This is a genomic window from Actinomyces oricola (genome assembly GCF_004104015.1).
GTDB lineage: Bacteria > Actinomycetota > Actinomycetes > Actinomycetales > Actinomycetaceae > Actinomyces > Actinomyces oricola.
The window spans coordinates 1-46,811 of sequence record NZ_RYFV01000026.1; the positions used below are offsets into that span (position 1 = coordinate 1).

The 46,811-nt window shown below is 69.6% G+C and carries 36 protein-coding genes and 1 pseudogene; 7 read left to right on the top strand and 30 right to left on the bottom strand.

Annotated elements, in window-relative coordinates; genetic code table 11:
* Window positions 1-652: 652 nt before the first annotated feature.
* Window positions 653-895 (top strand): annotated as a pseudogene (locus EUC46_RS10085) (integrase core domain-containing protein); the annotation flags it as partial.
* A 113-nt stretch (window positions 896-1,008) separates the two neighbouring features.
* Here the strand turns inward: EUC46_RS10085 and EUC46_RS10090 are convergent.
* From EUC46_RS10090 to EUC46_RS10135, 10 genes are all read right to left on the bottom strand, one after another.
* Entirely contained in the window at window positions 1,009-2,661 is a 1,653-nt protein-coding gene (locus EUC46_RS10090; RefSeq protein WP_128774037.1) for a hypothetical protein, read from the bottom strand.
* Between the two features lie 106 nt (window positions 2,662-2,767).
* Window positions 2,768-3,292 (bottom strand): hypothetical protein, encoded by a 525-nt coding sequence (locus EUC46_RS12765; RefSeq protein ID WP_206645962.1) that lies wholly within the window; start codon window positions 3,290-3,292, stop codon window positions 2,768-2,770.
* On the bottom strand, window positions 3,289-5,790 hold the full coding sequence (locus EUC46_RS10100; protein WP_128774038.1) for a hypothetical protein: 2,502 nt from the start codon (window positions 5,788-5,790) through the stop codon (window positions 3,289-3,291). Before EUC46_RS10100 ends, EUC46_RS12765 begins: the two co-directional genes overlap by 4 nt.
* Window positions 5,787-8,252, bottom strand: a complete 2,466-nt coding sequence (locus EUC46_RS10105) for an RAMP superfamily CRISPR-associated protein (protein WP_128774039.1) — start codon at window positions 8,250-8,252, stop codon at window positions 5,787-5,789. Before EUC46_RS10105 ends, EUC46_RS10100 begins: the two co-directional genes overlap by 4 nt.
* A gap of 1 nt (window position 8,253) precedes the next feature.
* On the bottom strand, window positions 8,254-8,823 hold the full coding sequence (locus EUC46_RS10110; RefSeq protein WP_128774040.1) for a hypothetical protein: 570 nt from the start codon (window positions 8,821-8,823) through the stop codon (window positions 8,254-8,256).
* Window positions 8,820-10,415: an RAMP superfamily CRISPR-associated protein gene (locus tag EUC46_RS10115; RefSeq protein ID WP_128774041.1), complete on the bottom strand. Its 1,596-nt coding sequence runs from the start codon at window positions 10,413-10,415 to the stop codon at window positions 8,820-8,822. Before EUC46_RS10115 ends, EUC46_RS10110 begins: the two co-directional genes overlap by 4 nt.
* A complete protein-coding gene (locus EUC46_RS10120) occupies window positions 10,412-12,280 on the bottom strand; it encodes an RAMP superfamily CRISPR-associated protein (protein ID WP_128774042.1) in 1,869 nt (622 codons plus the stop codon). Before EUC46_RS10120 ends, EUC46_RS10115 begins: the two co-directional genes overlap by 4 nt.
* Complete coding sequence (locus EUC46_RS10125) at window positions 12,277-14,049, bottom strand: hypothetical protein (RefSeq protein ID WP_128774043.1); 1,773 nt, start codon at window positions 14,047-14,049, stop codon at window positions 12,277-12,279. The genes EUC46_RS10120 and EUC46_RS10125 overlap by 4 nt, the downstream gene beginning before the upstream one ends.
* Window positions 14,050-14,440: 391 nt before the next feature.
* Complete coding sequence (locus EUC46_RS10130; RefSeq protein ID WP_128774044.1) at window positions 14,441-14,848, bottom strand: type II toxin-antitoxin system VapC family toxin; 408 nt, start codon at window positions 14,846-14,848, stop codon at window positions 14,441-14,443.
* On the bottom strand, window positions 14,845-15,159 hold the full coding sequence (locus EUC46_RS10135; protein WP_206645963.1) for a type II toxin-antitoxin system Phd/YefM family antitoxin: 315 nt from the start codon (window positions 15,157-15,159) through the stop codon (window positions 14,845-14,847). Before EUC46_RS10135 ends, EUC46_RS10130 begins: the two co-directional genes overlap by 4 nt.
* Before the next feature lie 241 nt (window positions 15,160-15,400).
* On the opposite strand from EUC46_RS10135, the gene EUC46_RS10140 reads away from it, so the two are divergent.
* The 3 genes from EUC46_RS10140 to EUC46_RS10150 all read left to right on the top strand — a co-directional run bounded on the left by EUC46_RS10140 (window position 15,401) and on the right by EUC46_RS10150 (window position 18,086).
* Window positions 15,401-15,961: a TetR/AcrR family transcriptional regulator gene (locus EUC46_RS10140; protein ID WP_206645964.1), complete on the top strand. Its 561-nt coding sequence runs from the start codon at window positions 15,401-15,403 to the stop codon at window positions 15,959-15,961.
* Window positions 15,958-17,205, top strand: a complete 1,248-nt coding sequence (locus EUC46_RS10145; protein ID WP_128774046.1) for a glycosyltransferase — start codon at window positions 15,958-15,960, stop codon at window positions 17,203-17,205. Before EUC46_RS10140 ends, EUC46_RS10145 begins: the two co-directional genes overlap by 4 nt.
* Window positions 17,206-17,276: 71 nt before the next feature.
* A complete protein-coding gene (locus EUC46_RS10150; protein ID WP_128774047.1) occupies window positions 17,277-18,086 on the top strand; it encodes a class I SAM-dependent methyltransferase in 810 nt (269 codons plus the stop codon).
* Window positions 18,087-18,104: 18 nt separating this feature from the next.
* Here the strand turns inward: EUC46_RS10150 and EUC46_RS10155 are convergent, their stop codons facing one another.
* Both EUC46_RS10155 and purL read right to left on the bottom strand, forming a co-directional pair.
* A complete protein-coding gene (locus EUC46_RS10155) occupies window positions 18,105-18,644 on the bottom strand; it encodes a hypothetical protein (RefSeq protein WP_241655524.1) in 540 nt (179 codons plus the stop codon).
* 604 nt (window positions 18,645-19,248) lie between these two features.
* A complete protein-coding gene (purL, locus tag EUC46_RS10160) occupies window positions 19,249-21,600 on the bottom strand; it encodes a phosphoribosylformylglycinamidine synthase subunit PurL (protein WP_128774048.1) in 2,352 nt (783 codons plus the stop codon).
* A 184-nt stretch (window positions 21,601-21,784) separates the two neighbouring features.
* On the opposite strand from purL, the gene EUC46_RS10165 reads away from it, so the two are divergent.
* Window positions 21,785-23,209, top strand: coding sequence for a glycosyltransferase (locus tag EUC46_RS10165; RefSeq protein ID WP_128774049.1), 1,425 nt, complete (start codon window positions 21,785-21,787; stop codon window positions 23,207-23,209).
* Window positions 23,210-23,721: 512 nt separating this feature from the next.
* On the opposite strand, the gene EUC46_RS10170 is transcribed toward EUC46_RS10165, so the two are convergent.
* Together EUC46_RS10170 and EUC46_RS10175 are read right to left on the bottom strand one after the other, a co-directional pair.
* A complete protein-coding gene (locus tag EUC46_RS10170; protein WP_128774050.1) occupies window positions 23,722-25,179 on the bottom strand; it encodes a glycoside hydrolase family 1 protein in 1,458 nt (485 codons plus the stop codon).
* A gap of 85 nt (window positions 25,180-25,264) precedes the next feature.
* Window positions 25,265-26,461, bottom strand: a complete 1,197-nt coding sequence (locus EUC46_RS10175) for an ROK family transcriptional regulator (protein WP_128774051.1) — start codon at window positions 26,459-26,461, stop codon at window positions 25,265-25,267.
* A gap of 145 nt (window positions 26,462-26,606) precedes the next feature.
* Between EUC46_RS10175 and EUC46_RS10180 the strand changes: the two genes are divergently transcribed.
* Complete coding sequence (locus EUC46_RS10180) at window positions 26,607-27,467, top strand: LacI family DNA-binding transcriptional regulator (RefSeq protein WP_128774052.1); 861 nt, start codon at window positions 26,607-26,609, stop codon at window positions 27,465-27,467.
* A 65-nt stretch (window positions 27,468-27,532) separates the two neighbouring features.
* Here EUC46_RS10180 and EUC46_RS10185 read toward each other — a convergent pair whose 3' ends face one another.
* The 16 genes from EUC46_RS10185 to EUC46_RS10260 form a co-directional block, all read right to left on the bottom strand.
* Window positions 27,533-30,004, bottom strand: a complete 2,472-nt coding sequence (locus tag EUC46_RS10185; protein WP_128774053.1) for a glycoside hydrolase family 2 protein — start codon at window positions 30,002-30,004, stop codon at window positions 27,533-27,535.
* A gap of 115 nt (window positions 30,005-30,119) precedes the next feature.
* The gene (locus EUC46_RS10190; RefSeq protein WP_128774054.1) at window positions 30,120-30,716 is read right to left on the bottom strand and encodes an SGNH/GDSL hydrolase family protein; all 597 of its coding nucleotides are present in this window, start codon (window positions 30,714-30,716) and stop codon (window positions 30,120-30,122) included.
* The gene (locus tag EUC46_RS10195; protein ID WP_128774055.1) at window positions 30,709-31,539 is read right to left on the bottom strand and encodes an ABC transporter ATP-binding protein; all 831 of its coding nucleotides are present in this window, start codon (window positions 31,537-31,539) and stop codon (window positions 30,709-30,711) included. Before EUC46_RS10195 ends, EUC46_RS10190 begins: the two co-directional genes overlap by 8 nt.
* On the bottom strand, window positions 31,536-32,435 hold the full coding sequence (locus EUC46_RS10200; protein ID WP_128774056.1) for an ABC transporter ATP-binding protein: 900 nt from the start codon (window positions 32,433-32,435) through the stop codon (window positions 31,536-31,538). Before EUC46_RS10200 ends, EUC46_RS10195 begins: the two co-directional genes overlap by 4 nt.
* Window positions 32,432-33,382 (bottom strand): ABC transporter permease, encoded by a 951-nt coding sequence (locus tag EUC46_RS10205; protein WP_128774057.1) that lies wholly within the window; start codon window positions 33,380-33,382, stop codon window positions 32,432-32,434. The genes EUC46_RS10200 and EUC46_RS10205 overlap by 4 nt, the downstream gene beginning before the upstream one ends.
* Before the next feature lie 10 nt (window positions 33,383-33,392).
* The gene (locus EUC46_RS10210; RefSeq protein WP_128774058.1) at window positions 33,393-34,382 is read right to left on the bottom strand and encodes an ABC transporter permease; all 990 of its coding nucleotides are present in this window, start codon (window positions 34,380-34,382) and stop codon (window positions 33,393-33,395) included.
* Window positions 34,383-34,454: 72 nt separating this feature from the next.
* Complete coding sequence (locus tag EUC46_RS10215; protein WP_206645965.1) at window positions 34,455-36,137, bottom strand: ABC transporter substrate-binding protein; 1,683 nt, start codon at window positions 36,135-36,137, stop codon at window positions 34,455-34,457.
* Window positions 36,138-36,455: 318 nt separating this feature from the next.
* The gene (purQ, locus tag EUC46_RS10220) at window positions 36,456-37,157 is read right to left on the bottom strand and encodes a phosphoribosylformylglycinamidine synthase subunit PurQ (protein WP_128774069.1); all 702 of its coding nucleotides are present in this window, start codon (window positions 37,155-37,157) and stop codon (window positions 36,456-36,458) included.
* Between the two features lie 9 nt (window positions 37,158-37,166).
* Window positions 37,167-37,421 (bottom strand): phosphoribosylformylglycinamidine synthase subunit PurS, encoded by a 255-nt coding sequence (gene purS / locus EUC46_RS10225; RefSeq protein ID WP_128774059.1) that lies wholly within the window; start codon window positions 37,419-37,421, stop codon window positions 37,167-37,169.
* A 194-nt stretch (window positions 37,422-37,615) separates the two neighbouring features.
* A complete protein-coding gene (locus EUC46_RS13090; RefSeq protein ID WP_241655525.1) occupies window positions 37,616-38,590 on the bottom strand; it encodes a PsbA protein in 975 nt (324 codons plus the stop codon).
* Entirely contained in the window at window positions 38,587-39,300 is a 714-nt protein-coding gene (locus tag EUC46_RS10235; protein WP_421701705.1) for a hypothetical protein, read from the bottom strand. Before EUC46_RS10235 ends, EUC46_RS13090 begins: the two co-directional genes overlap by 4 nt.
* 102 nt (window positions 39,301-39,402) lie before the next feature.
* Window positions 39,403-40,347: a phosphoribosylaminoimidazolesuccinocarboxamide synthase gene (locus EUC46_RS10240; RefSeq protein ID WP_128774061.1), complete on the bottom strand. Its 945-nt coding sequence runs from the start codon at window positions 40,345-40,347 to the stop codon at window positions 39,403-39,405.
* A gap of 42 nt (window positions 40,348-40,389) precedes the next feature.
* Window positions 40,390-41,538: a hypothetical protein gene (locus tag EUC46_RS10245; RefSeq protein WP_128774062.1), complete on the bottom strand. Its 1,149-nt coding sequence runs from the start codon at window positions 41,536-41,538 to the stop codon at window positions 40,390-40,392.
* 314 nt (window positions 41,539-41,852) lie between these two features.
* Entirely contained in the window at window positions 41,853-43,106 is a 1,254-nt protein-coding gene (gene purD, locus EUC46_RS10250; protein WP_128774063.1) for a phosphoribosylamine--glycine ligase, read from the bottom strand.
* Between the two features lie 10 nt (window positions 43,107-43,116).
* Window positions 43,117-43,413: a hypothetical protein gene (locus tag EUC46_RS10255; RefSeq protein ID WP_128774064.1), complete on the bottom strand. Its 297-nt coding sequence runs from the start codon at window positions 43,411-43,413 to the stop codon at window positions 43,117-43,119.
* Window positions 43,414-43,660: 247 nt separating this feature from the next.
* Window positions 43,661-45,511: a phosphoenolpyruvate carboxykinase (GTP) gene (locus EUC46_RS10260; RefSeq protein WP_128774065.1), complete on the bottom strand. Its 1,851-nt coding sequence runs from the start codon at window positions 45,509-45,511 to the stop codon at window positions 43,661-43,663.
* Between the two features lie 222 nt (window positions 45,512-45,733).
* On the opposite strand from EUC46_RS10260, the gene EUC46_RS10265 reads away from it, so the two are divergent.
* A complete protein-coding gene (locus EUC46_RS10265) occupies window positions 45,734-46,651 on the top strand; it encodes a translation initiation factor 2 (RefSeq protein ID WP_206645966.1) in 918 nt (305 codons plus the stop codon).
* Window positions 46,652-46,811 lie beyond the last annotated feature (160 nt).

The window sequence follows — 46,811 nt, forward strand, 5'->3', positions numbered from 1 at the left end:
TCTGGAACACGGCCAAAGGAAGCATCGCCAACATCCAGCGCGACACCCCCGAACAAACATACGACGCGTTCCTTGACTACATCAACAGCCGCACCTTCGACTACGACTTCGAACACCTACCAACAACGCCCCCCGACAACGATCTTGTTTAAAGCCGGCCATAATTCCATTCTAGATGAGTGAGCCCAAGAGGGCGGGAGTCCGCGGCGACACCGGGTGCCGCCGCCACCTCCCTGTTCTTCGACCATGTCATTGGCGCAATACGGTGGCCGAAGAATAATACGGCGGTCGAGCGTCAGAGCCGGGGCCGGGTCGACATGGCCCCAGCATCCCCCAGCCGGACCCGGACCCGGCCCCTCACTCGGTGAAACGCGCCTCGGGCAGACGAATTGTCGCGCGTCGGACTTGGTGGCGGGGCAGTTGTGCGGGTCCTGGATGAGAATCCAGGCACGGGCAGACCACCATCGATCCTGGCGGAGAAGAAGATCCGGATCGTGCTTACTGGGCCCTGCACCGACCTCGAGGCGATCGGTCAAGGATGAGGGTGTCTGGGCTCCTGGGGTTATGCCGGCCCGTCGAGATGCGTGAGCGCACGTGGCGACGCCGTCGGGTCACGATCCACCAGTTCTCCAAGCGTTTGCGGAAGTACGGTATCCGCGCTTCAGTGGGTCGGACCGGTGTGTGTTGGGACAATGCCCGGGCCGAATCGTTCAACGCCACGCTGAAGAACGAACGGATACACCGCATGGTGTACCCCACACGAGAGCACGCCATCAAGAATGTCACGTCCTGGATAGAGCGGACATACAATCACAAACGGCTTCACTCAGGGCTCGGCTATCGCACCCCGAACGAAGTTGAACGCGAACTATTGAGCTGCGAAATCGCAGCATGACACACAAAACACACACAGTCCGAAAAACACCCAGCACTCCAGTCTCGACGACTCCCCAATTTCCTTGGCCCCGGCCAATTCTTAGTGGGGCGCTGGACGTGGAGGCAGTACAGTCAGCGCCCGATGTGCGGCAGGCCGTCGCCCTCGTTCTCGCTGCCGCGCCGGGCCCAGCGCCGGATCCACCAGTGGCTCACCAGACCCACCCCCAGCGACAGGCCCGCACCACCACCCATGACCACCCACCAGGGGACGGTCGACCCGAAGAAGAGCGCGTAGTCGCGCCCCACGCTCCGGGTGGGGTCCCACCCGAACCACACCTGCAGGAAGATCGTCACCGGAAGGCCCACCACAGTTAGGGCCGCCAGGGCCGTCTCCATCATGCGCGAGGACTCCTGCCGACGTCGTTCAATAGCCTGCCGACGTCGTTCAATGACCTCCCGGCGTCGCTCAATCTCCCGGCGCTCCACCTCCACTCGGTGCTCCTCGCGGTCCAGCAGGGTCTGCATGGCCTCCCGCAGCAGCCGCGCCTGCTCCACGACCTGTGCCACGGCGTCGTCGAGCCGACTGGCCTCCATCATCCAGGTGAGGACGTAGTCGGCCCGCTGATGGGAGGAGACGTCCGTCCACCACTCGGAGACCATAAAGGACACCGCGTCGCTGTCGAGTGCGATTGCGGAGTCGATGAGCCTGTTGAGCCGATCCACGGGGGGAGCGCCACGGGATGCCTGCCGCAGCAGGTCCCGCAGCTCGGTGGCCGCCCGGGCAAGGTCCTGCGAGAGCGAGCGCACGCGCAGGTGGTCCAGGACTATCAGAAGGCACACGTCCAGGTCCACCGAGCAGGCACGCAGCCTGGCCTCGTTGAGGAACTCGTCCTCCTGACGTGACAGGTAGGCGATGCTCCGCTCACTGACCGTCATGGCCCAGCTCTGGGACAGGGCATGCGTGCGGCGCTCCTGGTCCTCGTACATCTCGCCGTTCAGCTCGACGCCGCCCTGCAGCGGGTGCTCCGTCCGCTGCCAGCCCGCAGAGGTCAGCAGGGCGGTATCCGTCCCCTTGCTGGCCCTCTCTCGCAGGCGACCCAGGTGCTCCGCGGAGACGGGAACCCCCAGGCGTGCGCTCATCTCCTGAGCCGTCTCGTGAGGCCGAGGCTCCCACCAGGAGCTGACGCTGCGCGGGACCCAGGTGATCGTCAGCAGCGGCGGTGCGACCCAGCCGGCACGGCCGGCCCTGTCAGAGCCCAGAACCACGCGATGCGGACCGCACACGTCCGAATCCGACAGGATCGTGCTGATCGCCTCCCCCACCTGCGACAGGGCGCCGTGGCGCACCACCGTGGCGTGGAGGCGCCCGTAGTCCGGGCGAGGCACGATCGCGTGCACCACGAGAACCACCGTGCACGGCCCGTCCCCCGCGCCCGAAACCCTCAGCACCTCCAGCGCGCCGATCTGGAGGACCGGCCCGCAGCCGGCCCCGGGAGCACCCGGCGTGCCGGGGTCCGGATAGTCCGCCAGCTCTAGCAGGAGAAGGGATCGCCGGTTCCCGACGTCGAGAAGACGATCAGCGACCTCAGGATGGAAGTACGCGCGCCGCCAGAAGGTCGAGGAGCGCAGCGTGTTCCCGTAGGCACTGCGTGTGCGCAGGTTGAGGGCGCCCGGCTTCCACCTGGCGAAGGTCGCCTCCCAGCCGTCGGGGACCTCCGCCCACCACAGGGTGATCAGGCGCATCTCGTCGGGGTCGCGCAGGTGGATAAAGCCAGTGCCCTTCAAGGCAGGCGGTGAGGCGGACTCCGATGGCGGGGCGGACTCGGGTGGTGAGGCGGGTTCAGGCGGTGGAGTGGGTTCAGGCGATGAAACAGGGTCTGCCGGTGCCTCGTCAGTCACGGACGTCCCATTCTCCTCGCCCGACGCCGTCGACAGGCCTCTCGTCCTGTCCGACGCCGTCGACGGGCCTCTCGTCCTGTCCGACGCCGTCGGTGGGCCTCCCCTCCTGCCCCGCGTCGGTCGTGGGCCGACTCCCGGCGCAGGCCAGGCGTCGGGCGCCGACGACCTGCCCGGCGTCGTCGCGCACAAGGTCGTCCGGCCACACGAGGTCGGCCCGCTCGGGGTAGCGCTGCGCCACGACGCGGCTGGTCACATACAGGGTCCCTTCCCGTGGCGCTGGCAGGGGCGGGTCGATCCCGAGCAGCTGGTCACCGACGACCAGCGGCACCTCGTGCACCTGCTGCGGATCCTCAGGGTCCTTCAGGCGCAGTGAGCGGAGCTCGCCGTCCCCCAGGAGCAGGCGTGGCACACGGCCGGCGGCCGGGACGCGCAGGCACTGGCCCTGAGCATACTGGAGGACCACCTCATGGGGCGTGAGGTTGACGAGGGTGAGGGGCTGGTCCTCTGATGGGGTCATGGGTAGATCTTTCTCTGGGTCTGTGCGGCTCCGGATTGGAGGGTGTTGATCTCGCCTCTGAGCCCGGTCAGCCGGTCGTGCCAGTCGGAGTGGGCAATATCCGGGTGGGCACTGTGCACTGTCTCCACGGTCCGCAGGACCAGCTGTGGATACGTGGTTGCCTCGTCTAGGTGGCACTTTCTCAGGACGGAGCGCGTTGCGTCCGCGAGCCCGCTCGCGCCGTGGTTGACCGGGGTCTCGTTGCGGATCGCGTAGACGAGCCTCAGCAGGTCTGCAGCCTCTAGGTCGGCGACGGCGACGCCGCCGGCCACGTCCTTGATGCTCCCCCTCATGGCCATGATCGTGGCTGCGGTGACCGTGACCCCTTGCTGCTTCTGGGCGTCGGAGGGCCGCGCGGGTCGGACGAGCTCACCGGCGATGGTCGCCAGTCGAACCTCGGCGTCGGGAGGCACTCCGTCGTGGATCGCGGCCGCGATCGCCTCAAGAACGGACAGGACCACAGGGGCGTCCTGATCGAGGTTGAGGGAGTTGACAATGTCCACCAGTTCGTCGGCCAGGCTACTGGCGCGGGCGGCCAGGGCCTTCATCTCCGGGCCGCCCAGGTTCAGCAGGCGCTCGACCGTCAGCAGGTCCAGGTGGTCCAGGCAGTGGGAGGCCGCCTCCAGAAGGGCGTCCCGCACGTCCCGGTCAAGGCCGAACTGGTGGAACTGAAAGTGCTCCGCCCCGGTGGGGAAGTCCTTGACCGAGGACAGGAGGAACACGGGCACCCCGTGCCCGGCGCCGTAGGCCTGGGCGGCCTGGAGCAGGGCGATGACTGCGCCCTTCTGCCCAGTCGTCCCGACGGTAATCGCTCGAAGGCGCGGGTTCCTGCTCTCAAGCCAGCCGAGCGCGTCGTCTCGCAGCGCCGTCATAGTGCGCTGGATATCGTTGGAGCCAACACCCGACTCCGTCATGGAGGTGCTGTATCCGCACGTCTCGGCGTCGCCCAGGTCCCAGTCGCTGCTTCGTGAGGGCCAGTCCTGGGTCCCATCACCTCCGTGCCGAAGACCCTGACAGAGCGAGCGTGCCGCATTATGCGTATCCGGCGAGTACGCGGTCAGGACACTCAGCCTCAGTGGTCCACTGGCGCTGCAGGCCTCACGCAGCTCGTCTGCGGGAGGCTGCGCGAGAAGGTTGACCGCCAAGGGAGCGCGGGGCTTTGAAGGGTTGGAGCTACCCGGCCGCGAACGGTTCCCATCCAGGCCCTGCGCAATCAAGAGGCAGACATCCGGTCCGGGCCAGGAGAGCCAGTCCGGAATCCGGCAGCCGAGCGCCTCCTGCACCTGATCATGAAGCTCCCGCGGACCGCCGGCACCACGACCCGAGGCGAGCCTGTGGGTGGCCTGTACTCCCGGGTCCTTAAGGTGCGCGTGGCGAATCAACCAGTCCTCAGGAGCAGGGCGAGGCTCATCCAGCTTCTTAGCCTTCTCCAGGACCCTCCCGAGCTGATTCTTGCCGTTCTTGGTCAGGTCCTTGTGGTCGGGCGTGGTCCTGTGGAGGTCCAGGTAGTTCGCGACGAGCCACATTCTTAAGGTCATGCCCGCGGCGAGGTCGCCGCGGCTCACGTCGGCGGCGAGCAGCGTGGAGACGTCGGCGACGGATGCGGCTCGGTGTTGCGGGTCCTCACCCAGTGCCCGACGAATCGCGGCGGCAGCGTTGCGCACTACGCAGTCAACCGGCTCGTTCCTGGCGTCCTTGACGGCCTCCAGGACAGTGGGCAGTCCCAGGCCCATGAGCCATCCGCTGATCGGGTCGCCCTCCAGGGACATATCGAGAACGGGCGGGACCGGGTGGGCCCGGCGGGGGTCGGGCGAGGCCGGTGAGCCGGAGGCCTGTGAGTCCGACGCCGGTGCACGGTCGATGAGGATGACGGACCAGCTGTCGGGGTGGGTCGTCGCGGCGACCGCTGCTACGGTCACGGTCACACTCGTCGCCCCGCCGCCCAGCGGAACGACGACGTGGCCGGTGTGCTCCCCGATCACGCCGTCAAGCTGCGCATAGTTCGACTCCTCCAGGAGGTCGGGCAGAACGCACGCGTCGTGGACTGTCACCGTGACACCGCTGACACCGCTGTGCGCCCGGCTTTGCAGGGCGAGCCTCAGTGCACGAGTCAGTGCCTCAGCCAGGTCCGCGGTTGGCGTGCTTCCCTTCTCGACGCCGACGATGACGACCTCAATACCCTCAGACTCCTTCTTCCCGCCCCTTCCCTGAGCCGCTGCCATGTGGTGCTCCACGGCTGCGAGCTCGCGGGCAAGCGGCGCCCGGAGACCAGCAGTGGCCTGGCAACCGTCCGGCACAGGAGTCGTGTACGCCAGGTCGAGGATCAGGCGGTGCGCAGCCTCCGGATCGTCGCCGGCCGTCAACTCGCCGCAGCGTGCGCGGGCGGCATCCGCCACCGCGTCCGCCTTCTGCGTAAAACCCAGGTCGGCGTTACCGGCAACGTGCACAAGAAGTGTCATGACATATCTTCCAGCCCCGGAAGATCATATTTTGGATCAAGCTGGACAGGGTTCCCCCCGTGTCCACCTTCTCTCCTGCCGCTCCAGACATCCACTCGATTTTTTTCGCGATTCTTGAACCACGTGATGATTGGCGATATCTCGTTACCCCCAACCCTTCTGAACTCGTCAGGATAGGACACGTTGTCATCAGGGCCCCCGCGACGCCTCTGAAAATCGTCCCACCCGTAGCATGACCGCCTGAAGAGGCGAACCGCCTCGTTCTCCTCGAACCCGTCAGGAAGCCAGTCGAACAGATTGTCCGCGCGATTCCGCCCCTCCTCCCCCTCCAAGGTCAGTGGGCGCTCTCCCAGCGGAAGACCAAGACACCTCGTGAGCTTCCGGTACCTCTGAGCGATTCCATCTCCACGAGCGTAGACGATCGACACGGCCCTGACCTCAATGGCGCCCATTCCCCATGGCTTCCCGTAGCCTATTCTGTGCAGCCCCATGGCGCCCGACGCTTTTTCGGCCGCCGATCTTGGTGCGAGCCTCTCCGGGGTCAGCAGCCACAGGAGAACGCACAGCTCTCCGATAGCCAATCCTTCGTATTGGATGGTCGTGCGAAATCTAGCCCCTGGCGCAAGGTACGACCCTACACGCGGCTGACTGTCATTAACGTCAATGTTCGCGCCATCAAGGGAGACGCCCCTTGACAGTGCCTGATCACCCAGTCTCACGCGGTGCACGGGGTACACCTTGCGGATGAGCCGTTGTCCTGCACCGTACGCCTGCCCTCGTGTCAGGGCCTCATAGTTTCCTGTGGTCCCTTGTTGCAGACGAATATATGGGGTGCCCGTGGACGGCTTTGGGCCCCCGACGAGAGGAAGCGCCCATAGACCCTTCTGCAACGGGTCGCGGGCACCGTCAGGGCGGTCGGTAACTGGTTCGACACGAGAGATCCGAATCCGTCCCCTGGCAGCCGGCTGACTGCTGTCATCGTCGCGCGCAGGAGCAACATACCCCCACATCCGCTCAGCCGGAGACATCGTGGCGCCGTCTCCCGCAGGCTTCACCTGAGCGTCCTCAGCGAGGCTGCCCGGGGAGACCCGGCTTGCCCGTCGCCCCACCTGAGCCGGGTGGAGGCCGGTCACTCGACCCTTCTCAATGGATGCGAACAACGGAATGCCCAGGCCGTCGATTCCGGAGCCGGCCCACTTCTCCAGTAGGTCCAGGATGTCGCTTCTGACAATTGTCACGTCGTGAAGGTCTGGTCGGGGCATGTCGCCCCAGAGCGAGTCGATCAGCTCCTCAACCAACCGATTGTTGGGGCTCAGGCTCGTACGGCCCTGCGCAGCCATCCGGTCTCCGTCGGTCGCGTGTGATCTGTGCTCGCGCAGAGCGAGGGCCCTCACGTTCGAGAGGTAGTCGAACAGGACCTCCACAAGCGAGTCAATCGCGGGACAGGAACCCGCCTGCTCCTCAAGAGCTATGTCGATCTCCTGACCCGGGCGATTGAAGAACACGAACTCGTTGTATTTTGTTTCGACCAGCGAGGAGGCGTGAGAAGTCGCGACGCGCACCACGTAACCGGTGAACGTCTTCAAGTCGTCATCATTGTCGTTTGTCTTGCTGTCGGCGACATGGAGCACGCCACCCGCGCTATCGAAGATGCGCCTCACAACATACCGGTAGTGATCCCTGTAGAAACCCTCTCTCCGCGCCTCAAAGGTCACCCTCCTCCCGTGAGGAAGACGCTTCCGATATGTCTCGAGCCTCTTGCTCGCCGCATGAGGGTCTCCCTCGGAGTCCTCTTCTTTTGCTGCCCCGGTGTACACGCAGGCGCCGCCATCATTCAGGAACCTGACTGCGGACCCGAGATCGTCAGGAAAGACGGCCGCGCATGCGACCTTAGGAGGATTCCTCCATCCATCGTTTCCGAGCCCAACCCGGGGACGGTCATTGTCTCCGAGCATGACTCGCACATGCCACTTCCGCCGCTTACCCTCGCCGTTCCCGCCCTCATCCTCGTCGAGCCTCAGGAAGACCGGATAGAGGCCTGTCGCCTCCTCGGCAGTCCGGCGGCTGGTCACGACATGGCTGTGATCACCAAAAACCCGGAGACGAGACATGGTGACGGCCTCGTACGCCGAGGAGAGCATGCCCTTGAGCGAGGATACTGGGATCGTGGCATCCTCCCAGCTCTGCGCCCCTTGAGGATCACCAGACAGGGAAGGGACAACCAGCAGGCCCTTGCGTGGTTCCTCCTGAATCTGATGCGCGGGCAGTGTAGGGCTCTTGACGGTGATCTCCACCTCGATCTCCCCGGACTGGCTGTAGGTGGTGAAACGGTCGTGCCCCCGCATCCTCCCGTCCCCATAGAACCCGCGAGCCTTCCTGTCCTCCTCCGCCTCGGAGGCCGCTCGCGGATCACGCTCCGCCGGCAGACCGTTGTACGCGTGGTGCCAGGTCATCTCAGGCATCTCAGCCCCACCTTCCTGTGAAGAGCTCGTCGGCGAAGACGGTGTTGCCGAAGCGCGGTTCCTCAATGAAGACCTCGAGGCTGGTCATGCGCTGGGCCGGTCCCTTGCGCCCGGCGCCCTGGTGCTGGAGGTAGGAGTTCGTGCGCCACCAGCAAGGCTCACCGGGCGCTTGTGGCCCACCGTCCACATACAGGCGGATCTGGGCGCTGCCCGATCCGTTGAGCCAGCGGACCTCATGCGCCGCGACGCCGTCGTCCCCCGTGGTATCCCCGCCCCCGGCGCCGGACAGCGGCCGCCACAACCGCAGCTCGTAGACCGTGCCCACCTCGATCGAGGAGCCACCGGACTCGGTCAGCGTCTCGGCGTCGGCCCGGCTCACCACCTTCGAGCCGCGCGTCGTCTCCGCCAGTCCCGTCCAGTCCCCGCCCGGCAGGGCCTCCAGGACCCCCTTCAAGGTGGCGTCCCCGTCCGTCTGACAGGTCCAGGTCCCCTCGCTCAGGGCCGGCAGGTCCTTGCCCAGGTCACGGGCGACCTCCTGCCCGGTCCTCGGCTCCCTCGCCTGGGCGCTCATTGTGCCTCCCGGTGCGTCGTGGTCTCATCCAGGTAGTCGGCCCACTCGCCGCCGCCATCGGAGGCGATCGCCTCATTGAGTGTGCGCAGCTGCGTCAGCAGGTCGCGGGCGATCTGCCGGCCGCCCTTCAGGCCGGGCGCGCTGGCCCCCAGCCGCCACGGCGCCCCAATGAGATCGGCAGGACCGTTGACGGTCACTTTCTTGACCTCGACCGCCCCCATGCCCCGCGTCCCCCGGCTGCCCAACGGCAGGGTGCCCGTCGCCAGCTCGGCGACTACCAGGCCCAGCAGGCACAGGGCGGCGCGACGGCGATTGAGCGCATCTGCCGCTTTACCGGCGGCCGCAGCGCCGGCGTCCCCCGCGATCCGGTGCAGGTCCACCTTCAGCACCAGGGCGTTCCAGCTGGCGTCCACCGCCGTCTCGGAGTACAGGCCGCCGTCGATCACCCCGCCGGTCCACCGGTCGATCGCGTTGTGCATGCGCCGGAAGGACCCCCGCTCCCTGCTGGCCGTGGTCTCCCGCACGCTCACGGCGCCGCGGCGCTCGGTGGACCCGAAGAGCTCGCGCACGAGCCACGGGTCCTGGGCGAGCTGGTCGTGGACGCCCGTGCACGACCAGTCCCGGACCTCCTCGGGAAGACGGCCCTCCACACCGAGGATGGTCCGCGCGATGCGGCTCGCCCGCGTGCGCAGGGCCCCGCGCACGCTCGAGCCGGGCAGCACCATGGCTCCCGGGTCCTCAGGGTCCGTGTCCCTCCGGGAGCGCTCCCTGAGGGGTTTGGTCGGGATGGTCTCATCATTCCCGCGCTCGTGGGCGTTGCGCGGTCTGGCCACGAGGATGCCGGTGGGGCTCGACCAGTCAATGGTCACGGTCACGACCCGCGGCCCGGGCGGATCGACCACGTCGACCACGACGTCCCGGTCACTGTCCTCCAGGAAGGCGAGCAGCCCGGCGGGCCCGTCCAGGACGTCGCGTCTCACGTGCACGCCTGTAGCCGGTTCCTGGAGGCTCACGCGCCCCCACCCGGCGTTCTGGCGGCCGCCCAGGCTCACGCGACCTGCTCGCAGCAGTCCCACGAGCTGGCCCAGGAGCCGCTCGAAGGCGGCCCGGTCGGCCTCGTCGTCGACGGAGCCCACGGAGCCCACCTGGCCGGTCAGCCGCAGGTGCAGGTCCTCACCCGACGGGATGATCTCGTGCTCGAACAGGGCCGTGTCGCCGGCCGTGCCCCAGTAGCGGTCCACGGCGATGCCCGTGCGGTCCGCCGTCCGCGCGTCGGTGAGGTCAATGGCGTGGACCGTCAGGGCGGCGGCCCGGTCCTGGTCCCCCCACAGGGCGCGTACCGCCTTGTGGTCCTCGTCCCTCCCGTAGGCCTCCGTCCAGGCGGCGCGCAGTGCGCCCTTGACGCTTCGTCCGCTCAGGACCGGTCTGCCTGAGGCATCGTGGGCAAGGTCGCGCCGCTCGGTCTGGCGCTCGGGGGCGTCCTCGGCGTCGTCCGACGGCCTGGAGCGGTCCACGGTGTACTCCGCACCGCCGGAGTGCAGGGGTGAGTCCGTGCACAGAACCAGGTTGAGCTCGTAGCGGGTGATGCTCATTGTTCCTGCCCCTCACTGGTGAAGTCGGCCTGCCGGAGGCCCTGGGCTTCGAAAGTGCCCTTCTTCAGCTCCAGGAGGCGGTGCCCGACGACGATCCGCCCGTAGCCCTGCTCGCGCAGGTGCCCGATCCCCTCGCGCTGCGCCACGGCCAGGTAAGCCCGCAGCCGCCCCATCTGGGCGGGGTCCTGCGGGGCCACCCGCAGCGCGGTGCCGGCCTGGACGGCGATGCGGCTGGTGCGTGGCTGCTGGGCGGTCGCGGACCAGGTGTCCACGCGTCGGTGCCTGAGCCCGACGGCGTAGCGCAGATCCTCCGGCTCGGTGTCAGGATCGGGGACGAGCCGCAGCCTGGTGCCCGCACCCAGTGCTTCCAGCAGGGGCGCAACCCCGCCCGTGGCGCCCAGACCCGGTGAGCGCAGGAGGATGTCGGAGACGCACCAGATGGTCAGGGCCTCCTCCTGCTCCCCGCCCAAGTCGGGCTCCGGGACGTCCTCCACCGGGTCGAGTACGCAGTCGACCCGCCCGTACGTGCCCGACAGGCGCCTGGAGCCCAGTCGCGCCGGGATGGAGAGGATCTCCTCCCACTTCTGGCCGACGGCGTCGCGCAGCTCGGCGGACATGGTGACCTGCGCCTGGAGAACCACTCCGGCGGGCAGGGCCCGCACCATGAAGAGCTGACCCGCCTCCGCCGCCCCCGTGGTGGCGAAGATGGCGGTGGATTGGCGGCCGACGAGCGCCGGGGATCCCAGGTGGACGGTGGTGCCGGTATCGAAGAGGTATCCGCTGCGCACCGGGACGTGGACCTGCGTGGGCTCCTCGGAGCGCAGGCGGTTCCACAGGGTGATCTCACCACCGTCCTGGCCCGCCTGCTTCTCCCGGGACAGGACCAGTGGCACGGGCAGGCCCCGCACCCCGTCCACCACGGGGGTGGCGTCCGACAGGCGCAGGTGGCCGCGCACGACGGCGTCGCGCACCAGGGGGTTGTCGGGGAGGGCGCGGCGCAGTCGGGAGTGCACCCAGGGCAGCAGGACCGTGCCGCGCAGGAAGTCCAGGGAGCGCACCTCGTTGGAGTAAGGGACCTCGTAGGACACCAGGGGTGCGCGCAGGCTCATGGTCAGTCTGGCCGTGGCGGCCATGGTCGGTGCGGCCGTGGGGGCGCCGTCGGAGACGATGGCGGGGGCGGAGCGCGTGCGCTCGGGGACCTCGGGCGCGCGGACCGTGCCGTCCTCGCCCATGAGGGAGCGGACCTGCGTGGCGCACCAGGTCCGGTCCATGACGGTGTCGCCGTCGGTAACCACCGCGCGGCAGGCGCCGTCGCCGCTGGTGCGGTCCGAGCCGACGGCGCGCACCAGCTGGGCGGCCAGTGCCAGCAGGAGACGGGCGTCGCCGCGCTGGGCGGGGCTCCATGTGATGGGGCTGCGGTCCAGGCTCTCGGTGAGCAGGTCGATCCGGGCCTCACCGCTGCCCCGGCCGGCGCGCTCGAACAGTCGCAGGAAGTCCTCCTTGGCGGTGCCGGTCCTCTCGTCGATCGACACCCCGATGACGGTGTGGGTGGCGTCCTGCGTGGTGGCCTCCTCGGCCGCGGCGATGGGGGCGTCGGAGAAGGTAATGAGGCGAGGGTGGTCGGCGGTGCCGAACAGGGCCCTGGCCAGGTTCTGCCAGGCCGTGCCCTCAGGGCCGTCCAGGGCGCGGGCGGCGTTGAGGGCCTGCTCGCGCATAATGCCCGTGAGAATCGTGGCGCGCAGGACGGGCCGGCCGCTGGAGTCCTTCTCGACAACATTGTCCACTCCCCCGGCAATGCCCGCACCGGTCGCGGCACCCCAGTCGGTGTCCAGGGTGAGGCTCAGGGTCAGGGGTGCGGGAGTCACGAGTCCTTCTCCTCAAGGTAGGACGCGGGCAGCAGCTCGGAGAGCTCGATGAGGTCGAAGAGGTACTGGGGGTCACCGATCTCGTCGAGCAGCCTGTCCCCCAGGACGCGGCCGGCGTCGGCCCACTCGACCCGAATGGTCTCCTCCAGGTCCTCGCGCTCCTTGGTGCCCGGCCCTGCTGCGGCGCGCCTGGACAGCAGGGAGCGGATGCGGGCGGCACGGGTCTTGGGGAAGGCGGGGACGTCGTCGGCCATCATGCCGCGGAAGGCGACGGTGCGTCCGAGCATCTTCCCCCACACGGACCCTTGCAGTGAGCCCGTCTCCTGCGCACCGACGCCGGTGAGGCGGTAGGGGCGGGCGGTGAAGCTCGCGTAGCCGGCCAGGAGCTCGGCGGCGTCGGTGATCGTGGAGTCGAACAGGGCGTGGAAGGTGAGTGTGGAGCACTCCTTGCCCTGCGTCTTGCCGATCCCCTTGGCAGCCGAGACGAGCCGCTCAGACAGGGTGTAGGCCAGGTGGAAGGGGAAGGGGCGCGGGACGATCGCCGCACCGGCCGCCGCGGTCATGGGGCCCGGCTGCTCAGTGGTGGAGCGGGGGCCCAGGTAGCCCAGGAGGGGGTCCTCCCGGGTGCGCTGCTCGTAGGCCTTCAGGTAGGTCTCCATGAAGGGCAGGGCGTAGCGGCCCTCCGTCAGGACCGTCAGGTCGTCACCGCCCAGGAGGATGGGGACCACGGGGATAATGTCTGCGATTGGCCGCCCCGAGTTGTCGGCCCGCCACCACCGGGCGACTTTGGCCCAGGCGTGGAAGAAGGACTTCTTGACGGCCTCATCGAAGCGGGTGTTGATCTGTATGAGGAAGCGGCGCAGAGCCTCGGGGTGGTCAGGAGGGCAGCCGACCTGCTCTGTGAAGACCTGCGCAGGGATGCAGTCCTTGGAGCTCTGAAGGTCGCGCATAATGGCGCCGACCCCGTTGCCGTCAATGTGGACGACGGCGATGCGGGCCAGGTCAATGGGAACCCGCCCGGCGCCGGCGGGCTCGGCGTCCGGTTCCGGGGAGGCCTCGGCGGGTTCAGGATTCGGGGTCTCCTTGGCCGCGGCGGCCTCCGGGTCCGAGTCCGGCTCCGGGGCGGAGTCGAAGGCGTCCTCGAGGGCCTTGAGGCTATCCATCAGGAGGACGGGGGCGTCCTCCACCAGGTCCTGCAGGGCCTGGTCCTTCCGTGCCTCGCTCACGAGCCGGTCGCGCGCCAGGGCCGCACAGGCGCGCTTGACCTGGCTGGGCAGGGAATAGGTTTTCCCAGCCGGCGGCCTGGTACGCAGAAGGGTGGTGGGCGGCGCGGCGGGCAGGACGGAGTCGTCAGCGCGCTGGAGGTACGGGCGCTGGGAGAAGCGGGCCTCCGCCGGAGGCCGACTGAGGTTGTAGCGGCCGGCCAGGGAGTGGATCCTCCTCAGGTCGTCCTGGGTGACGGCGCGCCCGTGCTGGGAGCGCTGACCACCGGGGAGCTCCATAAAGACCCCAGTGACGTCCATGCCCGGGGCCAGGGCCGCGACCCGGCGGGTCACCGCGGAGATGAGCGTCCTGGCGTCCTCCTGCGTGTCAACCAGGAGAATGACCTTGCCGGACGACTCGGAGACCGGGGTGGTGCCGATGCCGTGGGCCTCGGCAAGCTCTGCGGTCCACGGGGCGAGCATGGTCAGCAGGTAGGAGCCGCCAATGTTCTCCTTCTGGCGCGGCGAGGAGAAGACGTAGCGCTGGTTTCCACTGGTCTCGAGCATGGTAAGGAACACAGCGACCTCGCAGGAACCTCGCAGGGAATCGGGGGATGCCACGAACTCTACCACCGGGTGCCCGTCGCGGACCATATACCATTTCTTGACCATTGCGTCGCCGGGCTCGATGTTGTAAAGGGGATTCAGCGGGAGCGACATCGCGCCCCGCCGCGGGCAACTGGCTGCCTCCGGTGCTGGCGCCTCGATGCGCCGCATCGCCACTTCCGTCCCGGGGCGCCTCGGTGCACCGCATCGCCACTTCCATCCCGGGCGGACCAAGGCGTCAGACCTCCTCGCACCCGCGATCCACGGAGCCCATGAGGCGCGCCAAAGCCCCATTTCACGCCTGCCACCCATGGCGCAGCCTGGCGTCCACCGAGCCCGACGGTCCGGCCCTTCAGGACTCCCCGGCGCCCGGCGCCACGACGTCAACCCCTAACGCCAGCGCAGCCTCGGTCAGTCGATGGTCGTAGGTCAGGACGGCATCGGCCTGAAGACGCAGCGCCGCTTCCAGGTGGATCGCGTCCAGGGTGCGCAGGTACAGCATCGGCAGGAGCGCGGCACCGCGGAGTGCCGCACGGTTGAGCGCTGCGAGCGAGACCCCGTCGAGAAGTCGAGTCACGTCCGCCTGGTCGAGCCCTTCCCTCACCGTGATGCGGCGCATCTCCGTCTCCAGGAGGTCGCTGGACACCAGGTCTGCTGGCGCACCATCCAGCCAGGCCAGCAGCGTCTCGGTCTCGGGCTGCTCGATCAGGAGCGCGGCCAGCGCGGACGTATCAACGTAGACGCGCGGTCCGTCAGTCACTGGCGTTCCCCACGCAGGTCATCAAGGACCTCAGAGACGCTGGAACCGGCGCCACGGCGGGAGACCCTCAGGGTGCTCCACCCGCCCACGCGCCTGGCTGGCCTGACGATGCGCAGTCCGGGAGGATCATGGTCAAGGGGCACGAGCCGCCCGACAGGGACTCCCGCGTTGGTAACGACAAAAGTCTCACCTGCCTCGACCGCGCGCAGGACCCGCCCTGACTCATTGCGCAGCTCCCTGTGGGACACGCGACGCTCCTCGGCCAGGACGTCGCCTGCCCGGGCCTGCCTCACCTCTCCCGCCGCACTCACACCTCGATCGTAGCGCGCACTACAGGCTCCGTGGCTCGCGCGAGAACGGCCCTCGTCCGCGCGGGCCGCGTTCTCTCTTAACCGTTGCGTCGCCGGGCTCGATCAGGCCCCGGCCGAGCGCCATCTCGGCCTCCACCGGTTGCCACACGGCGTCGGGGCCCTCCGGAGCGCAGACGTTGATCGCACAGAGGGATCGATGTAAACTGAACGCGTTCTAAAATGAACATGTTCAGGAGTGGTTGTGGGACGTCGTCATCGCACGGAGGCCGAGGTGCTGCGCCAGGCACGGCGCCTGTTCATCTCCAAGGGGTACGCCGGCGCCTCGGTGCGACACATCGCCGATGCGGCAGGCGTGTCCGTGGGGACGGTAGCCTCAATGGGGGGCAAGGACGCACTCTTCCTGAGGTGCATGGAAGAGCTCGCCACCGCCTCGGCCCTGACCGCGCTCGAGGCCCAGAGCGACCCCGACAGGGCGCTGCGCGACTTCGTGCGCGCCACGCCGGGTCTCACCGAGGCGGGGACGCAGCTCTCACGCGACTACCTGCGTGCACTCCTCCAGGTCGGGCCCAAGACCGGCGGGGCCGCGCACCGTGGGACGGTCGTGGCACGACTCACCCTGTGCTGGTCCCAGGTCCTGGGCCTGGAGCCGGACGCCCCGGAGGCGGCGGCACGTGCGCACGCCTTCTACGCCTGTCTCATCGGCTGCGTCTTCGCCGTCGTCACGGGCCAGCTCGATCGGGCCGACGCCATCAAGGTGGTAGAAGGGCTCCTGCCGGCCCCGGCACCACAGGGCAGCCGATGACTTACGTCCTCGTGGCGCTGGGGTCGATGGGAGACGTGCGTCCCCAGCTCGCCCTGGCCCGGGCCCTCCAGGACCAGGGCGCCGAGGCACTCGTCGTCGGCCTGGATGACTACGCGGACACCTGCAAGGAGGCGGACGTCCCCTTCACCCCGATGCGGGTCCACACGATGGAGCCGATCCGCTCTCCGGTCCTCGCCCGGGTCGCCGCAGGGAACCAGACGGTCGGCGCCGTCATTGTCAGGCGGTGGCTCGCAGCGAACGCGGAGCGCATCGCAGCCGTGCTGGACGACGTCGTGGCGCCTGGGGACGACGTCGTCTCCGGTCTCCTGTCACTGCCCGCCTGCCGGCTCCTCAGCGAGCATCGAGGCTGTGCGCTCGCCGAACTCATGCTCGCGCCCACGCTGCCAACCGCCTACGGCGCGAGCCTCGTGGGCGCACCTCATCCCGGGCGCAGCGCTGTCAACCGGCCGTACTCCTGGAGCCTGCGGCGCGCCGCCCTCAGTGTCGGCGCACCGATTGCGGCCGCACTGCGCCGCCGCCTGCCCTCAGGCCTACGCGGTACCGGGCGGACGAGGCCCCGGCACCGCACCCACGTCCTCCTCGGGTGCTCACGGCAGCTCGTGCCACCAGCCCCCGACTGGAAGCAGGACGTGGTCATCACCGGACACCTCCGGATGCCCGGGGCCGCCTTCTGGCAGCCGCCGCAGGACCTGACGCGCTTCCTCACCGACGGTGATCCACCGGTCTTCATCGGCTTCGGCTCCGTCCCGCTGCGCGACCCGGCGGGTGCCGTCGAGGAGCAGGCCCGCGCGGTCGCCCGTATCGGGCTGCGTGCGGTGCTCCAGCCGGCGCCCGGATTCACCGCCTGGGACGCGGGCTGGGGCGAGCACGTTCATGTGCTGCGGCGCGCCCCCCACGAGTGGCTCCTGCCCAGGACGACAGCGGCGATCCACCACGGCGGCGCAGGTACGACCCATGCGGCGCTTGCCGCCGGGGTGCCTCAGGGCGTCATCCCGTTCTCTCTTGACCAGCCCTACTTCGCGCGCCGGGTGGCGGCGCTCGGGCTGGGGCCGGGCGACCTGGATCTCACGGGGGCTCACGGCCAGGGCCTGGAGCGCCTTCTTCACGCCCTCACCGCGGGGCCCAAGACGGCGGGCTACCAGGGCAGGGCGCGCAGGTTCTCCGCCCTCATCGCCCAGGAGGACGGCGCCGCGCGGGCCGCCGACGTCCTGCTGGGAGGATGACCAGGCCTGGGCCGCGGCCTCGCGGCCGATCCCCGCCCAACGACTATGAGATCGTGCGATACCGTGCCCCCATGTCCCGCTCAGTCCGCTACACCCATGGTCACGGACCGGCGGCCCTGGCCAGTCACTCGCGACGCACGGCTGCGACCTCCTGCGCCTATCTCCTGCCGCACCTGCGCAGCGGCCTCAACCTGCTCGACGTCGGATGCGGCCCGGCCACCGTCACCGCTGACCTGGCGGGCCTCGTCGCGCCCGGGCGCGTCGTCGGGCTCGATGTGGCGTCCGCCGCCATCGAGGCGGCCCGCGCCACCCTCATCGAGCGCCACCTGACCGACGCGGTTGAACTGACCAGCGGAGACGTTCACGACCTGCCCTTTAAGGACAACAGCTTCGACGTGGTCCACGCCCACCAGCTCCTCCAGCACGTGGCCGATCCCGTGCACGCACTGGAGGAGATGCGCCGGGTGACCCGCCCGGGCGGGCTCGTAGCGGTGCGCGACTCGATCTACTCGGCGAAGGCGTGGTTCCCGCAGCCCGAGGGCCTGGAGATGTGGCGCCAGGTCTATCTGGCCGTGGCGCGCGCCAACGGCGGTGAGCCCGACGCCGGTTCCCGGCTGCTCTCCTGGTGCCTGGCCGCCGGCCTGACGCAGGTGGCGAGCTCGGCGTCGACCTGGTGCCTCGCCACCGCGGAGGACCGCGCCTGGTGGGCGCGGACGTGGGCCGAACGGACAGCCACAAGTCTCGGTCCCCAGGCGATAGCGCTGGGCCTGGCCGCCCAGGAGGACCTGGAGGCGATGACATCGGCCTGGCAGCAGTGGCAGGCCGCCGACGACGGCTGGTTCGTGGTCGTGCACGGCGAGGCCCTGGCCCGGGTCGAATAGCCTGGCGGCCCCGAAGAGTCACGGAACCCTCCGCACCCTCCGCCTCCGGTAGCCGGCGAGCGCGACCGTCAACGCCGGCGGCCAGGCCAGCATGGGTGCGTAGGCGAGAGCCAGGACCACCACCTGCGCTGGGCTCATCCCCGGCGTGGGCGTGAAGCCCTGCGCCCATCCCAGCCACCGCAGGGAGAAGAGGATCGTCACACCGTAGATAATGACATAGAGCAGGACATCTCCCACGCTCCCGACCACGATTGGCAGCCATCGGGGAATCGCCCTGCCGCCAATCCAGGGGAGCCAGCTCGGGAGGCGCTCGCTCCAGGAGCCGCAGAGCGCCAGGCACGCAGCGGCAGCACCGACCTGCAGAGCCTCCAGACCCAGCACGTAGGCGGTGCCGAAGGCACTCCCCCGATAGAGGTGGGCGAGCCGGAAGCCCGTGTCGACGCCGAGCAGCATGGCGACACGCCAGGCCGCCGAGGGCAGCGCGCACGCGAGGCACAGCCAGCAGGCCGCCCGGGCCCACCACTGCGGTGACTGGTCGGGCGGCGAGTGCGCAGGCATGCCCCCAGTGTGGCACCGGTCTGCGGCGAGCGGGCGGGGTAGCGGCCACGGGAGCATCCGCCCAGCCGGCCGGGAGCGCGCCGGCGCCGCGACCGGCGCCGGTGTCCACAGATAGGACTCCGGAAGCGACCCGGTCCGACGCCGCCACCCAAACTCGGGGAATCATGCGGTTCTCGGCAGTACCCCGGAAGACCAGCGCCCTCAATGCCAGTCCTGTGGACACCAGCACCTACCAGCGGTACCTACCAGCCCGGTCCCGGCCCGAGCAGGAACTCCCATTCGCGCCTGATGAGTCCCTCAACGACCTCGAACACGAGTCGGCCCGGCCCCAGTCCCGTCACTCCGCACGACTCCACCGCTCCTCACACATCTCGCCCGGCCCCTCAGACTCGCACATGCCTCGTGACAGCGGACTTCGGGACACTTCCGGCGCGTCTCATGACTCGGGTCGACGGCGGGCTGCGCCTGGTTCTTGACCTCTGAGCCCGAGCATCACCTGGACCAGTCATCCCAGGCCAGCAGCTCATGCCCCTTGGCGGAGGTCACCGTCCACGTACCCTCCATCTGGGGCGAGGTGCCGCAGCCCGGGGCGCCGCCACGTCCCTCAGAACAGCGCGGGCAGGGTGGCCTCCACGGTCTCGCGCAGTTCGGCCAGGTCGAACACGAGGGGGGCTTGGGTGAGCACGTCGGTGCCGGTGACCACGAGCAGGTCCCCACCGGTGGTGCCCACCCGGCGCCACGGCACGTCTTCCGCTTCGGCCGCCGCGGCCACGGCGGGCAGCGCCGCCTCGGGGACGGCCACCACGGCGCGGGCGCCGGTCTCGGAGAACAGGGCGGTGAAGTCGTCCACCTCCTCGGACTCGACGGCCCCCAGGTCAATGGAGGCGCCCACGCCAAAGCGCAGCACACAGTCCACCAGAGTCTGAATCAGGCCACCGGTCGAGCAGTCGTGGGCGGCGCGCACAATCCGGCTCCCATTGGGCCCGTCAGCCTGGCTCAAGGCGATGAGAACCCGGCCGAGCGCCATCTCGGCCTCCAGATCAACGGCCGGCGGCGTCCCGCCCAGGTGGTCGTGGACCACGCGCGCCCAGGCCGAGCCATCCAACTCCTCGCGGGTCTCGCCCAGGGCAATAATGGCCAGGCCCTCCTCGTGCCAGCCCGAGGGGTTGGCCCGGCGCACATCCTCCATGACGCCCAGCACCCCGACCACCGGGGTGGGGTTGATTGAGGAGTCGAGCAGGCCCTTAGCCGCCCCGTGGGAGTTGTACAGGGAGACATTCCCGCCGGTGACCGGCACGCCCATGGCCTTGCAGGCGTCGGCCAGGCCGGTAATGGCCTCCACCAGTTGCCACATGGCGTCCGGGTCCTCGGGGGAGCCGAAGTTGAGGCAGTCGGTGACCGCCAGCGGGCGGGCGCCCACGGTGCACACATTGCGGTAGGACTCCGCCAGGGCCTGGGCGGCGCCGGTGGCCGGATCCAGTTTGGTGAAGCGGCCGTTGGCGTCGGTGGAGATGGCAACTCCGCGGCAGGTCTCCTCATCGACGCGGATGACGCCGGCGTCGTCGGGCTGGGCCAGGGCGGTGCCCCCGCGCACGAAGCGGTCGTACTGGTCGGTGACCCAGGCCGTGGAGGCCTGATTGGGACTGGTGACCACGGCGCGCACCTGCTCGGTGAGTTCGGCGGCACTGCCGGGGCGCTCCAGGCGGTCGGTGGAATCGGCGTTGAGGGCGTCCTGCCAGGCGGGCCGGGCGTAGGGCCGGTTGTAGGTGGGGCCCTCGTGGGCCACGGTGCGCGGGTCGACGTCGACAATGCGCTCCCCGAAGTGGTCGATGGTCAGGCGCCCCGAGCCGTTGACCTCGCCGATGACGGCCGCCTCGACGTCCCACTTGTCAATGACCGCCATGAACTCCTCGAGCTTGTCGGGGGAGACGACGGCCATCATGCGCTCCTGGGACTCGCTCATGAGGATCTCACCAGCGGTGAGGGTGGGGTCGCGCAGCAGCACGTTCTCCAGGTCCACGTGCATGCCGCCGTCGCCGTTGGAGGCCAGCTCGGAGGTGGCGCAGGAGATGCCGGCCGCCCCGAGGTCCTGGATGCCGAGCACCAGGCCGGCGGCGAAGAGCTCCAGGCAGCACTCAATGAGGACCTTCTCCATGAAGGGGTCGCCCACCTGCACGGAGGGGCGCTTGGCGGGCATGCCGTCCTCGAAGGACTCGCTGGCCAGGATTGAGGCCCCACCAATGCCGTCCCCGCCGGTGCGCGCGCCGAAGAGGACCACCTTGTTGCCCGCGCCCGAGGCGTTGGCCAAATGAATGTCCTCGTGGCGCAGCACTCCCACGCACAGGGCGTTGACCAGGGGGTTCTCCTGGTAGGAGGAATCGAACTCGGTTTCACCACCAATATTGGGCAGGCCCAGGCAGTTGCCGTAGCCGCCCACGCCCGCCACCACGCCGTGGACGACGCGGGCGGTGTCGGGGTGGTCCACGGCGCCGAAGCGCAGCTGGTCCATGACGGCCACGGGCCGCGCCCCCATGGAGATAATGTCCCGCACAATCCCGCCCACGCCGGTGGCGGCCCCCTGGTAGGGCTCAACGAAACTGGGGTGGTTGTGGGATTCGACCTTGTAGGTCACCGCCCAGCCCTCCCCGATGTCGACCACGCCGGCGTTCTGGCCCATGCCGACCAGAAGGTGCTCGCGCATCTCCGGGGTGGTCTTCTCCCCGAATTGGCGCAGGTGGATCTTGGAGGACTTGTAGGAGCAGTGCTCGGACCACATGACCGAGTACATGGCCAACTCGGCGGCGGTGGGGCGGCGCCCCAGGAGGCGCTTAATGTCCTGGTACTCCTCGGCTTTGAGGCCCAGCTCCTTCCAGGGCATCTCGCGCTCGGGCGTGGCCGCGGCGTCGGCGACGGTGTCCGGGTGCTCGACGGGCATGGGCTGGGCGGTTGGCGCCATGAGTGCTCCTGACCGGGGATCGGGGTAGGCCAGCCTTGAGGATACCCGCCCCGCCCGGCGGTGCGCCGCCCGGTCCGGTTCCGGGGCGGCCGGGCCGGGGGCGACACGCGCCGGGTGCGCACCGGCCGCACGCCGCACCGCTCAAAGTGCTGCAAATAATAGGAATTCGGGGCACTATCGGTACATGAGAACAATCGATGTCGCACCGCTACGCCTCTCAGACCTTGAGAGCCATCTCGACGAGGTTGCTGTCCGTCGTCTACGCGGGGGCATTGAGGCCGGACGCCACCTGCTGGACGGGCGGACCGTGTGGACAGTGACGCCCAGTGCGTCGGCCGGGTCAGGGCCGGCTGAGACGGTGGCTCCGCTGGTGGGCTACGCCATTGGCCTGGGCATGGACGCCCGCTGGTTGACCCTGGACGCCCCCGCCGAATTCATCACCATTGCCGCCCGGCTCCACGCCGGCATCCACGGGGATCACGGCGACGGCGGCAAGCTCGGGGAGAAGCAGCGGGACATTTACGAGCACGTCATTGCCTCCAACGCCGAGAACGTGATGGACTCCGTACGCGAGGGCGACATTGTGCTGCTCCACGACCCGCCGACGGCGGGTCTCGCCAAGTTCTTCAAGGCCGCCGGCGCCGCCGTCGTCTGGCGCTGCCACCTGGGGACCGATAACGGCGGTGAGGCCGCCCACCGCGCCTGGGCCTTCCTGGACCGCTATCTGGAGGAGGTGGACCTGGTTGTGGTCTCACGGGAGGACTACCGCCCCCCGATTGTGGAACCGGAGCGCTGCGCGGTCATCGCCCCCTCGATCAACCCCGACAGCCCGAAGAACCGGGTCCTGGACCTTGACGACTCCTGGTCGGTGGCGCGCCTGTCAGGGATCTTCGCCGGAGAGCCGCCCTTCCAGGCGGTGCCCTTCGTGCGCGAGGACGGGCGCGCCGACGCCATCCGCGCCCTGGAGGGGATCCGCGGTTTCGGCCTGCCCGTGCCGCAGGGCGCGCGGGTGATCACCCAGGTCTCGCGCTGGGACTTCCTCAAGGGCATGAAGGAGCTCGTGGAGGCCTTCGCGCACCATGTGGCGCTGCTGCCCGTTGACGCCCACCTCCTGCTCGTGGGCCCCGACCCGCAGGGGGAGCGGGACGCCGAGGCGGTCCGGGTGTTCACCGACGTTATTGAACGGGCCGAGCTGCTGCCGGAGTCCGTGGCCTGCCGTGTCCATATTGCCGCCGTGCCCATGCGCGACCGGGAGGTCAACGCCACCATTGTCAACGCGGTTCAACGCGTCAGCGACGTGGTCACGCAGCGCTCGCTGGTGGAGGCCTTCGGACTGACGGTAGCTGAGGCCATGTGGAAGAAAGCGCCGGTGCTCGCCTCCGCTGTCGGCGGTATTCGGGTGCAGATTGATGACGGCGTCGACGGCTGCCTGGTGGACCCGCATGACGAGCAGGCGTGGGCGCAGGCCGCGGCGGATCTTCTGCTCTTCCCGGAGCGGGCCGCGGAGATGGGCAGGACCGCGCACGAGTCGGTGCGGCGCAGCTTCCTTCCCGACCGTCATCTTCAAGAGCTCATTGAGGTGCTCGCCCGGGTTCTGGAGACCGCCTAGACGCCTTTAATGCTCTCTGCCGGCCCCGGCCCCCCACTGTGATGGGGGCCGGGGCGGCGCCGCATTCGGGTCACTTGGCGCGCACACCGACGCGAGTTATCCACAGGTGCTGTCCACAGGAGTGTGCACAGGAGAGCGGAAAGCCAGTACGACGCCGTGGCGCCTGTGGGTAAGAGCCTGCGACGAAGACCTTCCCGGCGAGCGATTCTGATTGAAGACTCCGAGCGCGTCTTGCGCGCCCTATATCACATCGACCTTCGCGTGACCAGATCGTTGGCATAACAACGAAAGAACAAGATTTCTCACGGCGGGGGGCGGCATCGGGTCGGAAAGGGCGCTTCCGTTCGGCCGTTCTCACTACGTCATTGGCGCATTGCGGGCGGGCGCTGGAGACCCCGGCCACCCCAGGGGGGCGCCCCGCGGTTCTGGGGCGGAATACCCGGTACAAGGGCGTTCTGTCCACAGGCCGCCCCGCGGGCCTGTGGATTGCGGTCGTTGTCATTGGACGCCCCTCACGCCGACTCCGCACCGCCCGCCTGCACCGGCGGCAGGCTGCCGCTGCGGACGAGCTGCCGGTACCAGGCGAAGGAGTCCTTGGGCGTCCTGGTGAGGGTGTCGTAGTCGACCCGGACGATCCCGAAGCGCTTGGAGTATCCGTAGGCCCACTCGAAGTTGTCCAGGAATGACCACAGGAAGTAGCCGCGCACATCGGCACCGGCGTCGAGCGCCCTCCCCACAGCCTCGACGTGGTCCCGCAGATAGGCCACCCGGTGCGCGTCATGGACCCTACCGGCCACAGGAACGTCGTCGTAGGCGGCGCCGTTCTCGGTGACAATGAGCGGGAGTCCCGGGTAGCGCTGTGCGAGCGAGGTCAGCAGGTCGGTGAGCCCGCTCGGGTCGACGCCCCACCCCATCGCCGTCAGAGGCGGAGGTGGCGGCAGGAACTCCACGTCGTCGCAGCCAACCCACGGAGAGGCGCTCCCCGCCCCGTGCCCCCCGGAGCCGCCGGGGGCCGCGCCCTCCTGCCGGCGCCGTACCGTGTTCGGGGAATAGTAGTTGACGCCGAGCACATCCACCCCGGCATGCGCGGTCTCCAGGTCGCCGTCCTGGACGAAGCCCCAGTCGGTGACACCCCGGGTGAGGCGGAGCAGCTCGGCGGGGTACTCGCCCCGCAGGAGCGGCCCGAGCCAGATCTCGTTGCCCACGAGGTCAATGGCGTCAGCGGCCGCCACGCAATCGGCGTCGGCCGGGTCGGCCGGGCGGACCACGTGGAGGTTGAGGGTGACGGACACCGTCGCCCGCGCGCCCAGCGCCTCCCGCAGGGCCCGCACGGCCAGGCCGTGGGCCAGGTTGAGGTGGTGGGCCGCGCGCAGGGCCGTCTCGGGCTCGCACCGGCCCGGGGCGTGGACCCCTGAGGCGTAGCCGAGGAACGCCGAGCACCAGGGCTCGTTGAGGGTGGTCCAGGTGTCCACCAGATCGCCGAAGACCTCGGCGCAGGCGCGGGCGTAGCGGCTGAAGGCCAGGGCGGTGGCCCGCTCGGCCCACCCGCCGGAGGCCTCGAGGTAGGACGGCAGATCCCAGTGGTACAGGGTCACCACCGGCGCGATGCCGCGGCAGCGCAGGCCGGTGAGAATCTCGCGGTAGAAGGCGACGCCCTGGGGGTTGAGCACCTCGTCCGCCGTCGGGAAGAGGCGCGGCCACGCGATCGACAGCCGGTAGGCGCCCACACCGAGGTCCGCGAGGAGATCGAGGTCCTCCTCCCACCGGTGGTAGTGGTCGCAGGCCACTGCGCCGGTGTCCCCGTTGAGGACGCGGCCGGGCGTCTCGCTGAAGTCGTCCCAGATGCTCCGGCCGCGTCCGCCCTCATGGGCCCCGCCCTCGATCTGGTAGGAGGCGGTCGCGGTCCCCCAGAGGAACGAGGTTGGGAAGGCCCGGCTGCTCGCCGGCGTCGTGCCCGTCGTGTCTGTCATGTGTCTCTCCTTAGTGCCGTGGACGGATCGGTCGGGGTCCTCGACGACGGCGGCGCCGAGGATCCCGGGGTTCGTGGCGCCGGGTTCAGGGTGCGGCCGGCGAGCGGATGTCCTCGTAGAGCGCCAGAGCCGCGGCCCCGATCGCCGCTGCGGTCGAGCCATTGGGCGAGAGCCGCACGGCGACTTCGTGGATCGTCCGCGCGTAGGACATGGTGCGGATCTCGGAGGCGATGACGGGGAGGTAGATCGGAGCCGCCACGGCAATGGACGGGCCGGTGAGGATCACGGCGTCCGCGTCGACCACGTTGACCACGGACCGGACGGCGACCGCCAGGACCCGCGCCGACTCGGTCAGGAGGCGCTCGGCCTCCGGGAGGCCCCGGCGCGCCGCTCGGGCGACCGCGGCGAAGTCCGCCTCCACCGACCCGTGGGTACCCACCTCCGCCCCGAGACCGGCGGCGCGGGCGAGCGCGGGCCGGCTGATCGCGGCCTCGACTACGGCCCACGGCCCGGCCACGGCCTCGACGCACCCCTGCGCACCGCACACGCAGCGCGGCCCGTGAACGTCCACGCACACGTGGCCCAGCTCACCGGCGTTGCCGGACCCGCCCTGGACCACCTGCCCTTCCATGAGCAGTCCCGCGCCAATGCCGGCCCCGAGGTAGACGACGACAGCATCCTCCGTCTGCCCAGCGCTGGAGACCCACCACTCGCCCAGCGCTGCGGCGGTGGCGTCGTTGTCCACCACCACCGGGACACCGAGCGCGCGCTCCAGGTCCCCCCGGAGGCCTGCGGGGCGGTGACCGCGGTAGTCCTGCTGCCTGCCCGAGATCTGCCGGCGGTCAATGAGGCCGGACAATCCGACTCCCGCCCCGACGACGTCGGAGCGTGACAACCCCGCGGCCAGGAGGATCTCGTCGAACTCCTCGGTGAGACGGTCGACGAACTCGGCGGTGCCCGGATCGGCTCCGGTCTGCCGACGGGTCATGGCAAGCACCGAGCCGGTGAGGTCGGTGACGACGAGGACCGCTCCGGAGTGCCCCACCTGGATCCCCACGGCGAAGCGCGCCTCGGGCACGACGGAAATGAAGGTCCGGGGCTTGCCGCCGGTGGAGGGCGCCCGGCCCGACTCCGCCACCAGCCCGTCGGCGAGGAGCTGACGCACGGTGGTAGAGATGGTCGCCGCAGTGAGTCCTGTCCGCTCGGCCAGGCCGGCTCGACTGACCTGGCCCGCCGCCCTCACCAGGTCGAAGACGAGCGACCGGGTGTCAGAAGTCCGCATGAGTCATCCTTTCCTGAAGTAGGTAGTGGTCCGGTCGGGCGTTAGACCTAGAATCTCCCGGTACCAGGCCAACAGGCCCATTCTTCAGGAGGCGGACGCCGTGCAGGCTCGCAGCGCCGCCCCGATCATCCGAGGACTTAAGACCATGTCCACAGCACGCAGCGGGACCAGTCGATGGGGGCTGGTCCTGGCCCGCCCCCCTCACCTGCTCATCTCCGAGCCCTTCTACACCGAATTCGTCGACGGCGTCGAGGAGGCCTTCCTCGGGACTGGGGCCGTGCTCGTGGTCCGCCTCGTCACGAGCACGGCCAAGGAACTCGACGTCTACCGGGATTGGGCGACCACCGGGTTCGTGGAAGGCGTCCTGCTCGTCAACGCCCAGGCCGACGACCCTCGGCCGGCGCTTCTGCGCGAACTCGGGCTCAAGGGCGTCATGGCAGGAGCCGAGGAGCCGGTTCCAGGGCTGGGGTGTGTCCGTGCGGCGAATGCGACCCCGGCGTTCGCCGTCATCGAGCGGCTGGCCGGCATGGGGCACACAGTGGTGGCCCGGGTGAGCGGCCCGCGTGCGCTCCAGCACACGCGAGTCCGTGACGAGGCCTGCCGGCGGGCGGCCGAGCGCCACGGTGTCGATCTGTCGATCATTCCCGGCGAGTACACGGCGAAGTCGGGTGAGGAGGCGACCCTGTCCCTCCTGACCCGCACGGACCGCTCCCGGCCCACCGCCATCGTCTTCGACAACGACACCATGGCGCTCGCCGGCCTGCACAGTGCCGGGGAGGCCGGCATCGCCGTCCCCGATGAGCTGAGCATTGTCGCTTGGGACGACTCCCCCGCCTGCGAGCTCGCCAACCCGCCGATCGCGGCCGTCGCGGTGGACGTGCACGAGTTCGGGCGGCTGGCCGGGCAGTGCGCCCTCACCGAGGACCCGGCAAGCGCCCCGGTGCTCTCCGAGCCGCCGTACCACTGGATCCCCCGGGCCTCCGTAGGAGCGGCCCCGGGGCGCTGACTCGGAGCGGACCGGCTCGGGGGGCGCCGGTGGGGCCCCCGTCCGGTCCCGCCCCTGACCGGCGTTCATGCCAGGGACTCGCCCCCAGGGTGCAGGAGGTGGTTGGCCGTGCGCAGGACGGGCCACCTCGTCAGCGCCGAGGGATCCTCCAACCGCCCGGAGGTGACGCGGAACGACACGTCCTCACCGGGCAGGAGGTCCACGAGCATCTCGTCCACCGCGGCGCCCGGAGCCACCTGGTCGGGGTCAACCGCGAGGTCCCTGAGGAGGGAGCGGGCTCGGACCCTGACCTCGTACCCGTCCGGCTGCTCCAGGACGCGGGCGTCGTAGGCGGGTGCCGGCAGGCCCGCCTCGACGTCCTCGTGGCGGAAGCAGACCACCCGCGGCGCGCCGTCGGCCTCGGCGACCACGAAGGAGTCCGGGTCGTCGTCCTCGGGCAGGATGACGGCGGTCGCGCCTGCGACCGGGACGTCGATCCTGCGCCCCTCGTCCCATGTCACGCCGTCCCCATGACGTCGTCCGCGCCCCACGCGGACCACTGCCCGCCACGGCTGCGGAAGGTCGTTGACGGCGCTCAAGCGCAGGGTCCCGTCCCCGACCCGCTCCAGGACGAGGGCGCGGTCCGCGTGCGCCCGCCGCAGGGCGAACCAGGCGGGCTTGCGGACGCCGTCCCCGTCCACCACGGCCCAGGAGATGACGGGCCAGCAGTCGTTGAGCTGCCAGACGATCGTCCCGGTGCACACCGGCTGCAGGGAGCGCCAGTGACGGACCCCGAATGCGACCGCGCGCGCCTGGTTGAGTTGCGTGGCCCAGTGCCACCTGCGGATGTCCGTCGGCTCGGGCAGGTGACCGGCGAGCCCCTGGCTCAGCTTCCTGGCGCCGTCCTCGGCCTTCTGGTGGACGGCGAGCTGGTCGCCGTCGGGGGCCAGGGGCGCATCGTGAACGGAGCGGACCAGGGTGGACCACGCCATGGGGCCCGCAAAGCCGAACTCTGAGGCGAACCGGGGCGTCCAGGCGGCGTACTCCCGGTAGTCCTTCTCGTTCCACACGTCCCAGATGTGGGCGTCACCGGTCGCCGCCGCGTTGGGTGCGTCGCCGAGGTCCGGTGAGAAGGGGCTGTTGGGAATGTAGGGCGTGGCCGGGTCCAGCTCGGCGACGATCCGGGGAAGCAGGTCCCGGTAGTACCCCTCGCCCCAGGTACGCTCCCCGACAAGCCCCTTCATCCAGCCCCACTCGTGGTAGGCGGTCTCGTCCTCGTTGCCGCCGCACCACATCACGAGTGAGGCCCGGCCCGCCAACTGGCCGACCGCCTCCCGGGCCTCGGCCTCGACGCTGCCCCGCATCCACTCCTCCTCCGGGTAGGTGGCGCAGGCGAAGAGGAAGTCCTGCCACACCAGGAGCCCGAGCTCGTCGGTGGCGTCGTAGAAGTCCTCGCCCTCGTAGAGGCCGCCGCCCCAGACCCGCACCAGGTTGCAGTCGCAGTCGATCGCGTCAGCGAGGGCGGCGCGATAGCGCTCGCGGGTGATCCGGGTCACGAACACGTCGTCGGGGATCCAGTTGACCCCCTTGACCAGGACGAGGCGGTCATTGACCGCGAGGCGCAGCGGCGTGCCGTGCTCATCGGGTTCCATGTCGAGCTCCACCCGGCGGAAGCCGAGGCGGCGGCTCCAGACCGTCTGGCCCTCCAGGCTGAGGCTCGCCTCGTAGAGCGACTGATCCCCGTAGCCGCGGGGCCACCACGGTGAGACCTGCGGGACCTCGACCTCAAGCTCGACGGTCCGCCTCCCCTCGCCCGTCACGGCCGCCGTGGTGGTGCGGCCCGCCACGGTCATGGTGAGCTCGGCCGGGGGCGCCCCCGGATCGCGCAGGACGCCGACGGTGAGCCGGGCGACGCCGGTGGGCCGGGCGTCCGCGGCGCCCACAAGGTCGTTGTGGTTGAGGACGGAGGTGACGCGCGTACCCCGCCAGCGCTCGAGGCGTACGGGGCGCCACAGGCCCGCGGTCACGGCCACGGGCCCCCAGTCCCAGCCGAAGTTGCAGGCCATCTTTCGGATCTGGTTGTAGGGGTGGGCATTGACGTGCGGGAGCGGGCCGTGCTCCCGCTCGCGCTCCTCGGCGGTCTCGAGGGCCGACTCGAAGAGCACCTCGAGTTCGTTCCCGCTGTCCTTCACCAGGTCGGTCACCTCGTAGCGCCACGTGAGGAACTGGTTGTCCGGTTGGCCGAGGACCACGCCGTTGAGACGCACGGTCGCCACGGTGTCCACCCCCTCGAGGACGATCTCGAGGTGCTCGCCGTCCTTCGGGGCGGTCGTCGCGAAGCTGGTGCGGTACGACCAGCGGCACCGCCCGATCCAGGCGAGCTCGGACTCGTTGGCACCGTCGAGCGGGTCGTCGATGAGCCCGGCCGTTAGGAGGTCGGTGTGGACGCAGCCGGGCACTAGGGCGTCGATCCTCGCCGGCAGGTCGAGGCCGCTGGGCGCGGGCCCGCCGAGAAGGCTGAGCGTCCAGCCCTGGTCGAGCACGGTGGAGGTGGTCATGGTGTCTCCTCGTTGAGATGGTTCGGTTCCGGGGACCGTGTAGGTCATGGGGACTGCGAGCGGTCGGCCCCTGGTGCGGGCCGGCCGCCGCTCGACCGTGGTGGCGGCCGGCGGGTCACCTGGTCCAGGCGTCCCACCACAGGTCGGCGATGAGGGCGTGCCCCAGCATCGTGGGATGCACCCCGTCCAGGGCGACGCGCGAGGGGCTGGTGAGTGCCGCGAGCCGGGTCATGGGCTCCTGGAGCCGGACCAGGCGGGAGCCCGTGTCTGCTGCGAGGCGCTCGATGGCGGCGGCGCGCGGGCCCAGGTCCCCCTCCCAGTCCCGGTCCTCCCCGGGCGCCGGGAGCACGAAGGGGGATACGAGGACGGTCGTGGTGCCGGAGGCGGCCAGGGGCTCGATGAGCGAGCGGTACTCCTCCTCGAAGCGGTCCACGGGCGAGTCGAGGCCCGAGTCCACGTGGCGCCATGTGTCGTTGATCCCGATGTAGACGCTGACCGCGTCCGGTTCGAGGGCGAGGACGTCCTTCTCCCACCTCGCGGCCAGGTCGGCCAGGCGGTCGCCGCCGATGCCGGTGTTGAGGACCTCCAGGCCGTCGAGCCGCTCGCGGGCCAGCAGCGAAACGTACCCGGTTCCCAGGTCGTGGGGGTCGGCGGGATCCGCCCGTCCCCAAGCGGTGATCGAGTCCCCGGTGAGGACCAGCCGTTCACACATGGCTTGCTCCCCTCCCGGCGCCGCGCAGCTCGGCCAGGCGGCGCTCCGGATCTGGTGCCGCCTCGCGCAGCAATCGGGTGTAGGAGTGCTGCGGGTGGAGGATCACGCTGTCCGCAGGGCCCTGCTCCACAACCTCGCCGTGGTAGAGCACCATGATCTCGTCGGAGAAGTGTCGAGCGGTGGCCAGGTCGTGGGTGATGTACAGGACGCCGAGCTCGTTCTCCTCCTGGAGGTCGGCCAGCAGGTTGAGGACGCCGAGGCGGATCGAGACGTCCAGCATTGAGACCGGCTCGTCGGCGATGAGGATGCCCGGGTCTGGTGCCAGCGCGCGGGCGATGGCGACGCGCTGACGCTGGCCCCCGGAGAGCTCGTGCGGCTTGCGCTCGGCGTAGTCCTCGGCGGGGTCGAGGCGCACACGGCGAAGAAGGTCGAGGACCCGTTCCTGCACATCGCTGCGGGACATGCCCCGGTGGTGCAGCCTGACGGGGCGCGCCAGGTGGTGACCGATCGAGTGGTACGGGTTGAGCGAGGCGAACGGATCCTGGAACACCATCTGGACGGTGCCGCGGTAGGCGGCCAGGCGCCGCCCGCGCCGGCCCACGGCCGTTCCGTCGATGAGGATCTCGCCGGACGTGGGCCGCTCCAGTTGCAGGAGCAGCTTGGCGATCGTCGACTTCCCCGAACCGGACTGGCCGACCAGGGCGACGGTCTTGCCCGGGACGAGCGAGAAGGAGACATCGTTCACCGCCCGGAGCGTGCTGGTTCGCAGCCCGTTGCGCAGGGTGTACTCCTTGACGAGGTGCCTGGCTTCCAGGACTGTCATGACTCCTCCTTGGTGTGGGTGCGTCCGGTTCGCACGAAGGCGCCCCGCTCCCCCGTCAGCGATGGGAAGGATGAGAGCAGCCGCTTGGTGTACTCGTGCTGTGGCCTGGTGTAGATGTCGACGGCGTCCGCCAGCTCGATGACCACGCCGTTGCGCATGACGGCGATGCGGTCGGAGATCTCCAGGAGCAGCGGGAGGTCGTGCGTGATGAAGATGACCGCGAAGCCCAACTCCTCCCTCAGGCGCGAGATCTCCCTGAGGATCTCCCTTTGGACCACCACGTCGAGCGCGGTGGTGGGCTCGTCCATAATGAGGATCTGGGGTTCGAGGGCCAGCGCCATGGCGATCATGACGCGTTGACGCATGCCCCCGGAGAGCTCGTGCGGATAGGCCTGAAGCCGGTTGCGGTCAACGCCCACGCTCTCGAGGAGCTCGGCGCAGCGCGCGCGCCGGTCCTCCTTGCTCATCTCCGGCCTGTGGGTCCGCAGGACGTCGTCGAGCTGGGTCCGGATGGACAGGACCGGGTTGAGGGAGTTCATGGCCCCCTGGAAGACCATTGCGACCTTGTCCCAGCGCACGGCGCGCAAGTCGGCGCCTGAGAGCGCCGTGAGGTCGATGTCGTGGCCCTCGCGGGAGTGGAACACGGCGGCCCCACAGACCCGGCGCGCCGGCGGCTTGAGCAGCTGGATCGCCCCGTAGGCCAGGGTCGACTTGCCACATCCGCTCTCGCCCGCCAGGCCGAGGATCTCGCCGCGGTGGAGCGTGAGGGTGACGTCCTTGACCGCGTGCACGGGCGGGTCAACCTCGTAGTCGATCGTCATGCGCTCTAGGCTCAGGACGGGGCTACTCGCCACGGTGCGCGAGGATGCTGACCGAGTGCGGTTCGCGGTGCTCATGCGACTGCCTCCTCGATGCGGGTGGTGGACGGCGCTGCGGCACGGGGCGCCTTGCGGCGTTTGCGGGCGGCGGTGGTTGCGGTTCGCAGCTTGGGGTTGATGGTCTCGTCGATCGAGAAGTTGATCATGGACAGTGCGGCGCCGAAGAGCGCCAGCATGAGCCCCGGTGGAACGAACCACCACCACGCGCCGAGTCGGAGCGCCAGGCCGTTTTGCGCGAAGTAGAGCATGGTGCCCCAGGTGAAGGTGCCGGAGGCCCCCAGCCCGAGGAAGGACAGGCCGGCCTCACCGAGGATTCCGGAGATGATCGCGAAGACCACCTGGGAGGCGAGCAGCGGGATGAGGTTGGGGAGGATCTCCACAGCGAGGATGCGCCACCGCTTCTCGCCGGCGACCTGCGCGGCCAGCACGTAGTCGCGGTTGCGGACGCTGAGTGTGAATCCGCGCAGGACCCGGGCGGAGCCCGCCCAGCCGGTGATGGCCAGGATGAAGGCGACCAGCCAGATGCTCTTGTCGGAGACGTAGGAGGAGATGACGATGACGAGCGGCAGGCCGGGGATGACGAGCATGACATTGCTGAGCAGCGAGAAGGCGTCGTCGAGCCAACCGCCGGCGAAGGCGCCGACTACGCCGAAGAAGGCCGAGAGCACCAGGGTGAGCACCCCGACGACGACCCCGATGGTGAGCGATCCGCGAGTGGCGTACGCGAGCTGGGCGAATACGTCCTGACCGGTCTGGGTGGTCCCCAGGATGAAATCGGAGGACGGAGGGGTCATGGCGATGTCGCGGACGGTCGAGGGGTTTCCCACGACCAGGGGGCCGACCGCGCCGAAGAGCACGGTGAGGATGACAATGGTGGAGCCGATGGCGAGCTTCGGTGTGAGGCGCGGACCGCGGTGACGGCGCGGGCGGCTCTGATCCGGTTGGGTACTGAGGCTGGTGGTCATGGGTGCTCCTTCAGGACCGAGCGCGTGTGCGGGGATCGATGACGCCGTAGAGGAGGTCCACCACGAGGTTGGCCCCCAGTACGGACAGGGTGATGACCAGGAACACGCCCTGCATGAGTGAGTAGTCGTTGTTGTTGACGGCCTGGAACAGCGCCGTCCCGATCCCGGGGTAGGAGAAGACCTGCTCGGTGACGATCGACCCGGCGACGACGAATCCGAGCGAGATGGCGAAGCCGGAGATGGACGGCAGCACGGCGTTCCGTGCGGCGTACCAGGTGCGGATCCGCCGTGGTGTGAGCCCCTTCGCCTCGGCCGTGAGGATGTAGTCCTCGGATATGGTCGAGACCATCATGTTGCGCATCCCGAGCGTCCATCCACCCACGGAGGAGATGACGATCGTCAGGGCCGGCAGCGTGCCGTAGTACAGGACGGATTGGATGAAGGGCCAGTTCCACCCGATCTCGACCCCGTAGACGTCGTAGCCGCCGTGGAGCGGGAAGACGTGCCACAGGCTCCCGAAGATGAACAGGAGGATGAGTGCGAGCCAGAAGTAGGGGACGGACTGGAGCATGGTGAGTCCGGGGATGATGTTGTCCAGCCAGGAGCCCCGCTTCCACCCGGCGATCGTGCCCAGGCCGATTCCGAGGAGGAAGGAGATGAATGTGGCCAGGCCGATGAGGCCCACCGTCCACGGCAGCGTCTGGGAGATCACCTGGCCGACGGGAGTCGGGAAGTAGGCGACCGAGACGCCGAGATCGCCGTGAGCGAGCTGGCCGAGGTAGCCGATGTACTGCTGCCAGATGCTCTGACTGCTGTCGGCCCCGAGCAGGGCCTCCACCGCGGACCGCGTCGCCGGGGAGACTGGGCCCTTGGCGGCCAGCCGTGAGACCATAATGTCCACCGGGTTGCCGGGAAGCATGCGGGGGATGAGGAAGTTGAGGGTCACCGCCGCCCAGAGGGCGATGACGTAGAAGCCGATTTTTCGAATGAGGTACCGCATCGTGGAGCCTTCCGTGTGTCCGAGTCGTGACCGGGTGGGCCGGGCCGTTGAGTACCGGCCCACCCATGTGCGTCACTCGACCGGCTTGACCTTTCGCAGGATGATGCCGCAGTCCCAGGCCTTCCAGGAGGCGGGAAGCGCGTAGAGATCCTCCTCGCTGGGCCATCCGGTGAACCGCGAGTTGTTGAACTCGGTGAGCAGCGAGTTCACGTAGATCGGGATGTAGGGGATGTCCTCGACGAGCCGGTCCTGGATCGTGGCGTAGGCCTGCTTCTGCGCCTCGACGTCGTTGGTGATGGCCGCGGCCCGGATGGCCGCGTCGACGTCGGCGTTCGAGTAGCGCCCCACGTTGCCCGCGGAGGTGGACTCGCCCACGGGCACGGTATTGGCGGAGTTGAGCTTGGGGTTGTAGGTGAAGTACGGGTTAGTCGAACTCCCCAGACCGATTGAGTCCAGCGCCAGCTGGTAGTTTCCCGTCAACTCGGCCTGGTTCCACTCGTTCCAGGAGACCTGGCTGGGCTTGAGTTCGATGCCGACCTTCGCGAACTGCTGGACGAGCGTGTCGTTGAGCGAGATGTAGTCCGACCAGCCGGTCACGGTGATCACGGTCATGGAGAGGCGCTCCCCGTCCTTGACCCTCACCCCGTCGGCCCCCATGGTCCAGCCCGCCTCGTCGAGGATCTGGTTGGCCTTGTCCGTGTCCGCGGTCTGAGGGACCTCGCGATTGTCGGCGTTGGCGATCCAGTCCGAGTCGCGCTCCGCCAGGAGCAGCGTGGGCGAGGCCACCCCGGCGAACCCTCCTCCGGCGAGCTTGTTGAGCTGGGTCCGGTCCATGGCGTAGTACATCGCCCGGCGCACCGCCGGGTCCGTCTGAGGGCCGGTGCAGCCGAGCTCCGCGTTGCTCGCCGTCATGAGGCAGGTGGTCATGGTCGGGGTGTTGATGTAGCTGAGCTCCTTCTTGGAACCGACGATGGTGTCGATGCTCGGCAGGTAGGCGCTCATCCAGTCCACCTCGCCGGCGGTGAGGGACGCGCTCGCGGCGTCGGCGCTCTCCAGGGAGATGTACCGGACCTCCTTGACGGCGGGCTCCCCGTCCCAGTAGGTGGGGTTGGCCTTGAGCGAGTAGCTCTGCGAGGACATCTTGTCCAGGGTGAACGGCCCGGTGCCGACCGGCGCCTCGTTGGTGAAGGTGGTGGGGTCGTCCACGTCCTTCCACAGGTGCTCGGGCACGATGCCCTGGCCGCCCAGGACGTCCGGCTCCTGGGTGAAGGAGGGCTCGGGGAAGGTGAGGACCACGGTGGCATCGTCCGTGGCCTCGGCGGTGGCGCTCAGCCCGGAGGTGTTGAGGGCCGGGGTCTTCTCAATGAGGTTGAAGGTGAAGGCGACGTCGGCGGCGGTGAATGGCTCACCATCGCTCCACGTCACCCCTTCGCGCACGGTGATCGTGAGCTGCGTGCCGTCCTCGTTCCAGGAGAAGGTCTGGCCGAGCTGGGGCTCGGGATCCGCACCCGTGGCCAGGTTGTACCAGAAGAGGGGCTCGAAGATGAGGCCGCGCGTGGGCTGGAGCGCAGTGGCGGAGAACGGGCTGAAGTTGGTGGTGATGGTTCCGGTGGCACCGTTGAAGATGGTGAGGACGGAGCCGGAGCCAGACGAACCGCTGCCGGAGCAGGCCGTCAGCGCCAGCGCCGTGGCTGCGGCCGTGGCTGTGGAGGCCAGGAACGCCCTGCGCCTCATCGGGATGTCCAAGAGTTTCACGACGCGTCTTCCTTCCTTGTCGCCACCTTTGGCGAGATTGAGAATGCCGGGCCTTCGTCGCGTTGCACGACCCGGCGGTCCCACGGGACGAGTCCCTGCAACCACGACTAAGTTAACTTACCTACTTAAGTAAGTCCAAGGGACGTTTGACCTAAATATGGATCGAGGTGACTGTGAGCCGCTATTGGGCGCACCCGTCGCATCAGCGCACGGCCGGCCCGATGACGCAGCGCTCACCACCGCCGGCAGGGGCAGCGGTGGCGAGAGCGCCGGGGCGCGCGCTCGAGCGCGCGGACGGGAGGCGACGGACGCGCCTGCTCAGACGGCGAGCAGCGCGCTCATGGCGGAGCGGAAGATCCTCAGCCCATCGGTGCCCGTGCGGGGACCGGTGGCGGAGTCGGGGCCGAAGCCGGCCTCGACCGCGTGCTCGGGGTGGGGCATGAGGCCGACGACGTTGCCGCGCTCGTTGCGCACGCCGGCAATGTCGTGGGCGGAACCGTTGGGGTTGCCGCCCAGGTAGCGGAAGACGACCAGGCCCTCGCCCTCGAGCCGGTCGAGCTCGGCGGGTGAGGCGATGAAGTTGCCCTCCCCGTTCTTCATGGGGACGACGATCTCCTCGCCGGGCGCAAAACCGGCGGACCAGGCCGTGCTGGTGGATTCCACGCGCAGGCGCTGCTCGCGGCAGATGAACTTCTGATGGTCGTTGCGGATGAGGGCGCCGGGCAGGAGGTGGGCCTCAGTGAGGATCTGGAAGCCATTGCAGATGCCCAGGACGGGCATGCCCCGCCCGGCCGCCTCGACAACCGCGTCCATGACGGGGGCGAAGCGGGCAATGGCGCCACAGCGCAGATAGTCCCCGTAGGAGAAGCCGCCGGGGACGACGACGGCCTCCACCCCGTGAAGGTCGGCATCCTTGTGCCACAGGGCCACGGGCTGGGCCCCGGCCAGGCGCACGGCGCGAGCGGCGTCGACGTCGTCGAGCGTGCCGGGGAAAGTAATGACCCCAATGCGGGCGTCCAGGCTCACGGCTCAGGCCTCCTCGTCGGCCCGCACCGAGACAACGTCCTCAATGATCGGATTGGACAGCAGCGTCGAGGCGGCCTCGGCGGCGGCGGCCAGATGCTCCTCAGTGACCGGCCCCTCCACGCTCAACTCGAAGCGGCGCCCCTGACGCACGGCCGTGAACTGGTCGAATCCAAGCCGGGGCAGGCTCCCGACGACGGCCTTGCCCTGCGGGTCAAGGATCTCGGGCTTGGGCATGACCTCAACGACAATGCGTCCCATCGGTGCTCCTGGGGTGGTGGGAGGGCGGCGCCTCGTACTCTACCCGCAGGGCTCCTGCGGCTGCGCATTGCTCCGCATCGGGCCGGCCTGCCCGGGAAGTCGGCGTCCCCCGCCGGCGCCGGTCACGGGTCTCCATTGCCGAAGAGCTCGTCGGTAGTCACGGCGTCCCCCGCCGGCGCCTGGAACAGGCGCCCTCACATGGCGCCCAGCCAGTCGCCGGCCAGGCGGATGGCAATGATCCCGCCCAGGGCGAGTACGCCGGTGGCCAGGAGCCAGACGGTGCCGAGCACCAGGGCGATGACGGCGCAGACGACGGCGGCCGCCAGCATGAATCCGCCCACGGCCCCGGCGACACCGGCCGGGGCGTGCAGAGACTGGTCGAGGGTGGAGGTGCCCATAATGGGCGTTGGCCCGGAGTCGACCACGGCGTACCCGCCTTGGCCGTCCCCGGGGCCGCGGCGGTCTCCGGGGCCGTCCCCGACGGCGCCCTGGCCGGGGGTGCCGGCTGCCAGGAGCCGCCCGGACGTGTCGGCGTCCAGCAGGTGGTGCGGGTCAACGACCTCGACGACGCCAGTGGTGAGGCCGGCGGCGGCGTCCAGGGCGGTGGGCGTCCAGCGGCGCTCCTCTCCTTTGACGGGGGTTCCGCCGGCCCAGGCGAGGTAGCCGGCGGCGGAGACCAGGCCCGCGCCGCCGAGGACCGCCAGCAGCCACGGCGGGACCCAGGGGTGCCCGGCGTCGGCGGCCCGGGCGAGGTTCATGGCCGACCAGGTGGCCAGGGCCAGGCCGGCCAGGGCGAAGACCACTCCGCCGAGGCGCTGGCGCCACACGGCAGCGGGCCAGGGGGTGCGACTCCGGCGACCCGGGGCGGGCCCGGCGGAGGCCCGGTCGCGTCTCACGCCCCAGTCCGTGGCCGGGCCGGGGGCGGTCCAGCCGCGAGGGCTTTGCGCATCAGGGGCCCGGGTGGGCGCACCCGTCCAATCGGCGGGAGGCGGCCCGGCAGTGGGGTGCGAGGAATCGCGTGGCCGGCCGCTCCCCCAGTCCAGGTCGGGGTCGACGGCGCGCGCGGCCGCACCCGTGGGGGCGGGCCGGCTCTGGGCGGGGCGGGGGCCGCCCCAGTCGATGGGGCTCTCGCCCCGAGGGCGCCGGCTGTCGTCCGCGGACGCGGTCATGACAGCACCTGCATGAGGATGGTCGCCAGCCCGAGGGCGAGCAGCACGAAGCCGAAGGCCGCGCACAGGAGTTGGAGTACGCGCACCAGCGTCTCCCCGATGGTGGTGCCGGCCAGGTGCTCGTCGGCCAGGCGTCCGGCGCTGGTGGAGGCCAAGGTCGCCGTCACGGGCCCGGAGACAATATCGAGTGTGGTCAATTCGCGCCCGCCCGTGGAACCGGGGACGAATACCCCGGTGCCGGGCGTCCGCAGGAGCTCGGCACCTGAACGCACGGCCCCGGCCGTCTCGGTGGCCCCGGCGGCCCCGACGGCCCCGACGTCGTAGATGGCCCCGGTGGCCCCGGCTGTCCTGGTGGCTCCGGTGGCCCCAGCGGCCCCGACGTCGTAGACGGCCCCGGCGTCGCCGGTGGGCTGCGCCTGCGCGCCGGCGGGCCTGACCGCCGACTGCTGCCGCCGGCCTGCGGGCCCGGGATCGGGTGCGCCGCCTGCGGGCCCGCGGCGCTGGGCCAGGCGCGCACGGGTGCGTTCCAGGCGCAGGCGTGGGGCATTGACCACCAAGGAGCGGGCGGGGACGCGCAGGAGGGCCAGCATCCCGGCGCCGACGACCACGAGGGCCGCCCCGCCCAGCACGCTGGAGGCGCCCCGCACTCCCAGGGCCCCGGCCATGGCGGCGGACAGTGCCAGCACCGCGGCTAAAGCCCCCAGGGCCATGGCGATGAAGAACCCGGGCCCCGGCTGGAAGCTCCGTGTGGTCACCGGCGGGTGGACGCCGGTGGGCTGAGTCGGTGGGGTACTCACGGAGACGTCACCATCTCATAGCGCCAACGGGCGGCCGGTCAGGCGCTCGTAGGCCTCCAGGTAGCGTTCGCGGGTGCGCTGGACGACCTCGGCGGGCAGGGCCGGGGGCCTGGCGCCGCTGGAGCGGTCCCACCCGGAGTCCGGGGAGGTGAGCCAGTCGCGCACGTACTGTTTGTCGAAGGAGGGGGTGACCCGGCCGGGGGCCCACTGGTCGGCGGCCCAGAAGCGCGAGGAGTCAGGGGTGAGAACCTCGTCGCCCAAGACCGGCTCGCCACTGGCGCCGGCACCGAATTCGAATTTCGTGTCCGCCAGGATAATCCCGCGCTGCGCGGCGACCCGGGCGGCGCGGGTGTAAAGCTCCAGGGTGATCTCGCGCAGCTGGGCGGCGGCATGAGGCCCCACCATCTGAACCACGCGCTCAAAAGAGACGTTCTCATCGTGCTCGCCCAATCCGGCCTTGGCAGCCGGAGTGAAAATGGCCCCGGGCAGGCGCGAGGCCTCCATGAGGCCCTCGGGCAGGGGCACCCCGCACACCGAGCGGGACTCCCGATACTCCACCAGGCCCGAGCCGGTGAGGTAGCCGCGGGCCACGCACTCGACCGGGTACATCTCCAGGCGACGGCAGATCATGGCGCGCCCGCAGACCTGCGCAGGCACCTCCAGACTGACCAGGTGGTTCGGCACGACGTCGCTCAGCTGCTCCAACCACCAGACGCTCAGGGCGGTGAGGATCTTGCCCTTGTCCGGCACGGGAGGGGAGAGGATGTAGTCGTAGGCGCTAAGACGATCAGAGGCCACCACCAGCAGAACATCGTGGCCGGCCCAGGGCCCGACGTCGGCCGGGGCGTAGACGTCGCGGACCTTGCCGCTGGAGCGGTGTTCCCAGCCGGGCAGGGTGGGCGCCTCAGGGATGCCGGACGGGCTGGAGTCGGCTGTGCTGGAGCTGACGGGCTGGCTCATGGGTCCATCCTGCCACCGGGTTGCGGCACGGTGGGCGCCTCATCACGGCGTGACGGTAATGTGCCGGATGGTCCCAGTGCGCCTCCACCACTCCATGGTGAAGGAGGAGTGCGTGGAGCACAAGCTCTCAAGGTCGGCGCCAATATCTTTGTGGCGCCCCCAACCCACGGTTATGCGCGTGCCGTCCGCGAATTCGAGTTCAGCCCGTTCTGTGAAAGAGTTATGGGGGAGCTCCATTTTCGTGCATTGAGCAACCTCCACCGTGACCGGCCCTGAGACCTGGTCCATGACGACGTCGCGCACCTGGAACCCCAGTGCGCCCAGGACCACGGCTTGGAGCACAATGCCAATGACGAGCACAGCGGTCATGCCCTTGGCCGCCTGGCGGGGCCGCCTGGGCCGGCCGGCCCGGTCGTCCGCGCGGTCGCGGCGCCGCTGCTTAACAAGCAGATCCCAGGGCGGCAGGAGCAGTAGCGAGGCCAGTGCCGAGATGAAGACGAAGCAGGGCAGGGTCTGGAAGATGAAATAGGGCCACAGGGCGCTGGGTCCGTGCTGGGGGATGACGAACGCGCATCCGAAAAAAATAATGGCCGCCAGAATTCCGCCGAGGAAGGCACTGACGAATAGCTTGGATGGGAGCGTATCGATCTCAGAGTCAATAATGTCGTCATCTTCGGGGCCATCACCATCAGCCGTGTTCGTGGCGGCGCGGGATGAGGCGTCTGGGGCGCTGCTGCCCCATGCATCACCACCGGGTCGCGTGATGCCGTAGTCGCTGGGAGCGCCGTGGGCCAGTGGCTCAGCTGAGGTCTGACCGGGGCCCGGGGTGGCCCGGCGGGCCGACGACGGGCCGGTCGGGGGCGGGCCGACCGGGCCGGGCGAGGGTTGATCGACCCGGCCAGTCAGGGGCGGGCTGACTCGGCCGGTCGGGGGCGCAGCCGGGGGTTGAGGATCTGCCGAGGAGCCCAAAGAAGTGGGTCCCCCGAACGAGCCGATGGCCCGGTACTCGAAGGTCTCCATGGCGGGGATGCTGCCGGGTGCTCCCCCACCGCTGCCGGGGGCCTCTGCCCCCGCCCCGTTCCCTCCCGCGTCCTGTGGCGCGGCGCCGTCGCCGCCTGAGCCGGAGGCGTCATCGTCTTGCGGCTGCTTGTCCCACTTCGACGCGTTGCCGTACTCCGGATAGCTGCTCATATGCGCCTCCAGTGCAGTGCCGCCGGCTCGTGGTGGCGGCCCGCCGGGCGGCCGCTACCAGGCTCTTGATCATTCCCAGGAGCCGTGAGTGATAGGGGTGTGGATATGGCCGGCCCTTTCGCGGGAGCCGCATTCTTGTCCTGGCAGGGCCAGGGCCTCGAAGAGGCGGGGCTGACGGTCAGGGTCATGGCGCAATACTGCCACCAGCTCCCAGGTGGTGCCGGTGGCAGGAGGCTGCCGCCCGCGCCGGACCGTCGCGGCTGAATCGGGCCCCGCCGGCACCATGAACACCATGAACGAGGGGGTGAGGGCCCTCAGCGTCCGGCGGCGATGTCAGTGCGGTACTGGGCGCCGTCGAGGTGGATGCGACCCACCGCCTCATAGGCGCGCTCACGGGCGGCCTGGACTGTGGGGCCAACGGCAACCACGGACAAGACGCGGCCCCCGGCGCTGATCAGTGCGCCGTCGTCGTCCAGGGCGGTGCCGGCGTGCAGAATGTGGACGCCCTCAACGGCCTCGGCCTGCGAGAGGCCCGTAATCACTCCGCCAGTGGCGGCTGCGGCAGGGTATCCGGGGGCGGCGAGAACAACATCCACAGCACTGTCGGTCGACCAGGTCGGCTCGGGGACCTGGGCCAGGCGCCCGGTGGCGGCGGCGTGCAGTAGCTCGGGCAAGGACGAGGTCAGTCGGGCCAGGACCACCTGGGTCTCGGGGTCACCGAAGCGCACATTGAACTCCACCACGCGCAAGCCGTCGCGGGTCAGGGCCAGCCCGCAGTAGAGCAGGCCGATGAAAGCGGTCCCGCGACGGGCCATCTCGTCGATGACCGGCTGGGCAATGTGGTCGACCACCTGTTCGGCAATGTCGGCGGGAGCCCAGGTCAGGGGGGTGTAGGAGCCCATGCCGCCGGTGTTGGGCCCGGCGTCGCCGTCGCTGAGGCGCTTGAAGTCCTGGGCGGGGGCCAGGGGGCGGACCGTGGCCCCGTCACAGACGCAGAACAGGGAGATCTCGGGGCCGTCAAGGTAGTCCTCAACGAGAACACGCCCGCCCTCCTTGGCCAGGCAGGCCAGGCCGTGGGCGAGAGCGGCCTGGCGGTCGGAGGTGACGACGACGCCCTTGCCGGCGGCCAGACCGTCGTCCTTAACCACGTGCGGGGCCCCGAAGCGGTCCAGGGCGGCGGCGAGCTCCTCGGGCGTGGCGCAGGTGACCGCCTGGGCTGTGGGCACGCCGGCGGCGGCCATGACCTCCTTGGCGAAGGCCTTGGAGCCCTCGAGCCGGGCGGCCTCGACACCGGGGCCGAAGCAGGCGAAGCCCGCTTCACGCACAGCATCACCGACTCCCGCCACCAGCGGGGCCTCCGGACCAACAACGACGAGGTCGGCGCCCATCTGGGTGGCCAGATCCACCACCTCTGCGCTGGAGCAGGGGTTGACGGCGAAGTTGGTGGCAATGGAGGCCGTGCCGGGGTTGCCGGGGGCCACGACGAGCTCGGTGGTGGCGGGGTCGGATGCGAGGGCGCGGGCCAGGGCGTGCTCGCGCGCGCCGGACCCCAGAAGCAGGATCTTCACAGGCTCAAGCCTAGAGGAAGAGGTGGGTGAACGCGGGCGTCCCACGGACGACTGCGTTTGTAGCGGTGCCCCCTGGGCGAGGGCACCCGCCCGCGCCCGCTGATTGCACACAGTGCAGGCCCTCGGAGTCGTCCACCACAATCAGCACGGCGCCCCTGGCAGGAGTGCGCAGACTCCACTTCGCCTGACACTGGTACTGGCCGTACACAATCAGAGCCTGGGAGCCGAAGTCCGTGGTGCCGACGGCGTCGGTCACGCGCTGCAGGTCATCTGACGGCAGGAGGGCCGGCCACTCGTCCCACTGCACCTGGGAACTGAGGAGATTGGTGCCCTCGCTCGCGTCCTCCCTCCCGCCGGCGAACCGGGCGTGAGAACGAACCGCGGCGACGTCACCGGGCAGACCTCCCCGCCCGCCGTCGCCCCTGACCGGCGCTCGCGCCGCACGACCGACGCCCCCGGGGTGTCTCCCCCGGGGGCGTCGATCGTGCGGCTCAGTGATGGCTCCGTGTTGGCGCAGGGCCGGCCCGCGCCGATCTGGAGCCGTTCTCAGGCGCTCAGGCCTGGGCCTTCTTGGCGGCGATGCGCTCGCGGAACTTGGCCAGCTGCTCAGTCACGGCCTCGGGGAGCTTGTCGCCGAACTGGGCGAAGTACTCCTCGGTGCCGTCCATCTCAGCGGCCCAGGCGTCGGGGTCAATCTCGAAGAGCTTGGCCCAGGTGGCCTCATCCAGGTCCAGGCCCTCAAGGTTGAAGTCCTCGAACTTGGGGTAGCGGCCCGTCACGCCCTCGACGGCCCCGACCTCGCCGGCGGCGCGCTTGACGATCCAGTCCAGGACGCGCGAGTTCTCGCCATAGCCGGGCCACATGAACTTGCCGTCCTCGTCCTTGCGGAACCAGTTGACCTGGTAGACCTTCGGGAACTTGTCGCCCAGCTTGTCCTGCATCTCCAGCCAGTGGCTCCAGTAGTCGGCCATGTGGTAGCCGCAGAAGGGGAGCATGGCGAAGGGGTCGTGGCGCAGCGAGCCGACCTTGGCGTCCAGGGCGGCGGCAGTGACCTCGGAGGCCACGGAGGCGCCAATGAACACGCCGTGGGCGTTCTCGTACTGCTCGGCCACCAGCGGCACGTTCGTGGCGCGGCGGCCGCCGAAGAGGATCGCGTCAATCGGGACGCCCGCAGGGGCCTCCCAGTCCGGACAGATGATCGGGCACTGCGAGGCGGGCGTGGTGAAACGCGAGTTCGGGTGCGCGGCCTTCTTGCCGGCCTCGGCGTCGGCAGGGGTGTAGTCATTGCCCTGCCAGTCAATGAGGTGCTCGGGCAGCGGGGCGTCAATGCCCTCCCACCACACATCGCCGTCATCGGTCAAAGCCACGTTGGTGAAGATGGAGTTGGCCTTCATGGTCTCCATCGCCATCGGGTTGGTCTCATAGGAGGTGCCCGGGGCGACGCCGAAGAAGCCCGCCTCCGGGTTGATGGCGCGCAGACGGCCGTCCGGGCCGGGGCGCATCCAGGAGATGTCGTCGCCGATGGTCTCAACCTTGTAGCCCGGAATGGTGGGCTGGAGCATGGCCAGGTTGGTCTTGCCGCAGGCGCTCGGGAAAGCGGCGGTGACGTGGTACTGCTTGCCGGACTTCTCGTCGGTCAGGCGCAGGATGAGCATGTGCTCGGCCATCCAGCCGTCGCGGCGCGCCATCGTCGAGGCGATGCGCAGCGCGTAGCACTTCTTGCCCAGCAGGGCGTTGCCGCCGTAGCCCGAGCCGTAGGACCAGATCTCGTTGGTCTCCGGGAAGTGGGTAATGTACTTCTCCTCGTTGCAGGGCCAGGCGGTGTCCGCCTCGTGAGCGGCCAGCGGGGCGCCCACGGAGTGGACGGCCGGGACCCAGGTGCGACCCTCGTTAATGAGGTCCATGGCCTCCGAGCCCATGCGGGTCATAATGCGCATGTTGACCACGACGTAGGGCGAGTCGGTGATCTCAATGCCCAGCTGGGAGATCGGGCCGCCCAGGGGACCCATGGAGAAGGGGATCACGTAGAGAGTGCGCCCGGCGTAGGCGCCGTCGAACTTCTCGTTGAGAATCTTCTTCATCTCCGCCGGGTCGTACCAGTTGTTGGTCGGGCCGGCGTCCTCTTCCTTCTCCGAGCAGATGAAGGTGCGGGACTCAACGCGGGCGACGTCGCTGGGCAGCGAACGGGCCAGGAAGGAGTTGGGGCGCTTCTCGGGGTTGAGGCGGATGAACATGCCGGACTCGACCATCTCATCGGTCAAGCGGGTCCACTCCTCCTCAGAGCCGTCGCAGAAGTACACCGAGTCAGGCTTGCCGAGCTCCGCAATGCGGGTGACGAAGGCGATGACGTCCTCAGGAGCGTTGGCCGGCGCCGCAGCGCGGACGTCCTTCTCAGACACGGTCATATGGAGTCCCTTCTTTAGGGTTGTGTGCGACTCTCGATCGGTCAGGCCCCATCCTCCCCTAAGCCGGAGACACGGTCACGCCACCATAAGTCCCACATCAGGCCCGGCACAGGCGTACAATCCGGCGGTTTCTCGCCGAATCAGGCCGTTTTCGGGCAGCCGAATCCCTTGACGACCGCTGGTTCCGCCGTCAGTGAAGCAGGCCCGGTGTAGCGTCTAAGGATGCTCGCGACCGCGTCGACCACACCCCGCCGGCCCGCCGCGCTCCTGGTGGCCGCCGCCTGCCTGACCCTGGGCGCCTGCACCGCCCACATGGAGATGACGATCTCGCCGAAGGACAGCTACGACGTCGTCCTGGAGATGCGGGACACCACTGGGGAGGTGATAACGGCGGACACCGACTGCGCCAACTACGCCGATCCGGCGATCATTGGCGCCTCGGAGGGGACGAAGGTGACCTCCACGCCCATAGGCGGCGCCGGCGACAAGGACGGTCTGGGCTGCCTGGTCACTGTCACCGGGGTGAGCATCCCCCAGGCCTCCGAGGAGACCGACGGCGCCCTGGTAGTGCGCGACGGCGACCTCTACGTGGTCACCATCAGCGGATTGTTCCCCGAGGCGCCCCCGAGCACCGCGCAGCCCGCCGACGCCACCCCGGCCGCCGATAATGCCGCTAATGCCGATAATCCCGACAACGGGGCCACTCCGCAGGCCGGCGCCGCCCCTGGCGCCCCAACTGCGGGAGGAGCAGAGGCGACCCCCACCATCTCCCTGAACGCCATGGTCGACGCCCATCTGACCATCACCTTCCCCGGAGCCGTTGTCGATGCCGGGGGCGGGACTGTCTCGGGCTCCACGGTGTCCTGGGATGACGCGGACGTACTCTCCGACGGCGTAAGCGCTTCCGGCTACGCCACCGCCTCCCGCGGGCTGAGCCTCTGGGACCGCTTCGGGGGGTGGATCGCAGGGGCGGTGGCACTCGTTGGGGCCGCCGTGGCCTGGGCCGGTATCCGTAAGCGCCGCCGCCGCATCGCCGCCGGTGCCGCCCAAGAACGCCGCCGCCCCTGGGTCCGAAGAAGCCGCCGGCGGGCACGGGGGCGGGGGCGGGCCGAATCTCGCAAGCGGCGTCGTCGATCCTGACACTCCGGCATCGTGATCATGGTGCACGATGCCCCAGGGGCTCGGCAAAGTTGTTTCTATGGTGCTGTGACCAGGCGTGTTGCTTCTGATGGTTCGTAGGTGAGGTGTCGTAGTCGTTCGGCTATGGATGCGTGGGGTCCGTAGGTCAGGCGTATGAGGC

Bases quoted from the DNA above. Each gene is read 5' to 3' on its own strand.
- EUC46_RS12765 (WP_206645962.1), bottom strand. From the start codon at position 3,292: ATGACCCCATCAGAGGACCAGCCCCTCACCCTCGTCAACCTCACGCCC.
- EUC46_RS10100 (WP_128774038.1), bottom strand. From the start codon at position 5,790: ATGACACTTCTTGTGCACGTTGCCGGTAACGCCGACCTGGGTTTTACG.
- EUC46_RS10105 (WP_128774039.1), bottom strand. From the start codon at position 8,252: ATGCCTGAGATGACCTGGCACCACGCGTACAACGGTCTGCCGGCGGAG.
- EUC46_RS10110 (WP_128774040.1), bottom strand. From the start codon at position 8,823: ATGAGCGCCCAGGCGAGGGAGCCGAGGACCGGGCAGGAGGTCGCCCGT.
- EUC46_RS10115 (WP_128774041.1), bottom strand. From the start codon at position 10,415: ATGAGCATCACCCGCTACGAGCTCAACCTGGTTCTGTGCACGGACTCA.
- EUC46_RS10125 (WP_128774043.1), bottom strand. From the start codon at position 14,049: ATGCTCGAGACCAGTGGAAACCAGCGCTACGTCTTCTCCTCGCCGCGC.
- EUC46_RS10145 (WP_128774046.1), top strand. From the start codon at position 15,958: ATGACTTACGTCCTCGTGGCGCTGGGGTCGATGGGAGACGTGCGTCCC.
- EUC46_RS10150 (WP_128774047.1), top strand. From the start codon at position 17,277: ATGTCCCGCTCAGTCCGCTACACCCATGGTCACGGACCGGCGGCCCTG.
- EUC46_RS10155 (WP_241655524.1), bottom strand. From the start codon at position 18,644: ATGCCTGCGCACTCGCCGCCCGACCAGTCACCGCAGTGGTGGGCCCGG.
- purL (WP_128774048.1), bottom strand. From the start codon at position 21,600: ATGGCGCCAACCGCCCAGCCCATGCCCGTCGAGCACCCGGACACCGTC.
- EUC46_RS10165 (WP_128774049.1), top strand. From the start codon at position 21,785: ATGAGAACAATCGATGTCGCACCGCTACGCCTCTCAGACCTTGAGAGC.
- EUC46_RS10170 (WP_128774050.1), bottom strand. From the start codon at position 25,179: ATGACAGACACGACGGGCACGACGCCGGCGAGCAGCCGGGCCTTCCCA.
- EUC46_RS10175 (WP_128774051.1), bottom strand. From the start codon at position 26,461: ATGCGGACTTCTGACACCCGGTCGCTCGTCTTCGACCTGGTGAGGGCG.
- EUC46_RS10180 (WP_128774052.1), top strand. From the start codon at position 26,607: ATGTCCACAGCACGCAGCGGGACCAGTCGATGGGGGCTGGTCCTGGCC.
- EUC46_RS10185 (WP_128774053.1), bottom strand. From the start codon at position 30,004: ATGACCACCTCCACCGTGCTCGACCAGGGCTGGACGCTCAGCCTTCTC.
- EUC46_RS10190 (WP_128774054.1), bottom strand. From the start codon at position 30,716: ATGTGTGAACGGCTGGTCCTCACCGGGGACTCGATCACCGCTTGGGGA.
- EUC46_RS10195 (WP_128774055.1), bottom strand. From the start codon at position 31,539: ATGACAGTCCTGGAAGCCAGGCACCTCGTCAAGGAGTACACCCTGCGC.
- EUC46_RS10200 (WP_128774056.1), bottom strand. From the start codon at position 32,435: ATGAGCACCGCGAACCGCACTCGGTCAGCATCCTCGCGCACCGTGGCG.
- EUC46_RS10205 (WP_128774057.1), bottom strand. From the start codon at position 33,382: ATGACCACCAGCCTCAGTACCCAACCGGATCAGAGCCGCCCGCGCCGT.
- EUC46_RS10210 (WP_128774058.1), bottom strand. From the start codon at position 34,382: ATGCGGTACCTCATTCGAAAAATCGGCTTCTACGTCATCGCCCTCTGG.
- purS (WP_128774059.1), bottom strand. From the start codon at position 37,421: ATGGGACGCATTGTCGTTGAGGTCATGCCCAAGCCCGAGATCCTTGAC.
- EUC46_RS13090 (WP_241655525.1), bottom strand. From the start codon at position 38,590: ATGACCGCGTCCGCGGACGACAGCCGGCGCCCTCGGGGCGAGAGCCCC.
- EUC46_RS10235 (WP_421701705.1), bottom strand. From the start codon at position 39,300: ATGGCCCTGGGGGCTTTAGCCGCGGTGCTGGCACTGTCCGCCGCCATG.
- EUC46_RS10240 (WP_128774061.1), bottom strand. From the start codon at position 40,347: ATGAGCCAGCCCGTCAGCTCCAGCACAGCCGACTCCAGCCCGTCCGGC.
- EUC46_RS10245 (WP_128774062.1), bottom strand. From the start codon at position 41,538: ATGAGCAGCTATCCGGAGTACGGCAACGCGTCGAAGTGGGACAAGCAG.
- EUC46_RS10260 (WP_128774065.1), bottom strand. From the start codon at position 45,511: ATGACCGTGTCTGAGAAGGACGTCCGCGCTGCGGCGCCGGCCAACGCT.
- EUC46_RS10265 (WP_206645966.1), top strand. From the start codon at position 45,734: ATGCTCGCGACCGCGTCGACCACACCCCGCCGGCCCGCCGCGCTCCTG.